General features: G+C 50.1%; 5 protein-coding genes (1 of these 5 running past the window's edge). All 5 read left to right on the top strand.

Going from position 1 to position 57,671, the window contains the following annotated elements; all coding sequences use genetic code 11:
* Positions 1 to 24,273, top strand: the 3' portion of a protein-coding gene (locus K8S19_00895; GenBank protein MCD4812242.1) for a GNAT family N-acetyltransferase. 4,128 nt of this gene lie to the left of the window's left edge; only the last 24,273 of its 28,401 coding nucleotides appear in the window; its start codon lies beyond the left edge, outside the window; it ends in the stop codon at positions 24,271 to 24,273.
* Positions 24,212 to 24,535 (top strand): hypothetical protein, encoded by a 324-nt coding sequence (locus K8S19_00890; GenBank protein MCD4812241.1) that lies wholly within the window; start codon positions 24,212 to 24,214, stop codon positions 24,533 to 24,535. Before K8S19_00895 ends, K8S19_00890 begins: the two co-directional genes overlap by 62 nt.
* 58 nt (positions 24,536 to 24,593) lie before the next feature.
* Positions 24,594 to 26,249 (top strand): phosphomannomutase, encoded by a 1,656-nt coding sequence (locus tag K8S19_00885; protein ID MCD4812240.1) that lies wholly within the window; start codon positions 24,594 to 24,596, stop codon positions 26,247 to 26,249.
* A 513-nt stretch (positions 26,250 to 26,762) separates the two neighbouring features.
* Positions 26,763 to 54,719, top strand: a complete 27,957-nt coding sequence (locus tag K8S19_00880; protein MCD4812239.1) for a TolC family protein — start codon at positions 26,763 to 26,765, stop codon at positions 54,717 to 54,719.
* The coding region (locus tag K8S19_00875) for a hypothetical protein (GenBank protein ID MCD4812238.1) at positions 54,716 to 57,671 on the top strand (2,956 nt) is incomplete at its 3' end. The genes K8S19_00880 and K8S19_00875, both read left to right, overlap by 4 nt.

Raw genomic sequence — 57,671 nt, 5'->3', positions numbered from 1 at the left:
GCGATTCAATCCATTCAGGATGAAAATATTGCCGGTTTTATGGTCTGGTCTCTTAATGATATTGATAACCAACACTATGGAATCCTTACGGCAGATGGAACACCGCGCACTGCTGCGACGGTTTTTCAGGAACAGTATGACGGCACGCAGTGGCATTTGGTGGCAACACTCCCCACAGCGACATTGAGCATGTCTGATCTGGGCGAGAGCAGCGGGTATGCTGCACAACAAATTTTTGTAGGTCCGAATCAGACCCGTGTCAGTGTATTTACAGAAGCGGCGGCAACGTTGACCTTTGGTGAAAATTATCAACATACGCTCAGCATCCCGGCAGGGGAAACGTTCGGCGCGATTATGTTGCGCGATCCGTTGGTCTTGAATATGAGCGATCCGCAGTGGCTCAACATCCGGGTCGCCGATACCAACGGCCGCTGGTACATCATCCTGCGTTCGCCGGAAAATCCTGAGTGGTATACCCGTGTTCAGCTGGATACAACCCGGCCCGGGGACTACACCTATAATTTGCAGCGTTTTGTACCGGAAGCTTTGCGTCAGGGATCGCATACATTTACTGTTGAGATGGGTGTTTCGAGAGGCCGTCTATCGGCGGATGAAGACATTGCCATGACCTTTGACCGCTTTTCGCTGACATCAGGCAACCTGGATGTTATGCACACGCTTGAAGCGAGCGCACCAAGCTTATCTGTGATTGACAGCCAGGGCGGGGATCTCTCGCAATTTGTTGCCGATAAGGCTGTGATTGAATTGGACCATCGCAACCAGGCGGTGATCAGTTTGCCGCAAGGCACCGCGTTTGGCGGCGTGATGCTCTATGCGGATGTGCTCGAGGGTGAACCAAGTCCGATCAGGTTGAATATGGACCAGGCGCAATGGCTGCGCTTAAATGTAAATGCGGTCCAAGGGCGATGGTATATTATTTTACGTTCCCATGAGATGCCGGGCTGGCATGAACAGATTCAGACAGATACCGGCAGCAGCGGTATTTTTATGTACAACCTGAGGGATTATGTTCCGGAAAATATGCGCAGCGGTGAGCATTCTTTTTATTTTGAGATCGGGGTTTCCCAAACCGATCAGGCAGACACTCCTTCGCTGAGCATCAGTGAATTGTCTTTTTTCTCGCAGGTTCAAAAGGTCACGCCGCGGCTTTTCACGCCTTTCCTGGCTTTGGCATTGAGTATCGGGCTTGCCCATTTTACCGGCAATGCCGGGTGGCTTTCCTATCTTCCGGCCGCGTTGGCATCGGCCTTCTTTTTGGTGGAATTCTCCAAGTATATTTTATTGCGCTCCGGCTTCATGAAGTTGTTTGCAAATCAAGCGTGGAAGCAGCTTACCATGCAGGAGAAAATTCAACATATCGAAGAGAGAACCGGGATTCGTGTCACGCCGGTTAAGCATGACCCCGGTATGGGCAACGCGGTGCGCAGCTGGCGCTGGAAGTTTCCTTTGGCAGCCTATGAATCGGTGTCCGGTGATTATAAAATATCCGAGCGCCTGTTGGATTCCAATGATTGGTTTTCCAGACGGCAGCTGGATTCCATTTTGCGTCACGAAAAAGCGCATGCTGAAAAAGCCGCCACAGAGGTTGGCGCAATTCTGGCGGAAATACGCGGCGGCGGTGCCCTGGATTTTATCCTGAATTTTACAGCCTTGCTGAATATTCCCTGGGCGCTGGCACGGCGGATTCCTATTGTCAGAAAATTTATGCGCCCTCAGGAAGAAATGAATTTTCAGTTGGTCCGGGATTTTATACCGCCTGAAAAAGCGGTACGGATTCTTGCCCGCAATTCCGTAGCCGGCACATTAAACTACCTTAATAAAACTCAGGCCCGGCAGGCCGAGGCCCGGCAGACTTATGAAGATGCGCTGGCGGCATTGGAAGCGGCAAAAAATGTAGCCCTGCCGGGAAGAGCGGATATCAAGTGGGCGCGTGCCGTTAAATCCGTCCACACGGCACATACGCAGGCAGCCCATGATGTGCGGGAGGCATTTCAAAATTATCAGGAAGCGATTTTACTTTTTATTCAGGCCAGTGAAAATATTGTGACCGTCCGCAGCAGTAAAACTTATCCGCGCTCCAAACAGGATGCCTATATTGCATTGGCGCAAAAAATTTCCCGTGAAATCACGGGAGGTGAAAACGCCCGGAAAAACCGGATGGGCATGAGCAATGAGGTCTGGGCACGCTTTCAGCGGATCGGCGGAAAATATTTTGTGCGGGATGTTTTAAATGATAAGGGTGAATTGCGGATGCAGAGACGTTACTCGGATATTGTCGGGATGTTTTCTGTATTTGTTTTGGGCATGATCGGTATCGGCGCTGCTGAGATTGTGGATTTTAGTATGGCGCTTTTTGGTGGTTTGGCCATGATTGTCCTGGGTGCTGTTTATTTGGTTTCTGCCGCGCGAAAAGGGCGGTTGACTGGTGTGAGTATTGAGCACCGCCGGATGCGGCAACGCGGATTGTCGCTCTGGGTGTTTACGGATTTTGTGCGCAGTGCTATTTGGGGAATCATCCGTTCCGGGGTCTCTTTCCTGGCCATGTTTTTTATGCTTCTGGCCCCCCTGGGACAGACACGTTTTGCGCAGCTCATTTTTGGTATTACACTCCAGCCGTTGGTTGACCTGAGCCGCAGCTTGCTCTACCGGCTGAGCCCCTACAGTGACCAGAATCCTGAATTTACCGGCACCATTAATCAGGTAACCGGTTTGCCCGGAGAGGAGACCACCCATCCGGTGAATCCCGGTCTTTTGGGAACCTCGCAGGATATTCCGGAAGGTTTTGCGGTCATCAACCGGTCCGAGCCGGACCAGATTTCCATCAATGGTGTGGTGGTCAAGGTGAAGGGGGTTAATTATTATCCATCACAGCACGGCTATGCGGCCATGTGGACCGATTGGGATCCGGACCTCATTGACCGGGAGCTTGCCCGGGCAGAGGATCTGGGCATCAATGTGGTGCGTACCTTTATCCATTATGAAGAATTCGGCGGTCCCAATGTTGATCCAATCATGCTTGAGCGCATGGAGGAATTTATCCGTATTGCAGACAGTCACGGTATGCGTGTCCAATTTACCTTTTTCCCGGTGGACCGGCAGTATACGGATTTGGAGAGTTCACAGGCCCATGTGGGAACCATTGTCGAACATTTCCGAAATGATACACGTATTTTTGGCTGGGGCATTAGTAATGAGATGGATGTAGATGTACTGCGTCATGGTAATCCGGGTATTTACCCCACATTGACAGAGGCGGCTGCCTGGCATAACCAACTTGCTTCATATATAAAAGGTATTGATCCCAATCATCTGGTTATTGCCGCTACTTCGCGTCCCGAGACTTTGCCGGCTCTGGATATGACGCATGTTGATGTGTTTGCCCTCCATCAAACCGGTACATTGGATTCTCCCCAGGCCATGATTGTTCAGACCCAGCAACTCATGCTGGAGAACAATGTTGTGCGTCCCATTGTGCTGGAACAATTCGGTATGGATGCCACCCAGGCGGCTGAGGATCCGGCTTATGTGAGTCGGATGGGGGATTTTATTCACCGGGTCTATAGTGAGATTTACCAGACGGATATTGCCGGTGGTATGATCTGGGCACTTAATGATGTGGGTGAAGAACAATGGGGTATTTATACGTCCGAGGGCCAGATGCGTCCGGGCATGAACACTGTGGCCATATCTTATCAAGGCACGGATTTCAATGCCATTCAGGCTGTGCCGCGTCCCGGAGTGCCGATCATGCCGCCGCTGGCCATGAACGGTTACATGCGTGTTCAGGGAACGCCCCGGGTCCTGTTGGATGCCGGGATTGCTGTTGAGGAAAATCTCGCCGGCCGCTGGCAGACACCGGGTGACCGGGTTGTGCTGCAGCCGGTTGACCTAGGACTGCGCATCACACGCAGTGGTGAAGAAAATTTTGGAGGCATGGAAAATACCCGGGCTTTCAGCGTGAATATGGATCAGCATGCGGAAGTGGTGATCCGGGTCAGCGATATCAACGGGCTTTGGTATGCTGTGTTGAAAGATGCCGAGACCGGCGAAATGTACCGCTTGCAATTCGATACCAGCCAGTCCGGCGAGATGGTCTACGATCTGGCCCGCAATCTGCCGCGTGAGCTGCAGCGCGGGGAACGCCATTTTGTGCTGGAGATCGGCGTCATTGAGACGGACGCGACCCGTGCACAGGCTGATCAAAATGCCTCGATTGTAGTGGAGAGCATCGCGGTGGTAAACGGCGACCGCACCACGCAGACGCAAGCTGCGCATGAAACCATTGTTACGCAAGCTGTATTTGAAACCCGTGAGGAACAGCTTGTCTGGGAGACTTCAGCTCAGGTGAATTTGGTGGAGACCCCTTTTATCAATGTGACCATACCGGAAATGCAGGCTTATGGCAAGGCCCGTATTTTCATCAATGGCACGGAGATCCGCCTGGAAAATCCATTTTATTTTTATTCCGGTGAGAACCGGCTTGATCTGAATATCCTGGCACAGCAAGCCGGCATCAGCGGCATTGAGCAAGGTGCGGTTGATCTGCGCATTGAGATCGAGGCGCTGGGGCCTTTGGCGGACGCATTGACTATTACCGAAGTGGCTATGGAAGGCCGGGATCCGGTGATGGCGCAAAAATATCTCGGATTCAACCGTGCTGATGTCGAGGCATTTTGCCGGGAGCACAACATTTCCCTGACCGCCTTTTTAACCATGATTGAGTTGGAGAACAACCGCGAGAACGAAGTGGCCGGCGCCCGGATCGGGTTTGTTCAGAATTTAAAATTTTGGCTCTCACAGTACTGGCAAAACATTCCGGCCAACCGGCTGGTCCAGCCCATTCGCGGAGATCTGGGTTCCTTTTTGCCGCATCACAGTATTGAAACGTTATCGGAAGTTGTGATCCGGTGGAGCGCACTCAAACATAGTGCACAATGGATCGATGCCTGGCAGGGTGGTTGGAATGCGGCGGCATTGGAATACCGGGAAGATATTTTCGGCGCGGAATGGGATGCCTGGGTGGGACCGGCGGATTATGTTTTTTCCGAGACAGCTAATTTGACTGTGGATGATATTGAATTATTTTGCAATCATCCGTCCGTGGATATCGCGGTTGAGAATTTTTATCGCGTGATCGCCCTGAACCATCCCGGCATGAGTGCGGAAACCTATATGGCGCAGTATTCGGCACGGGAGATTGAGGAGGAGATGGTCATCACTGTCCGCCGGGTCTTTTTCAATTACACCCCGGGTGACCGCCTGCTGGAATTGATCCGCCGCCGGGTCAGCGGACAATGGGAAGATCCCAAACCGGATTTTGAGGGCATTGCTATTGAAGTGAATCGGGCATTGGTGCAGCAGGGGATTGACGGCGAGATCACGCCCCGGGAATTGGAGCGGATTATTCAGCAGGAAGCGTTTGGCGTTGAGAGCTGGTTTTTTACGCTTTATCATAACCGGCAAACGCTCACCCGGTTGATTATTGACGTCTATTATCCATATCTGGATGAATCCGTGGGTCTGGATGATTATATTAATGAAACCAACTATCAGGACCGTCTGACATCCGCACAAATCGAGACTGCTTTGGAAATTTCCAATGCACTCGGTTTTTACCAGCAAGGCATCCCACCGGTCGGCGGCGGCGGCTCGATCTGGATGGATTTATTGACACCTATGATGCGTTGGGAATATAAACGGAATTTCACCGATCCGACCATGGAGGATCTGCTTTTGCGGTTCATGCCGTCTGCAGATCCAACAGAAGGCGTTTTGGCAGTGATTGCCGCTTGGGAGGCCGGAGACCGCAATCCACAAATGGTGATCGACCGTTTGAACAATCAGCAGATTATCCGGCGTTATAATCTGGAAACCATGATGACACCTGAACTGGCATCACGCTTCACCCTGGAGCAGGTGGCCCAAGTGGTTGCGGACTTTGAGCGGGTATTCGGCCAGTGGGACCCGCAGATGTTTCCGTTGAGCAATTTGATTGAGAATTGGGACGATTACCGTGAAATCAGCCAGAGTGAATATTTGGCTAATATGAGCCAATATCGGTTTAACAATATCCAACCCTTGAGCGGGGAGGCCGATAGGGTTGAGCTGTTGGGCCCGGACCTGGTTTTAAGCAAATTTCAGAATTATGGCGCCGAGGTGGTTCTGGAGGATAACGATGCGGGTGGACAACGGATTGCCGTGACCGGGACGCGGACTGAAGATGATTCCGCTGAGCAGCAGCGTTACGGCAATGTCCTGTTTTATACCAGTATGAATGGAACCGGGTATAATATGATGCGTCTTGAGATTTCGGAAGTGACCAGCGCCATGTACATCAACATCCACTATGGTTTTGATGGAACACGCTATACGCAGATTTATACCTCGCCGATACCGATCACCGAGCCTGGTGTGTATTATCTCAATCTCGATGAGATTATTCCCCAGGAAATCATTGATCTGATTCCCGAGGGCGAGGTGGATGCCACTGTGGCGCACCAGGCCATTGATGACGCTATTGCGGAAGACGGACAACGACTCCATGATGAACTGGAAACTTATTTTGCGTCTCAGGAGTATCAGGATCTTTGGGCCGGTGAATGGGCGGATTTGGAAGCGACCTTTCCCGGCTATGCGCAATCCCGCTACAATGAACTGGTTCAGCAGTACGGCGGCCAGGTTCCGCAGCAGGAATATACGCGGGTGGATGCGGAAATTATCGCGCACAATGAAGCGGCGCGCGAAGTCATGACGGAACGGATTTTGGCGGATATTGCTCAGCAGCATGCGGCAATTGATATTGAACTTATTGAAAAAAGCCGGATGCAGCATGAAGCTTTGGATATGCGTATTGTGGGCATGCAGATTCCGATTGAGATCGGTGTGAACAGCCAGTGGTATGACCCTGATGTCCACCCTGATCCCACGCCCGAGCAATTGTCCAACAGCGGCCAGGTGACTGTGATTGAATCCATGCAGATGGTGCGGGGTGTGGAAAATCTGGAACCGGGCACCGACATTTTGCGTGAGGGTGCATGGTCCTATGATGAAAATAATTTTTTGCTGGGCTGGCTGGTCAACGGTTCGGAGTATGTGTTTGATCCACAGAAAAACATGACCATTACCGGGGCGCGGGACAGTGTCACGCCCCAGGAACTCTGGGGCATGAGTGCGGAGGAACGGGAAGCGCGCCGCAATGAACTCAGTTCCGGCACAGTGGTCAGGCAGTTGAAAATTGATCCTGAAAATCAATGGCTGGAGATCACGGTGGAGGAAGTTTCTTCCTCCGGATACATTGTTTTGAACAATGCGGACGGGCAGGCGATCAGTCCGCGGCTCCAGATTACCGAACCCGGGACTTACCGGTTTGATTTGGAAGGCATGTTCACGGCCAATGTTTGGCTGGAGATCGGTGTGCTTTGCGCCTACCATCCGGAAAACACACCGTGGGAACCGCAGCAGATTTCCAACAGCGGCCAGACCATGACCATCTCGAATTTGAAGGTGATGACCGGTGAAGCTGCCGGCGCTGTGGCGGCGAATGAAATTAATCTTACCAGTCCGGATGCCTGGTATTACACAGACAACCAGTTTGCTGAGACATTACGCTCCGAATACGAGGACGGCACATCCAGCGGTGTGGATGTGGCCTTGGTGCAAAGACCGGGAGAGGACCAGGTTTTTCTGCGGATTCAGGGTGTGGATCCTGAGCAGTCCTATGGTTCCGCTTACCGGCGGGTGGTGTTTGATCCCGCCGAACTTAAATATCTGGAAGTCAATGTGGACCGTATGTCCAGCCTGGCTTACGGTTATGTGAATGTGATTGACATCACAACCGGGGAGAGTGTGCAGCTGACACCGGTGTTGATGCCCGGATTCAACTTGTTTAATCTTGAAGAATTACTGCCCGATGCGATGCGGGAAAATCGGGAATTCATCATTGAGCTGGGCGTGGATACGCAAGGTCATTTGGGATTTAATTCGCACGCACAGATGACGGTCAATGCCCGTCTGCTCAGTTCGGCGGATCCGCATACTATTACCGGAGGTTATGTTGAGTTTCCGTCTTTTGAAGCCAGCCGCTATGTGTACCAACAGGTGAATCTGGACGGGCCGGGCGAGCAACTGCCGGATGTTTCCATCAGCAATGAAGTAGCCTGGCAGCCCGGATCAACCGAATACAGCCCCAATGTCAGCCCGGCCGGCGCGCAGGACATGCCCTGGCACGGTTTATACGGTTCCTTGCTGAATACCACACCCAATCTTTATCCGGATGTGGGCGGCGAGCCGGTGGCCATGCTGCCCGGGTATTACTATTATTATTTTGATCTCGGCATGGGCTATGCGCCGGATATTAATTTCGGATACACCACGCTTACACCCAACCGTGAGCCGCGTTTTCACGGTGCCAAACGGATTTCTTCCATGAATGATTTTTTCCAGGTTTCCGATCCGGAACTGGTGGGGGATGCCATCGGCAAGCGGCACAATCTGGTCTATTTACTGCGCCGCATTCTGGCGGAACCGGAGCGCTACCAGGTGGGAATCGTCATGACACATCCCAATGAAACCCGGTATGACATGCTCTTGACCATGGCCGGGTGGCAGCGGGTTGGCAGGATGCAAAACGGCGCTGTGTTATGGTCGCCCAACCGTGAAATTGCGCCGCTGAATAAAAATCAGTTCAATCCTTCTGTGGCGGAAAAACTGGGTTTTGCTGAGGACTATGATACGCCGAAATACGAGACCCGGCTGCCGGCCATTTTTTTGGCAACAGAAGTTGCCATTGGAACCGTGTTGGTGGTGGGGATGGTCTTTTTTCTGCGCAGTCTGGAATCCTTGCTTGCGGTTGGGCAATGGTTGCTGAAGCGTCTGAAGCGCATGCTTGGAATCTCGGATGAGCGTGAGGGGTTTTTCAAAAAAGTCCTGCGTAAATACCGTTTCTGGAAAACCGAGGGGAACTTTCTGCAAAAAACAGGCATCCGCATCTTCCAGGTGGCGACTTTCCCCTTCTGGTTTCCGGTCCGGTTTATGCGGTTTATGTTCGGTGTGCGGGTCATGACCATGGGTGCATTTTGGCTGCTGGCAGTCGGCATCAATATGGCGCACCGTTCGGTCAACCTGATTTATGACAAACCAGCTTATAATCGTTTTCAATACAATGCCATGCTCTATGCTCCGGGTGAAAATTATGATTATCGCTGGGACATGCGGCAGGTTTATTACCAGCAGCTTTGGTATACAGCCGAAGCATTTGTCAACCGTTTGCTGGGCATCAATCCGCCGGAGATTAGGGAGTTGGCGGATGACGGTGATTTCAACTTCCATACTCTGGAACGACTCAATGAAACGCTGAATCGCGACCTGCGCCTGTATCTGGGTGATGAGTTTCAGGACCTAAGCATGGCGGAGATGGCGGTCATCACCCGCAACATGGGCCATGACAACATGACCGGGTTTTTCCGGGGTTGGCATTATGCCACCTTGCTGGAATTTTTAGCTGCCAACGTAGAAACATTGCGTCGTCCTGATGCCAGTCCTTCCCTAAACTATAATCCGCAGGCAGCCTTGCAAAATCTTGATCCAACACAAGCGCCGTTGGCTGATCTGGCAGCCGCGCTTTCGCAGGACCTCACAATGCGTAACAGCCGTGGGTTTGTGGCCTATGAAGTGACAGAATCGGACCTTCGGCATATTCTCAATAAAGCCGGGCATCAGGATGCATCCGCCATACCCACTTATCAGGATTTGTACAACCTGGTTTTGCAGATGGGCGGGAGTTATTTATATCGAAATGCACAAAGTTCGGTTTATGGTGAAGATCGCAGTTTTACGCTGATCCCGTACATCAATGAAAATAATTATATGAAACTCCTTTCCGACCTGGATATTGAGGTGCTGCGGTATGTTGTTCAGGTGAAATTCGGCTATCCGTCCGTGGAAGTTTACTTGCACGATGTGGCCCCGGATGAGAACATCCAGCAGACCATTACCGGCTGGAAACAAATGTTTGCTCAGGAACTGGAGGCCGCCGGTGTAAGCACCCTGCAACCTACGGGAGTGTTTGTTCAAAACGCGCAGCCAGTGACACCCGGTGATCGCGGTCAAGGCGATACTCAGCAGCATCCTTTCCGGGCGGTTTCCGGGTATTTATATGCCGGTATTTCCGCGCTGGCCGCGTTGGTGCTGGTTAGTGCAGGTGTTTTGCTGGGTATCAATGTGACTGAGCCTTCCCTGGCATTGGCAGTCAGCGCGATATCCGCCGTGGTCTCGGGCGGCTATCTTGCCGTGGCTGCCACCCGGTATTTTACGATCAGCCGCGCTGTTCGGCTGGCCATGCGGGATTATTATGCCGGACAGGAATATGAATCGCGCGCAGGACCTGATGCGCTGCCTTTTGAAAATTTTCGGCTGAAAAAAAATCTTTATCAACAGTGGTATCAGTCACTTCCCGGCTACGTCCGTAAATCCATCCAAGAGCGTTCCCGTCAGGAAGCGATTGCCTGGTCCGACGGCAGGGTGCAGGCCGAAGCCATGACGTATTTGCAGGAAGATCGCCCCTGGGTGGCTGATCAAATTCATTATCATGAATCATTTAAAAAAGATTTCACCGGCATGTTGGCGCTGCTTCCCGGCATGCGTCCCATTGTTCAATTGATCGCAAAACGCCTGCACCGCTCGCTGCGCCAACCACAGGTGGCCAATCAGAGCCGCTCGCCTTATTATCGTAATGGGCGGCGGATGCTTGCATGGGAACAGATAAAGCGGCTTCCGCTGGCGAAAAAAGTCAATTTAAACTTGATGATTCCCGGGACACTGATTCACTTTGCGGTTCCGGAGACCAGAAAAATGTATACCATCCGTATTGAGGATGATGCCCAGCTCAGCATCTGGGAGGGCGCAGCACGGGGCCGTTTGCTGGCGCCGATCGCGATGATCGGAAGCCTGATACTCGCCGGACAATCTGTTGAGTTTGTTGCCGGTGTTTTAGAGGCGGAATCCATGGCAAGCTGGCTGCAACTGATCCAGACCCGGCAGCATCAGGGTGAATGTCGGCTTTTGGGCTGGAAACGTGATCATATGGTCGAGCCCGGTATTTTTCGGGTGCAGTTGCCTGAAGGGGAGCGGGTTTTTGTCAAAGGCGCTGTGGAATTGTTCATGCCGGGTGAATACCCGTCCGACAACCGCATTCCCATGCCGGTCTCGGATGTTAAAATGCCGCAGATTACCCATTTGGCCTCGGAGACCGAATTCACGGATGAAGATGTGCGCATGTTTAAAAAGCTTTATTCCCAAGGATCCATCTCCACCACGATTTTATATCCCGTCAGCCGGATGCCCAAGTTTGTCCGTGCAGCGGTTGCGGCGGTAATACGTCCTTTTTTCCGGACTTATATGTATTTTGCCCGCGTCTTGTTCGGCATTGTGCGGGTTGAAGTTTACGGGGATACGCTTCAGATTGATAAGGCGCTGGATGAATTTGCCCGCGGCCGTTTGCCCATGCGCTCCATTCATACCCAGATGCACCCCTTTGACATGAAGAAAGTCTATCAATTGGTCCGGCGTCCCTGGAGTGATGCCCATCCCGGCCGTTTGGTTTTACATTCTTCGGATTTGGATTTGTTCTTTGATCATGTCAGGCAAATGGAAAATTTTGACACCATGCATGATGCAGTGATGCATACATTGCGTTTGGCGGAAAAAAATAATGTACAGCTGATGATTGAACCGCACAACTGGTTCAATTTTACGCGTGAAATGCCATACAACATTGCAGCCCAGATGGATTTTATTAAGACCTGGCGTGAAATTTATTTACGCGATACCGGTCGTGCACCGCCCATATTTATTTTGTTTGATCCCTGGCACTGGATTCACGAGGAACGGCATGACCTTTACACCCGGTTTACTGATGCTAAAACGCCGGAAGAAATTAAAACGATCCGGGGCTTGGTTTTGGAAGAAGTCCTGAAATTTTTCGAAGAAAACAATCATATGATTAATTGGCTGCATCTCTCTAATACGGCCAATCAACGCGGAGTGACCGGCACATTCAGACACGGTAACGCCATGTTTGGGGACGATACGCTGTTGCCGCTCATGGATTTTGTGCGTTATGTTCAGGCCCGGCGCCCGGATCTGATGGATAAAGCCACCCTGGAATTCAATCCGATTTACTGGCTGCGCAGCATGTTCGGGTTTGAGAAAAAAGTAAGACGCCTGGCCAAGACCGGGATGGATGAGCCGCCGGCACCCGGTTCGCCAACCGATCAGGGTGAAAAAACCCAGTCTGTGAAAAAAGGCGAACGTGACGGCTCGCGTCGTTTCCGCATGCAGCGCATACTGCCGCAATGGCCGCGGTTGTTTAAAAACTTTTTGTCCGGGCCAACGACGACGGTTGCTGAAGAAACCGAGGTTATCAAAACAGAAATTCACAGTTTCACGGCACGCAAGGGATATGTTGCAGCCGGGGTGGCCGGTCTGGTGAGTGTTGGATTACTCGGTTTTTCCTTTATGCTGGGAGGGTTGTTTGGTGATCCGTCGCTTTCCATGATTGTGTTTATTGTTTCTGAATTATCCGGTGTGTATCTGGCAGTGGGCGCGATGCGCTATTGGATGCTGGCCCGTGTAACCCGTAAGGTGATGCTGGAAAGCGCATTGGTTTCTTATTGGGGACAAAGCGCTAAAACCGATCACACGACTTTTTCTGATTTGAAAAAAGATCGCCGTCGTTATCGTGAGTGGTTGGATGCCATTCCATCTTTGACCATGCGCCGGATGCGGACGGAAGCGCGGTCTGCTGCGATTGCCTGGTCTGATGGCCGGATTAATGAACAGGCCATGAAGATTATGGAGCGTGATTATTATCACTACGCGCTGCTGGTTCGTTTGCATGAAGAATTTAAAAACGATGTGAGCGGCATGCTGGCGCTGTTGCCAATTGCGCGAAGTTTTTTGTCCGGTTACTATCTGCAAGGAAGCCGTCGCTCGGTGCGCAGTAAAATTGCCTGGTTTCCGGAACGGAAATCTAGCGCCCGCCGCTCCACGATTGTCTGGTTTGTTATGGGGACCGTGATGGTTGCGGGGATGGGGCTGTGGAGCTATTTTAAGATAATGAATGCCTTGATTTCTTTGAAAGAAAGCACACCGGAGCTCAAAGGGTGGGTTTTACCGGAATCGGTTGATGTGGAACGCATCCGGCGTTTAATTGCACAAGGTGATTTTACTTTGGGAGACGTTTTGAACGGAACCCGGATAACGCAGGAATTGTCGCTTTTCGGCGCTTATAAATCCCAGGGCGCAAGCCTGCGTATGCGGGGGAATAATTTTATCATCCGGGCGGACGACAATATTGCCGGTTCAATTATGCTCAATGGCAATCATAGTATTAATGTGGATTTTGATAACCAGGAAGTGATGATTGAGATAGATGTTAAAGCGGTTTCCCGGCAATGGCAATTTATCATACACAACGAATTTCTGCCGGGCGGCAGCGTGACTGTGCTGCCGTCAACCAATCAGGTAGGTAAGATTATCCTTCGGCTAAATGATTTGGGATTAATTGGAAGGCAGAGTCTCCGCTTGGAATGCGGCGTTTTAAATGGCACCTCAATGGGAGCGGAAACGGACGTTATGGCTGAGTTTGGTATGCAGGCAAGTCGTATCCGGGTGGTTGAGAAATCCCAGGCCGGTGAGACGCAGGTTACTTCATCTGCAAAAAAATTGACCCGTCATCCTTTTCGGGCCAGCACAGGTCTGGGAGCCAGTCTGCTTTCTATGGGGTTGAGTATTGCGGCATTGGGGTTGGGATATTCCTGGGGGAATGGTTTGGCGGAACCCACGCTGGCAACCCTGGTGACGCTGGGAACCGGTTTTATCACCTCGGCATATTTTACCTGGGGTGCCATACGGTATTATCGCGTGGCAACTGCTGTAGAAAATGCAATGCGTAAAAATCTTTTCGGCAAACTATACACGGCGACAGCCAAAGAAGGTGCTTTGCCATTTGATGAATTTATCAAATCACCCCGCCGGTACAACCGGTGGTGGAAAACGCAGTCTGAGGAAATCAAGCAGCCGGTTCTAGAGCAGGCCCGTCGTTCAGCCATTGCCTGGTCTGACGGCATGATCCAGGATACCGCCATGCGTTATTTGGAAAAAGACGCACCTGCTGCCGCCGCGCTGATCCGTTATCACGAAACATTTTCCAATGATTTTTATGGTGTGCTGGGGTTATTGCCTTTTGTGCCGACACTTAGCGGCAGGATGAAAACAGTGCGCCAATCAATGCCGGCACGGCCGGGGCGGACACGGCGTTTGCTGACGGGAGTCTCTTTGGTGGTTGCAGTTGCAGGGGTTGTGGGTTTTTTCACGTATCAAAAAATAAATACCTGGATTCGCGAGAGTAGATCACCTGAGACGGACATCAGTCAACCGGCGGCTTTGGACATTCCGGCGAGTTATTCCCAGCGATTACAGCGCGGCGAAAAAATTGATCCTGCGGTGATCAAGCGGGAGATGCCGCTGTTGAGTGTGTACTATCCGGTGGGTGCGTCGATGCGCATGCGCGGATCAGCTTTTACCATTTATCCTAATTATAGTTATGAAGCAACCTATGGCTCCGTGATATTTTTTAACAATGAACCGATTACCATTGATTTTGATCAACAAGATGTCCTGGTGCAACTCGATGTGGTGGCCGCGAGTCATGAATGGTTTTTTATTGTCTATAACGAAGATTTTCCGGATGGCTATATCAAACTCCAGCCGGATACCAAATATCAGGGAAAACTGGTTTTCCGGCTGAGTGATCTCGGCATAACCGGTTCAAGACAGTTACGGTTTGAGGCAGGCATCAGTTCTTATCCCAAACGGATTACCGATCAGGAGACTTTTGTTAATTTTGATGCGCGCAATACCCGTCTGTTGGTGGTGGATAAGGAAGAAGTGGAGGAGCAACAGGTTGCGCAGGTTTATCCGGCACCGCATGCCTCGCTCACAGTTGCCGGAATTCAGTCGGTGGAAGAAGCCCTGGCGATTAAGTCCCGGGCCGGTTATTTTGCCCGCCAAGCGGGACCCAAAATTATTCCGCATGCTGTCTGGTGGTATTCAAACGAAGCGGATTATAAAAGCACAGCCGAATTAGATGAATGGGGATGGTTTGCTTTTGACCATCAGGCCAATATCGATCCGAAGGATATTGCCTCGGTGCATCATCCCCTGATCGGGAATTTCAGTTCTTCAGATCCGGAGTACATCCGCTGGCTGATTCAGGTATCCAAAGCAATGGGGATCAATGGATTCAGTATTGATTATTATGCTGGAAAAAGACCTTATGAAAAGCATCTTCCGCAGTTGTTCCAATTGGCTGAAGAGGCAGGTGATTTTTCTCTGGCATTGATGTATGAAACCCGTTTGGCCAAAGATGCGCAGGGCAACCCGGATACAAAAATTTTCAAATCTCAGTTGAAGTATATTTTGGAGAATTACGCCATGAGTCCGGCGTATCAGCGCGTAAATAAAATTCCAGTGATTTATTTGTTCGGGATGATGTCCACCGGGTTCTATCCCTGGGATTATGAACAGGTTATTGCGGAACTGGAAGCGGAAGGGTATGTTTTTCTCCTGATCGGTGATACCACCGTGCATCCCGGATATTATAAAATAGCGAGCGGTCTGCATGAATGGATCAATATGGGGACATTTTTGCGCAGCCCGAAAAGCGCACTGTGGCAGCTCCAGCCGGATAAGTGGGAAGAGACAGCGCGCTCCTGGTTCTATAAGGTCCGGAAAAAAACAGAGCATTTAATCGGGGTGGCTTCGATTTACAGCGAATTTGATGACGCCGAACTGGGCGGGGGCGATTGGGGCCGCGGTGTGACGCGCAAGTTGAAAACATGGGGCGGGAGCCGGACCAAGCCGGGTGCCATTTTGTCCAAGACAATTGATTATGCCGTCCAGCGGCAGGGTGATTTGGAATGGGCCAAGCTCATGACCTGGGATGATTGGAATGAAGGTACGGAGATGGAGCCGTCTTTGGAAAAAGGGTTCTCCAGTTTTTTTGGGATCATGGAACTGGCCGCCCGTTTTTCCGGTGTGCGTGCTGATCCGGCAAAGGTTATTGATCAGACAGAGCAGTATATCCGTGCCAAAAATAACGGTGCGGTTCCGGCTGAGGCGGCGGCAGTACTGGCCGAGGCACGGGCATATTTGCCGACGCTGCGTACTAAAATTAATCAAGGTATTCAAGAGTATACTGAAAAACAAAAAACTTTGGGTGAACAAACCGTTCAACCGGATACGACAAAGAAGCGGCATCCTTTCCGGGCGCGTACCGGTTATGTTTCTTCCGTTGTGTCCGGTGTGGCAAGTGTTGTGTTGATCGGGTTGGGCGCCTGGCTTGGTTTGGGGAGTGTGGAACCGGGTATTGGATTGATCGTGGCATCTTTCACGGCAGTGTTGTCTTCTGCTTATCTTGCCTGGGGCGCGGTACGCTATTTTCAAATTGGGCGGGCTGTGGAGCAGGCTGTGCTGGAGAGTCTGTTACGCCATCATTACGAATCGCGCGCCGGTCCTGATGACCGTACATTTAAAGACCTGCGCCGGGATGCGGACGCCTATGCTGCCTGGCGCAATACCTTGTCGTCTGAAAGTGTAAATTCCCTGAAAAAACAAGCCCGCCGCGAAGCCATTGCCTGGTCGGACGGCAGGATGAATGAAGCTGCCATGGCTGTTTTACGGCAGCGAAATCCGGAACAAGCCCAACAAGTTAAATGGCATGAAATGTTTAGGACTGAATTTTTGGGTCTTTTGGCACTGCTCCCGGGGATTGAAAAACTGGGACGTATCCTGGCAACCGGGCTTTTAAGCGGGCATCGGGTGAGATTGCCGCGCGCGTTGGGTCCGTTGGCCCTGGTGTTCCCGGTTGCGACTGTTTTGATTATTGCCGGTTGTGAGCCGATTTTTACTGAGGTTGAAATGACGGTCTATACGTTCAGGAGTGACCGTTTCAGAGTGAATCATCAAGATAACGGCATCATTGCAATCAGTCTGATTGATGACCAGGGCAAGAGTCATTACTTTGAAGCCATGCCGAATGATGAAGACCAGGTATTGTATCACAAGGGCAATATCACTCTTACGGTATTGTCTTCCGGTGCGGTTTTTTTGGAAGAACCTTATGCGGATCAATCCGGACAAGTGGTGGGAATGCGTTCCTATACGGTATGGGATGCACCGCAGATTGCGGAACACATTCATGTGGGCGGCAATAATCATTACATCGTTAATTTTATGACACCGGGAATCAGCGACGTGAATTATTCCGGAGCCCTGTTGGAACAAGACGGGGCTTGGATTCTGGAATACTTTGATCCTGTCACCGGAGAAGCGTTGCGCCATCCCACGAGTGGTGATGCTTGGCGTATACCGGTACAGGCTGTTTGGCGTGCTGATACGGGCATGACCCTGACCTTTCAAAATGAAAAAGAAAATAACACGCCGGTCTCCATTGAGTTTGCCCCGTTCTATGCAGCGATTCACAGCAGTTTGTTTAATATCGGCCGGTTGCGCGTGTATCAGACCGAATCCGGTGAGTATGTGGTGGATTATTTTGATCAAGCCGGCAGCCGTATTTTTCATGACACCATGGCCCCTTCCGGTCAGGAACAAGTGGTATTCACCGGCAGTGATGCCACCATCATATTAACTGCCGCAGGCGCCATACAAGTTACCGAAGCATATACCAGCGCCCAAGGTCAGTCAGGCTTGCATAGCTATGTAGTGGATTTTAGTCGTGTGGTGGCGGAACATATTCACGTGCAAGGGAACAATTATTATATCGCACATTTTGTGGAACAAAACACCGGGCAAGTTGTCTATGCTGCCACGTTGCTGAAAGTGGACGGGCAATGGGTTATGGAATTTATTGATCCGGTAACCGGTATAGCCTTGTTGGATCCGAATACCGGAGGCGTCTGGCGCGTATCTGCACAAGTCGTGCAGCACGAAGATACGAGCTTGAGTGCCACGTTTGAGGATGCCCGCGGCGATGGCAGTAGTGTCACGGTGAATTTCCCGGTTGCTTATGAGGGGATTCAAAGTAATTTGTTCAATATTGGCCGGTTGCGCGTTTTCCGCTCGGAGACAGGCCAGTTTGTAATTGATTATTACGATGATGCCGGCACCCGCCTTTACCACGGGGAAGTCACGCCCGGGAATTCGGATCAGGTACTTTTCAACCAGTCGGGTGTGCTCATTATTTTGCGCGCCAATGGCGAGTTGTGGGTGAAAGAACCGTATCAAACCGATGCAGGTGCGCAGGGTGATCATACGTATATTATTGATGTTTCCAATGTCGTCAAAGAGCATGTGCGGGTGGAAGGCCGGAATTTTTATCTTGTTCATTTTGTTGATGCTGCCAATGGCGGCGTGGCCTATGCCGCTGCCTTGCAAAAACAGGCCGGCGATTGGGTAATGGAATATTTTGACCCTCAAACCGGTACGCCGGCGGAATCCACACCGGCCCAGGTGGTGTTCCAGGCGAATTCCAGTTTGCAGGCGACGTTTCAGAATACCCGGGGAGATAATGAAATTGTCACCGCAGCCTACCCGGTGAAATATGCCAATGTACAGGCCACATTGCTGGATTTAGGGCGTTTGGCGGTTTATAAACATACCAGTGGTGATTTTATTATTGATTATTTTGACGACCAAGGCATCAATCAATATCATGGCGTGGTCAGCGGCACGAACCAGGTGTTGTTTGAACAAAACGGAGTAAAAATTGAACTGACGGACGAGGGGCTTCTGCGCATGACGGAAGTTTATACAGATCAAACCGGGGCGGTGGGCAGTCATTCTTTTACCTTATACGAAGGGGGCCGCACTGCGGAGCATATACAAGTAGAAGGCCGCAATTATTATTTGATGCATTTTTCAGATCTGACGTCAGGCAGTATTACGCATGCCGCGCGCTTGAATCTGGAGACCGAAGAAATGGAGTTTTATAATCTCGCGACCGGTGTTGTCTATCAGACGGTGCCGGCCACGTTGGTGTGGCAAGCGGATACCCGTCTGCAAGTAAGTTTTCTTGATGTGCCGGGAAGCGGTTTGGTGGTGAGCGCGGCCTATCCGGTAAAATATCCTGATGTGCAGGCAACCCTGTTTGATATCGGCCTGCTGAAGGTTTACTGGCAGGGCGGCAACCAGTATATCATCGACTATTATCATACCAACGGCACCCGGTTCTATCATGGCGAAGTATCCGGTGTGGATCAATTGCTGTATAACTTCGCCGATACGATGATTGGGATTACAGCTTCCGGGGATGTCTATTTGCGGGAAAATCAAGGCGGTCCGTATCACGTCTTTACCGTCAGCGAGGACGGTATTGTTGTTGATCAGACGTATACGGATAAAACGTATTATACCATTCGCTTTATTGACGCCTTGAATGGCAGCATCATGTTCAGTGCAGAATTATACAATGATGATGGATGGAAGGCACGGTTGTATGATGAAAACGGGGATGTCGGCACAGTACCTGTGACCAGAACACAGGATGGTGCCGGGAACACGACGTATGTTTTTGATTATACTGTCGGGACCCACAGCGGCCAGGTTAGCATGATCACGGATACCGGCAATACGCGGGTGATTGACACCCAGCATACCCATCCCTTCCGCGCGATTGGTGCCAGGACAGCTTCCTTTTTCGCGGGTCTGGCCGGTCTGGGATTGCTGGCCCTGAGTGTTGCCGCGGCGGGTCTGGCGCCGGGGGGGCTATGGGGAATTATGCTGCCCCTGATGTCCTTGTTTGGCGGCGCTTATCTGACCGTGGGCGCGGTGCATTACTATCGTCTGGCCCGGTCTGCCCGGCAGGCCATGGCCGAAGCTTTGTGGGAGCATTTTTATACCTCGCAGGCCAAGGCGGGGGACCGCCCCTTTTCGGCATTGCGACAGGATGCTGAGGCATACGCAGCCTGGCAAGAGGGCCAAAATATGTCTGTCCGTTACACTATAAACATGCAGGCCTGGAACCGGGCTCTGGCTTGGTCGGACGGCCGGGTCAATGAAGCGGCCATGAATATTCTGACGCAAGCTGATCCGCAGGCTGCTGCACAAATCCGTTTTCATGAAACCTTTCGAACCCACTTTGTGGGTATGCTGGCCTTGTTGCCGGGTGTGAAAAGACTGTGGGAATCCCGCTGGGCAACACAAATCCGTAATCGGTTAAGTGCGAAACGCGCCCAAGATGAGGAAAACATATCCAGTATTTCCGAAAGAAAAATGATCACGCTTGATTCAGGGGAGACCCTGGAAATCGTTCGGGCGGACAGTGATTTCATGTGGCTCTACATTGACGAAATAACTGAATTGCTGCGTAGCACCGGTGTGGTTGGACGGCGTGAATCCCTTTTGGTGGGAGAGGGAGGTATTTTTGGAAGGTCTCAGTTGGCCAAGTTTGAGCACAGCCGTGCAATTCTTGATGCCCAGGGCCGGCCGATAGCCATCCTGATGGCATTTGAGCAGTCCGGCAAGCAAGATTCTGAGACCGGCCAAGACAGCCTGTACGTGAGTACCCTGGCTGTGGCGACCGAATACCAAAAACAAAAACTGGGTAGTGCACTGATGTCTGAAGTGATTTCTGAATTTCGCTCACGCGGGTATTTACGTCTGCCCCAGGGCCCCCGGCGTATAACGCTGGAAACCCCTGAAGCGGAAGATTTTTACACTAAGCTGGGTTTTGTCGTGGTGGCGGAAAAATCGTATAGAGCAAAAACAGTGAAGGTTTTACAACTGAATTTGGAACAAACGGAAAAAGAGGCTTATCCTTTTATTTTGGAAAGAAAGCTTCTATTTGGACCCAAAGCAGGTTCGGATTGGGCTGATACCATGGTGCTTAATCCGGCAATTATTCAGGACCCGAAGACCGGCAGGATTCACATGCTTTTCCGGGCCACCGGACCCTATGCCCAAAAGCGGATTCTTGGCAAGCCGTTACCGTATCCCATATTCCTGGGCTATGCATTTAGTGATGATCAGGGGAAAACCTGGCAGGCTGATTTTTCAAAACCCGCGCTGGAACCTGCGCTTCAGTACGAGGCGGGTCGGATTTATACAGAAAATCATCTGGGTGAAAATGTAGTTGATTATGCCAATGGCGGGATTGAAGATCCGCGCTTTTTTCAAATAGAGGGTGAAACCTATATGGTAGTTGCCACACGTATGTTCCCGCCGGGAGCTTATTGGGAAAAAGACGATCCGCTGCAGGCGGCCCCGGATTGGGTCCGGACAGGTGAAAATTCGTTTGGCCGGGCTGCTGCGGAAAATGTAACCAGCAATGTTTTGTATAAAGTGAATTTGGATGCATTGACGCAGGGTGATTATGCCAAAGCATTCCAATACATGACCCATCTCACAGATCCTGAATTGGGTGAGAACCGCGATGTGATGCTGTTCCCGGAAAAAATGCAAGTAAATGGGGAAGCGATGTTTGTGAGTCTTCACCGTCCTCAGGATGCGGCCGCCTATCCGGATACAGCGGGTGCGATTAAACCGTCTATTTTTATGCGGGCTGCCGGAAAAGTAACGGACCTGTGGAAGAGTAACCAGCAGCGTATCCTGGCATCACCCTTGTTCGATTGGGAAGGTGACCGCATTGGCGCAAGTGCGCCGCCCATCCGTATCTCGCCGACCGAGTGGCTTTTGAATTATCATGGTAAAAAAGATGATCAAACCGGCTACACCCAGTCGTTTATGATTTTAGAGGAGCAGGCGGATGGATTCCCAATTGTGAAGCATCGTTGCTCGGACCGGTTGATTACCGCCCGGGCAGACTGGGAGCAACCGGGACGGTTTCAAGCGCCGGTGATTTTTGTCACCGGTATGATCCGGCAAGGAAATGAATTGTTGTTAAGTTATGGTGCTGCCGATGAAAAAGTCGGTGTCATGCGGCTGGACTATCAGGGTTTATTAACCCATGTACGCCGGTATGATGACCAGGGGAATCGGCTTGAACCAGGCGCACCCGCAGCAGAGGCTGCGGCCAAGATAACCGGCGGCCGGACAGCTGAGAGTGAAATCCGGAAGCATATGCAGCATCTGAAAAATATATTGCCCGAACCTTTGAACCAACCCTTGCGGGGGATCCGCAGTCTGCCAAGACGTATCATGCAGTATGGTATCCGCAGTTTGCTGTTTGTCAATGATCCCGGTACCAGTGGGAATCTGAATGCGCGTGCACCGCTGCGGGCTTTGTCCGGGATTGTTTTGGCCGGGTTTGTAATTGTCCAAACAGTGGTGGGCGTTTTTGCCGGTATGCGCGGTGCTGAGCCGGTTGTGATTGATCAAGCTGACCCGCGCATTAATGCAATTAAGCGGAGCTTGGTGATTCCCGATGCCGTCATGGCGAAGCAACACAATATTAAACAAATTCACTTGCAGGCGCTTTCGCAAAAAGGCGGGTTCTTCAAACGCTTCTTAAGCAACAGTCTGTTGGGAAGTTATTCAGAGGAAGGGACTGCGGCGGAGCATGGTCAATGGGCTACGATTTTCGTTCCCGACCAGTTGCTGCGCACGATGTCGCAGGTCATACCGGTTGATGATGGGACCTTGCGCACCGCAATGGCACGGCTTCGTTATCGTGCCCAGGTGTTTCTTTTTGGTGCCATTGTGGGTTATCAATCAGAAAAATATTATGCCCGGAGTCGTTGGGATGGGCTGGCACAGGATTTGGGTGTTGAAAGTGCGTTGGAAGATCTGACAGAAGAAACAGAAACCAACCGGGTGACGAGCCTGCGCGGACAAGAGACTGCTGCGCAATGGTATCAACGTGCGCGTGAAAATATCGGTGTGACCACAGCGGAAGTGGCCAAGCTTGTCGGGCGCTATTTGGCAGAGGCGGAAATTTTGTTGGGCAAAGATACCAGTATGGATTCTGTCCAAAAAGTACTCGAGCAAGAGCTGGCGCGCGGTGCGGCGCCGACCTTGGCAACGATGGTACGGGTGGTCTCGCAGATGAAGGGCATTCCGGAAGGCAGCCGTGCCGCCATCTTGAGTCAATTGGTCCAAGAAAGTCAAAATCTGGATGCGGCGGTACAGAGATTGAATACCAACGGTGTCGCGGATAACTTTATTGGTGCGCCAATGGTTATGGAAGAGAATGCCGCGCAACGTGGTATTGAGAGCGCAGCCAGGGTAGAAGGCCGGCGGGTACATCTCATGTCGATGCCGAAAACCGATGCTTCACAATTGGTTGCAGTACGTCTCGCCTTGAGCCGGCTGCGCGGGCAGCCCGGTGTTGCCGGTTTGGTTGCGCGTCTCAGTATGGTTGAGAAGGCATTGACCGCAGTGTCTGATGTTGAAGCTGGAAAAACCGGTATGCTGGATGAAACCACGGGTGTGCAATTAAATGCTGAATTGGAGCGTCAGGCCCTAAGGTCGCAAGCAAGCCTGCTGGCTCTGGGTGAGGACCTGGATATTCAAGTGCATGGGATGGTCAGCGGTGAAGTGGATACTGTAGAGATCATGGGTATTCCCATGGCTGACCCGCGGGTTTTTGAGATTTCAGCTCCGGTGGGCGAAAATGTGGTGGCGCGCAAATTGATGTCCGCACAATTGCCCCGGCAGATACGGGCAAATTCGTATGACGGCGAAGTGGAACAGGTGATGCCGGCTCCCGTACGACGGGATATTGTCATGATGGGACTTATACGGCTTATTCCTTCGCGTCGTGTTCATACCATGGCGATGCGCAGTGATCCTATGGGTTATTTAAAACATGTTGTCACGCAAGCCGGACCGGCTGATTCGCGTTTAGGACAATTGCTGCGGGAGGTGAACAGCCCGGTGGTGCAGGCCTACTTGCGCTATACCCTTGACCCGACCAGCCGTCGTTTGGAGCGTAATTTTATTAAAACCATGTTGCGTGTTATGAAGGCCGAAGCGGCATTGGATATCACGCAGACACAACCGGCAGGGTTTGAGCGTACCCTGGTTGTCTTTAGCGGAATGGCCCGGAAAATGCGCGCGCTTTCGCGCGGGGTGGCACTGGGTGTTTGGGCACAGCCGGTAGACAGGTCGCTCGCGGGTGTTGCGATCATGGTACCGGGCGTGTTGCTCCAGATTGGCGGCAAGGGTGCTTTTGGGGCTTACTATGATATATTAAATCAGTTGCCGGTTCAAATTGATGAAAATATACTGGAACAACGTCGGCGCAAACTATTCCGCAGCACTTCAGTGGCTGCGTAAAGTCAATCGCCGCGCCACAGGTTTAACCTTATATACGAAAGACAGACGTGATGCCGATTTGATTCATCCGCGCGATTCAATAGATAAACCGGCCACTTTTTGGCAAGCAACACATGCAATCGTTATGTTTGCTTGTCGCTTGCGGATGAATCAAATCGGCATCACGACGTCTGTCTTTTCGGCATTTGACAGTGGTGCTTTTCTAGTTGAAAAATCAATAATCTGTGAGATGATACCTTTCCCGGTTAAATTTGCCATTTAAAAATGATATTCAATAATCCAGGATACAGTGTGATGATTGCAAGTGGAGGAACCTGCGCATGTTGATGTTTGGTACAAGCGGTCTTAGAGGTCTGGTAACGGAGATGACGGACCAGGAATGCTATATCAATACCCTTGGCTATCTGCATTATCTTATTCAGAGTAAACAGATTGATCTCGCCGGCAAGGTTTCGCTAGCCGGGGATCTGCGTTTTTCGACGGACCGCATTATGCAGGCGGTGGGAAAAGCTGTCACGGACAGCGGCTGCATCCCGGAAAATTGCGGAAAATTGCCTTCGCCGGCTGTGATGATTTTTGCTATGGAGAAAAACCAGGCCAGTATTATGATTACCGGAAGCCATATTCCGGATGATCGCAACGGCATCAAATTTAACAAACCCAGCGGTGAGATCCTTAAAGCGGATGAACCGGGTATTTTGGATAAAGTGGCCAAGGTTCGCGTGATGGACCTAAGTGCTTTATTCGACCGTGATGGAAATTTTTTAGAGGGTATTGAACGCAAGCTGCCGGAAGTGAATCGTGACGCAGAGAAGAAATACCGTGATCGTTATACGGAAGGATGGCCGGTCGATATTTTGCAGGGCAAGCGGATTGTGGTTGACCAGCATTCCGCAGTGGGCCGGGACATGCTTTGCGATATCTTGGAGTACTTGGGCGCTGAAGTGATTCGCGAAGGCCGAACAGATACCTTTGTTCCGAAGGATACGGAAAATATTACGGAAGCGACAAAGGCCGGTTTTAAAGCACTGGCGGAAAAATACCAGCCATTTGCCATTGTGTCTACGGATGGCGACAGTGACCGGCCTTTTGTTGTTGATGAAACCGGAGTTTTTCATCGCGGGGATGTTTTGGGAGCTGTGGTGGCGAGGTATATCGGGGCTCGTTTTGCTGCGGTACCCATCAGTGCCAATGACGCCATTGATGTTTTTTTGGAAGAGACCGATATTGAGCGGGTACAGACCCGGATTGGATCTCCTTATGTGATTGCAGCCATGCAAAAGGGCATGGATGAAGGGAAAACACCGGTGGTGGGTTGGGAAGTGAACGGCGGGTTCATGTTGGCCACCGATGTTTTTGTGGGAGGTAAGACGCTCAAAGCATTGCCCACCCGCGATGCGGTGTTTCCTACTTTATGCGCATTGCTTGCAGGCATCAACGAAGGGAGTATGAGCAAACTTTTTGGTGGGTTGCCGCAGCGTTTTACTCAGGCCGGTTTGATTGATGATTTTCCTGTCGCGACCAGCCGGCGTTTGATATCCGGTTTTAAATCGGATGATTCAATCATGCAGATTAATTATGATGAGAGTAAGCAAAGCCTGTTGTATTATGACGGGCATATTGAGCGCAGCGAAAGTTATGCGGAGGCTGTTTCGCAGCAGGACCTGGATGCTTTTTGGGAACTTACGGAGAAATCAAAAGATGAAAGAATTATCAAGAAAATTGTTGAAAGCAACTATTTTACATCTGACCGGGGATTTGGCGAAGTGATCCGGATGAATATGGTTGACGGTATCCGTATTGTTTTTTCCAATCATGATGTTGCGCATATTCGGCCTTCCGGCAATGCTCCGCAACTGCGGATTTATTCCAATGCGGATTCGCAACAGCGAGCTGATGAGATTGTTTCCATGGGGTTGGCCAAGGACGGTTTTTTGCGTGCCATGGAGAAAGACATCAACCAGGCGGGTGTCTGAGCCGCTTTTCCGGAATCACTTCGAGGGGTCACGATATACAAAAAAATTATTTAACTCACCGTACCTTCATATATGTTTTTCATGTTTTTAATTTTAAAATTCTGTTGCTTGCGGCAGGAATAAACAAAGGACACGCGGGGCATGGATACCCTGGGGTTTGCCCAGGGTCGTTCATAGTTTTTTTAGAAAAAAAGTTTATCCTTTTTGTAAAAAAATAAAAAAAAACCATCAATAGACTTGTTTTTCATTTTGGGATGACGAGACTTTCTGTAAGATTTTTGGCAGTGATTAAAATCCTTATAAAATAGGCAAAATAATAATCCAGAAAATAGCAAAAAAATGTTTCAAAATGACACAAACACAATTTATTTATTTAAAATAAACGATTATCACAGATTATGGAATTTGATTTTTGTTTTTCGCTATGCTATAATTCAAGCAAATCTAAAAAAGTAATTTAATATAAATAAAATTTTTAATTACCCCTTTGGGGAACAGACGGGAGATGGAAATATGATCCGCATACAAGAAGCCATTTCAGCACTTTTTGATCCTGAACAGCTTCTGCTTCTTAAAAATTGGCATCAGCCCGGTAGGAAGGTTATGACAAAGGTTATTGCAATGCTTATTACATTGGCCTTTGTATTTCCCTACCTCACCTGGGCGTTTGAAGCAGAGGCTTATCCACAGGCCAGGAACGTCGTCATTCATGCACAACAGGAAGTCGGTATTCCTGAGGATTTCGGCGCGATTTTGGATGCCTATCAAGGGCAGGACCGCTTGGTAGTGCATATTCAGGATTTGCATTGCAATTATGAGGTGCAAAATAATATTGCCAATATCATCGATTATCTGGCTGAAGATTACCGGCTCAAACTGGTTGCGATTGAAGGCGCCTCCCGTCCTGTCAATGTGACCCATCTGTCTAAATTTCCCAATCTGAAAGCCAAACAAGCAACCGGTCAATTTTTTATGCGCCAAGGCAAAATGAGTGGTGCTGAATATTATGCCGGTACGGGCAGGCACCCTGTCGTGCTCACGGGTATTGAAAAAGACGAGCTTTATCACAGCAGCCGCAAGCTGGTGATGAGCTTTCTCAATGACGAGAGCCAGGGTTTTATTTATGATTTGCGCGATTTGCTGGATGCTTTGAAGGTTGAAATTTATAGTCCCGAACTCCAGGAATTGGATGATCAAAAACGCGATTATCGTGAGGGTGAAATATCGATCATGAAATACGGTGTCTACCTTTGCGGGTATGCCAAGCGGATTCGGATTGATCTAAATGCCTATGCAGATCTTTTGGAATATGTCTCCAAGCGCCGCAACGTCATCCCGCAGGAGTTGGATCCGGATAAGATTTATGCGGAAGTTGATGCGCTGGATTTGGCTGTGCGAGCAAAACTATATACCTCGCATGCCCAACGGGAGCTGGACACCTATTTGACGAAGTTGGATGTGATGGAAAAACTTTTGAATATTTCAGCCACATCAGATGAGCTCCAGAGTTATCTGCAAAATCGCGGAAGCTATACGGTAAAAGAATTTACCACCTTTATTCAACAGTATGACGCGCTGGGCGATTTACTCATGGAATCTGAGGTTTACGGACTGGATGAATATCTCGACAGAGTTGTTCGTTTTTATGAGATGGCAGACCTGCGCAGTGAGGTTTTTGTAGAAAATACCCTTTCCGGCATGCGGCAGAATAAAACCGGGATTGCAGTGATGGTCACAGGTGGTTTTCATACGGAGCGTGTTTTGCAGGAGATGAAATCCCGCGGTATTTCTTACCTTTCCGTGCGTCCGCGCATGACCCAGGAAGATTTGGTAAATCCTTATTTTGCTTTGATTCGCAATCGCAAAACGCCGCTGGAAAAACTTTTGGCTGAAAATCAAAATATACTTGCTCTGGCACCCAGTTTTCCGCAGGTGGGAGAAGGTGATGCAATTTTATCTGTTGAGCAGGAAGCGGCGCAATCCGGTGATGTGCGGGTTTTTCTCGACAGCATGCGCATGCTGCTGCAAGAGGCGGAGATTGCCGGTTTGGTCTCGAGCGGAACCACGTTGTTGACTGATGTGCAGGCAAAGCTTGAAACTGATATGGCGGTGTATCCTTACACCAATGAGATTACTGTTGATTGGGAAAATGCCGTGAATTCCGGAGATACGTATATTCTTCCGTTTAAGGGTATTGCCGCATCGGCGGTTGTGCGCAGACAGGGTTCGGAAAATCCTGCCGGGATGATTGAATTGGCAAAAATTGCGATTGAAAAAACCGGGTATGAAGTTGTGATGCTGGACAATGCCACCTTGGCGCAGGTTCAGGGACGCTTACTGGCCGGTGGGCGCAGGGTAAGCGGTTCTTTCCTGGGATTGCGCCGGGCAGTCATCAATTTGATCTCACCCATGGCGGTGATGACGACCGGGGGTGCGGCATTGCTTTCCGGGCAGAGTACAAGCAGCTTTATGAGTGCCTTTGGAAATGTAACCCAGGTGCTCCCGGATATGGTCCGCAGCTTGCAGCAGGGAAGCGGCAATGCACTCGGCAGGATACAAGACCGGCTTGGCCGGTTGGTTTTGGATGAACAGGGCAAGGTTGCCGTGAATGTCAGGGTGGTTGCAGGCGCCGGGGTTATTGCCATGGCGCTGGGATTGATCCTCTTTGCCAATGTGCCGGTAATGCTCGGTTCGGCGATTGGATTTGCCGGGATGGCGGTGATTGGCTATCCTGTGATCAGTCGGCAGCTGGGACAATTGACCGGGCAAACCACGGAGAGCATTGCAGGAGAAAATGTCCGTCCGATTTCTCAAACCGGCGTGAGCACGGTTGCGGCGTTGGCAATGGCCGGTATGCTGCTTTCATTGTTGGCGGTTTATTTTGGATATGCGGATTTATCCGGTGTCATTGCCCTGGGGATGAACTGGAGTACTGCTGCATTGGCAGTTGGCGCGCTCGGCTCGGTGTTGCTGCCCCTGGTGGGGATTCCTTTTGTTGTTATGGGTGTCTCGATTTTTCGTTCAAACAGATTGGCTGCAAGCCGGGGGATCCAGAGTACCAAGCTTATCAGTGGTTGGCAGATTTATAATGTGGTTGACCGGCGCGGCGCAAAGACTATTGCCGGATTTGATGAAGCCACAGGACAGATCACGGCTGATCTGGCGCGTCTTTCCCATGTGCCTAAATTTTTCCAGCAGCTTATTTTAAATCATGAGTTGGCGCATCAGGCGCAGGCGGCACGCCGTGCTCAGGCAAACCGGGCACCTGCCGGAAAAATAGTCGGCGAGATCACCGCGTATATCAGTCAGGTTATCTCGATTCCCGGTTTGATGGTGGCGGCAATGCGCGGGACACTGGGCAGCGCCAAGACGACCTTGGCAGCGGCGCAAGCGTTGCCGCGCGGACCGACTGAAAAGACGGCAGTCCAAACCGAAGCCGGTATTGCTCAGGTGGATGTTCCGGGTAAACGCATCCAGTCGGTTTTAAACCAGGTGGCATCGGATAATTCAGTCGGGGCTAAAACCGAGAAATCATCTTCCTGGGTTAAAGCAGCTACAACAGACACCCGTTTGTATTTTGACCGGCTCACCGCCGGTATTCCCTGGGGTCTGGTCAAACGGGCGATGATCACGATTGGTATTATCGGGATTTATTTTATCGGCCAGACGATTCCCATTCCGGGGATTGATCCTTCTTTCATCACTGCGCTTTCAGGCAATACCTCCATGGATATTTTTAATTTCTTTTCCGGGGGTGCTTTGCAGAAGTTTTCAGTTTTTGGTCTGGGCCTGGCACCGTATTTTGGTGCATCCATGCTCATGATGGTCGGGCAATTTATTTTTCCGGCGATCAAGGATCTCCAGAAGTCCGGTGAGATCGGACGGAAAAAAATTGAGAAGTATTCCAAGTATATCTCGGTGGGAATTGCCGTGGTCCAGGCGGTTTTTGTGGTTGCCATGTTTCCGGCATTGTTTGCCTCGACCGGAATGATGGTTGCCGGTGTGATTACGCTGACGCTGGGTTCCGTGATCGTCACCTGGTTCAACTCGGTGATTACAGAACGCGGTTTGGGCGGCAAGCAGACATCATTGCTTTTGGGTGCCATGATTGTTCCCGGCTTGATTGGTCAGGTGACTGCGGCATTGGGTGTGGGTGTGTTGAGTATGCCGGCATTGACCATGATGATTGCCGTACTTTCGTTGTCCGCGCTTTCGGTTGTATTGAACACCTATTATTTCAAACTTCCCATCCGCTCGACACGCGATAGCGGGAAAAAAGACCGGAAGATCAGCGAACGGTTTCTGCCTTTGAAAGCCGACTATATGGGGGTTAACGCGATTTTCAGCTCCATGATGCTCATTTCGTTTATATCCATGGTAACCCAGCCATTGCTCGGATTTGCTATCGCGCCCATGTCTCTGGCTTATATCGGGATCGTGGTGGGTATGATTTTGCTTTTTTCGCTGGTAGGAACCCGGCTGATGCTCAATCCCAAAGAAATCGCGGCCAACTTAGCCGGCTCAGGATCATATATTCCCGGCAAAGCGCCCGGTGCGCAGACGCGTGATTATCTCTCTAAAATTCTTGCGATTCTTCCGGCCGGAGGCGCGGCAGCAGTGATCGCCATGGCGCTGTTGCCGGAAGCGATCGGCCTGGGCGGCATCGGTGTGTCTATCTTTTTGGTGATAGGTATTGTGGTCGGCCTGGGTGACCAGTTGCGCGCTATTTTTGCCGAGCAACGGTCGGCGATGGTGCAAACGGCGCGTCTGGGAAAATCAAAAACGTTTGTAGGACGGGCGCTGCCGTTTTTAGTCCCTGCGGCGATTGTCGGTGCTTTGGCAGGCATATTGTTTGAGGTGGTATTATTCGGTAAATTTGCTTTCGGGATTGTGACTGTTTTTGTCACCCTGGGGTTGGCTTCCTGGCTTTTCACAATAGGGGCCGGTCTTATTGTGGTTGGGTATTTTTCATACCGTCAATGGATTGCACCGCGCCGGCAGGCGCGTGCTTATGCGCGTAAGATTGCAACCATTCGCTCGCAGGCGGATGATGTGGATGTATTGCGGGTTGCATTGCGGGATAAATCATTGGCGGAATTGAAAAATGAGACGAATACCATTCGTCAATCGTTACAGGATAAATCCCTGGAGCAGTCGGAAAAAAGTATGCGCACACAGCGTATGCGGGCGATTGCCATCGCGGCGGTTGCGATTGAGAAACAAAAACGGGCTTCAGCGGATCAGGAGAAAAATGAGGTGACCCGTCAGCTCCTTAAAACATTCACCATGCATCCCAATCAGATTATGGCGGCACTGGCTTTTACAGAGATGCAACAGCGGCGGGGTTGGGCCAGGATCGGTTATTTTTTCCGGATGCTGGTCACGCCGGAGGTGTCGGCGATTGATGCGATGGCTTATGCGATTAAAATGGCGACCGGGCAGGGCAAGACTGAGACTGCGGCGATGGCGCTTTACGCGATGGCGTTGTTGGATCAAGGAGCCCATCTGATAACGCCGAATATCGATTTGGCGGTTGAACAGGGGGTGGAAGCGGCCCGGCTGCTGGCACCGCTCGGTGTCTCTGTCGCTGTCACAGGTTATTTTGATCGTGCTACCTCCCGGCCTGCGGTGATGATCTGGAATGAAACCAAGCAGGAAATGGAAATCAGTCATGATTTAAGCCGGGCGTATGCCGCGGATATTACCTATGGGACGGAGACGGCATTTAATTTTGATTATCAGACCGGGATTAATCCGCGTGATCCCTATTTCCGTATCGATGACGAAGGGGACGTGACTTATTTTGTGGAAGGCGTGACCCCGCGTTCCATTAATCAGGCAGTGCAGGAAACGGTCCGTGATCCGGAACAGAAGGAATTGCTGGCCCGGTTGGTGCGTGCGGTGAAACCCGGTTTCTTGAAAGTGGATCTGGCAACGCAAGGTGTGAAACTGTCTGCTGCCGGAGAAGCGGCGATTCCCAATGCCGATGTTTTTAATGCCTTATCTGATGAGAATCCTGCATTGATGCGTCTTTTGTTTGCCACGATTGTCAGTCAGATGGCGGCACTCCAGAGCAGGAATGATGTCAAAATGTTTGAGATCGCTTACCAGGCAGGTGAGGAAGAAGTAACCCTGACGGAAGAAGCGCGCAAACTATTGGAACAGCAATATCTGGGGCTGTCTACCCAAACCGGTCTGACCGAATTTCCTCTTTTGCAGCATTATCTGCATGCGGCGTTGAATGCCCAGTTTTTCTTTGTTCGGCGCGATGTGGATATGACCGCGATACGGCGGGATTTGCAACCCGGCGTGACAGAGTATCGCATGGTTGGTGGCGAGGTTACCTTGATTAATAAGGAGACGGGTCAGGACATGCCCGGTCAGGAAGTTTCGGGCGGGATTCATCAGGCATTGCAAGCCAAGGAATTTTTGGTGGAAGCCGATCCTCTGCAGCGCCAGGCCATCCGTTTTACGGATATCGGTGAATATCAGAGCCAATTGATGCCGGCCCAGTATGCGCTCCGTTACCGTTGGCGTAATCTGATGTCAGCCACAACCGGCAACAGCGAGGAACAGCAGGAATTGGTCGAACGTCTGGGGCTCTCGCGTCTCCATCTGCCTTCAGATCAGGGGGCCTCGTTGATACGCAACCGCTATGCCGATCAATATTATTTAAGAGCGTCAGAACAATTAAGCGCTGTTCAGGAAATGGTGAAAGAACATAGCGTGATCAGTGGGACGCTGATCGGGACTTATACAACAGGTAAACTTCAGTCACTGGCCTCGCGTATGCTTCAGGCCTTGCGTCGCCAGGGATTTATGGTACAGGTGATTGATGCGGATACACCGGTTTCCCGGTTGCGTACCACTGTGGCGATTGCCCGCTCGCGTGCCAATGCGTTGCAAAAAGAAATGGATGCAGTCAACGCCATGCCGGACGCGCAGGCGCGGCAACAGGCGAAGACTGAACTGCTGCAGCGCTATCAGCAGGACAATAATCAGCTGACGATCTGTGTGATTTCTTCTAAAACCAGCAAGCAGCAGTTGGCGGCGATTAAGCAGATTGCGAACCTGCCTTTTGTGGTGACCCTGACCAATCCCCGCGGTACCCGGGGATTCAATGTGCTGGGGCGCGACATGCTGGCGATAGAGGCGGAAGTGCCGGAGAGTGCGGATGCCAATGATCAGTTGTTTGGGCGTGTGGGCCGGCAGGGATTGATGGGTTATGCTCAGAAAGTGTATAGTTTTGAGGATGATGAAATTTTTCAAAAATATATTCCTGATTTTGTGCAGAAGCTGCTGAACAATGAAGTGACCGGCAATATGATCGGAACCCGCTGGGGCCAGGTAATTTTGCGTAATATTTACAGGACGCATTTGAAAATTTCACGGACAAAATCTGAAGCACGCTCTTATTTTGATAAATATTTTGCTGCTGTGAACCGGGCGGATGTTCACCGGCGGGGGATTGAACGCCGGATTGATGCGATGTCGGAAACGGCCTTGACCGCCTTTGTTCAGGAAAATATTAAGCAGGATATTACAGCTCAGGTTCGTTATTTCACACAAGAAAAAAATATTCGTGAAGTTATCAGCCAACAGATTGCAGATACGGTGAATCAATTTACCCATTATCAAAATCCACAATTATGGGATACGAGTGCGTTGTTGGCGGCATTGAAGCCGGTGGCGATTGATGAGGCGACATTTCAAACCATGGCCGCACTGGTTGAAAATTCAGTGGCAGACCGGAACCGCGGCGGACTGGAATTGCGGAAACGCTTGATTAAACAGCTGCAAAAAGAAGCCGGGACGATCCCGTTTGGCGATGTCCTGATTACCGGGATGGATTTGATGATCACCAGTCTTCGCGACCGGGGGATTCAACTTCCCATTGAAACGCAGGGTTTTCTGGATATGGTTTCCGCGTATGAAATGTCTGCGCGCAAAGGGGATAAGCAGGCGGCGGCATTGCTGGCCGAGGCTTTGACAGCTTATACAATTGATTTTTATGCGATGGTTGTGCGCACGACCGGTATGACGGTGGAAGATCAAAAGAAAAACCTGATTACCCAGTTGAAAAATGATTGGGGCAACCAGTTTTTACGTCCGATTGATACGGCCATGCAGGATGTTATGTTTGTTTCTTATGTAGGGCGTGATCCGTTGAATCGTTTCAAAGAGAAAGCCAGCCGGATCACAATTGATTTTTTCTCGAAACGGGTTCCGCAGATTTTGACAACCGCTGCTGTCTCACCTTTGCGTATTGAAGCAGTGGCTGCACCGGAACGGACCGTGGAAGAGGTCCTGGCGGACGCGGACGCCCTGTTGGGACGCAGTTCAGGTTTTGAGACAGTTGCCGCGGAGACGTCGCTGCCCACTGCCGGGGATGTAGGCAATGAATCCATTCCGGAAAATGCTACGGTTTTATACCAAGCTGCCATTTCCGGGCAATTGCGTCAATTGGATGGTGATTTTAAAAAAGACCGGCCCTTGAATCTTGACAAAGCCAGCTTTGGCCGTGAAGACCAGCCGGTAGTGATTTTCCGGATTAATAATCCGGCATTGCTGGATGAGGCGGATTTTGTTTATTTACAGGAAACAGCCAGAATTATGAATCGTAATGCGCGGGTTATGCTGGTGGTCACTGCGGAAAAATCGACTGCAAAGAAGCACGTCCGTAAAATTCGTCGCGCAGTATCCATTCTTTATGCAAGCAGTCATGCGCAAAAGCGGGCGGAAAGTTATCAGATGACATCCGACGGTCGCTTGCAGACGTCCTTCCGTGGTCTGCGCGGACGGTTGCCGCAATTGGATATTTCACTTTCCCGTCCAGCCAAATATCTGGGGACTGTTTTCCGCAGTGTGGAACGTGCCCTGGTGATGACATTGATGACCACTTTGGTGAGTGTCGGTTTGGTGAGTCTCGGCGCAGTTGGCTTGTTGACGCTGTCCGGCTGGAGCCTGGCTTTGGGCAGCGGCGGTCTGATTGCGGTTGGACTGGTTATGTTGGTAGGGTTGAACAGCGGATTGCGCAAGCGTGCTGTCCGGTTTTCGAAGACATTTATGAAGACAGCCCAGGGTATTTTCCGGGTCGCCTATACGTCGGGACGTACACGTCAACCGGCAGAATCAGCTGAAACCAACCTGCCTGCGCTTGTGACCGGGCAGGTCCGGACCTGGCAGCATGAAGGACTCGATGCCACGGTTTATGTTGACCAACAGGCGGAAAACAATTTGGTCGGCATCACCGCCATGGTGGACAATGCACTCCGCAGTATCATGCTTGATCTTCCCCGCGGGCATAGAAATACGACCCAGAAAATTGTTGTCCTGGCGCAAAGTGACGATGCGCATATTCGCCAACTGCGGGAGCAAGGTGTTCTTGATGAAAATAGTTTTGTCTTATTTTTGGATGGATACCAGGATCAGGGAATTGATTTGAATACAACCGATGGCCAAAACCGGCTGATGCTGGATTTTGTGACTCTGTTTATGATGAGAAGTCCGCTCATTGAAAATGAAGCACAGAAACTTATTTTGGAACATGATTTGGCCAATGAGGCGGCGATTGCAGATGGCTCGGTTTTCGAGCATGTGGATGCAGCGATTGCGGATTATGCCACCGGGATTGTCCAGCAGGCGCTCCAGGCCCGTATCGGCCAAATAATCACGGAACAAAGTACCGCGACCCCGGGAGACGTTGGGCAGGCACTCAGTCTGAATCGTGTTTGGGGCATGGGGAAAAGAGTTTTTAGTGTGATTGCCGGATTGGCCACGTTGCTGGTTACCGGTTGTGCCTCGAACAGGGCGTACACGCGGGCATTTGAACCGGCGCATTTTACTACCGGACAACGTGCGTATACATCAACCCGTCAGGTGCGTCAGACTGCAAAAGGGGATTTGCCCGGTTTGATTTCCAGTGCCATGCGCACATCATCTTCATTGGATATTGACCGTACCAAAATTGATTTGGCGCGCGAATCGGTTTTTCAGGCCAAGCTGGCTGCCTATATCCCGAGTCTCACGGTGAAGGTGCCGCTGTATCGTTCTTATATGGGTGAATTGGGCCGGGTAAGCGAGGGGCGTGTGGATGGCGCTGATTTTTTTGTGGATGAAATGATCCGTGTCCATTCGAGAATTTATGATCCTGTTCGTTCGGCTTATTTCCAGAGGCTGGAGTCCAATGCCGCGGTGCATCGTTCTGAATATCACCGTGATATCAGCGTGCTGGTGCCAAAAGTTGTGAAAGGGTATATTGAACTGCGTAATGCCAACTATGTTGTTTCCCAGCGTAAAGCCGCGCTTCAGGAATTACTGACACTGATAAAACAAAATGAAATAAAAACGCAGCAAGCGCCGGTTGAACAGCAAGCCCGATTGCGTGTTTATCATCTTCAATTGCTGACCCGGGCGGACAAGATCCGGACCCAATTGGCGGAGGCCAATGCCAATGTCAGTCAAAAAATGCGTGATCTTAATATTTTGGTAGGCAACCCGGTGGGAACCAAGCTGAGCGTTGGCAACAAGCTGGTGACCAAGTCTGAACTGGACACGATCACGTCCAAGTATTTTGGTCTGACACCGGCCCGGGGAGAGATTGATGTTTTACAGGCCAAAGAGCGGATGTCAAATTATGAAGTGGAATTGCTCAAAGCCAATCGTTCCTGGATCCCCACGCTGGATTTGAGTGGGATTGTTTTTAGCAATTCCAAGGGATTTAAGGATATGGCGTACTATGTGGAATTGCGCGCACGCTTGTTGCACACTGATTTTGGTTTAACTGCAGCCCGGCAGCGGGTTGCGCAGGTCAATGCGCAGATTGCCGGTTTGGATGTCAAGCAGTCCAAGTGGCAGCAGGATTTTGCGATTTGGAAAGCTCAGATGACCATGCAACATTCTGTCGGACGGATGCAATTTCTGGAAAATCAGTTGCGCCAGATCGGTGAGAAACTGGCATTGGCGGAGCTGAATTACAAGGCCAACCGGGGCGATGTCATTCTGGTGGCGGAATTACGCAGCCAATGGGCGGATCTCTATATCCAACGTTCCAGTATGCAGTTTGAATATCTAACCGCCTCAATGATTTTAAAAGGTACGGAAAAACCGGGCATGTCCACGGCAACGATTACGTTGCCCACGGTGAGTCAAAATCTGCAACTGGTTACAAAAAAATCAATGAATGTGCGCCGCTCCATTTTAGGCACCCAAGCGGCCCGGGCGGAATTGGAATTGGCAAAAAAATTAGGGCGGCCTGAATTGGGTGTGAGTACGTTCGTTGGATATCGCGGCTTTACTGAACAAGAAGGCATTGGGACACGGGTGACAGGTGATCAAGGATACCGGACCGGTGTGAATGTGGAACTCGGCGGACCGTTGAGCATGCGCACTTTCGGTACCGGGCCTGAACAGCGCGCCGCCCGCCTGAAAGAGAAAACCCGGCAGGTAGGAGAGACCGTAGCGAAAAATCAGGTGATGATCAGTGCGACGGAAGCATATATCAAACTGGTGGAACTGGCCTATCGCTATAAGGCCCAGCAAACGATTGTGACCCGCGCACGCGAAGGGTATGTCAAGCGTGAAGCGGAAGCCAAGCGGCTTCGCCGGCCATTTTTTGCCCAGGCGGAAAAGGACCAGATTGCTTTCGGCGAAACGCAGCTTAAACAAATTGAGCATGAAATGAATATGGCCCGTGCCGATTATTTGCGGCTTTCCAATTTGCCGGCCGGCACCAAGGTTGCGATTCATAATCCTGAAAAATTGTTGACCTCAATGCCGACAACCGTGGGCACTGCCTTGCTGCAAAATAATTATGATCCGGAATCATTTATTAAATTGCTGGAAGCCCATCGCGATCAGTTGCGCGCGGAAATCAAAGCATCCGGCCGGGAAACGTCTGCGCGTTGGAAACTGGGATACGGCTATACTGCGCCGATTAATGATCATACTGTTTACTTGGGCGTTAGTATTGCGCTGGGGTCCGGCGGTAAAAAATCTCAGATGACGCGCGCGCGTGTGGAACTTGTGCGTGTAGAGCGTCAAATTCAGCAGGTGCGCAGTGAACTCCGGCAGAAGCGTGACGCTTTTGTTGGGATCTATCGCATTAGTTCGGAAAAACTCAAGGTAGCTCAGCGGATGGTGGCGGTTGCGGAAAAAGAATATGCCAAGGCACAAGCAGAGTATAAAGCCGGAACTCTGACGTTTAATGAGCTGGATTTTATTTACTTACAGACGCTTTACCGCCGGTTGGAGCTGACCTATTTTATGGGGAACCAATCCCGGGCGGCATTGTATTTAGCTCAGTTCGGGGGGAGTCCTTCCACGGTTGCAGTAGAGCGCAAGCTTGTGAAAATTGATATTTCCGATCCCGCCAAAGTGGTGAAATTGCTCTCGTCTTTGGTACAGGGGTCCAATGATGTTTTAACCGCAGAAAATAATTTTAAGGTTGCACAGGCGCTTTCCAATGATCCGACCTTGTTTACGGTTTCGCTTTTGATTCCGGGAGGCACGGCCAGTCAGTCTTTTACCAATGCCGCCGGGGAACAGACCACAGTGAAAAATATGTATGCCAGTTTGGTAGGTCAGATTAACTGGACACCGGCTTATTTGCGGCAGATCCAGTCGGCCCAGCACAAGGCTTTCCAGGGCCGGCTTGCCCGGGATCGTGCGGTTCATCAGAAATGGATTCAGGGGATCAAGGCGTATTACACACTGGCTTTACAAAGTGAATTTTTAAAAGTGGCTGAGAATGAAGTGGCGCGGCTCAAACCCCTGTATGCGAAAAATGCGAAGGCAGTCGGGTTTCAATACAGCGGTGCCCAGAAGCGGGTGCTGGAACGGCAGGAAGCCGTGCGCTGGGCCAGGGCGGAATTGGCAAATATTTTTGGTACGGATGTGACATTTGTTTATACCCCCACCGGTAATATTACCAAATTGCTTTCTGCGCAAGGACTTGACGTGCAGCTGGACAAAACCATGGCTGCTGTGGCTGAGCGTGATCCGCGTATGCAGAATATTGTGCAGGCCGCCAATGCCACAGGTTCTAAAATGCCCAGTGTGGTGCAGGGGATTTTACCTGAGGTGGGTATTGAAACAATGATGCATCAGATTGACATCCAGGTTAAAGCAGGCAGTCAGGATGAACACCTTTTCAGCCGCCGGCTGGCAGTGAATCTGATATTGCGGTTTTCCGGGGAAAATGTTTTGGCAGGGAAACTATCCGCCCTGGAAAAAAAGATTAATGTTCAATCAGCTCAGGCAGTACGCAAGCAGATTTTGACGGAATTGAAAAATTTGGAAGGCAAAATTAATGATCAGGCAAAGGTATATAATGCCGCCCGCCGGCAGTTGACCCAGGCAGAATCCGCTTTGGCAAAGGCACGGGAGCAGTATCAAGGTAAAACAGCCAAAGATGCATTGATGTTGTTTCCTTACGTCAATGCCTATATTGAGGCAAAAACCAAGACAGTGGATGCATTCATAAAATATGCCGAATTAAAGGCTGAGCTGACATTGCGGACGGAAAGTTATGGCATCCGGCAACCGGCAGCGGCAGTCGTGAAAAAAGAAGTTCCGCGTACGTCCGTGCCTTTTGCGGCTGCGTTGGCAGGGTTGGGATTGCAATTTGTTTTTGCCGGAGGTTGGCTGTGGATGCTTCCGGCCATGATTGCTACTGTTTTTTTGGGCGCTGAATTAACCAAGTATCTTGCATTTAATGCCGGGTGGATGCAGCGCGGCGCTGATCAGGCATGGCAAGCGCTTTCTTTGGAAGAACGGGCCAATGCGGTGACACAGCGGACCGGTTTGACAATTCGCGTGGAGGAACAAGCAAAAGGATTAGGCAATGCCTGGCGTGCCTGGCGCAGCGGCAGCCCGCTTACTGCGTATGATGCGGATACGGATACGTATCGTATCTCGGAACGTCTGCTCGATTCAAACGGCTGGTTTAGCAGCCGTCAGTTGGATACCTTTCTGCGGCACGAACAGGCGCATGCTGTTCGGGGTGTGGGTGAGTCACGGGCGATTTTAACCGAGATATGGGGCAATGGGCTGGTTGATTTTATGCTTAATTTCAGCACATTGCTTAATGTGCCTTGGGCTATGGCCCGGACCTTGATTGACCGGGTTGGATCCTGGATTTCACAACCCTCTTTACTGAGAGATCAAATTGTGAATTTTGGCGGGAGATTTACCAAGCGTACCAACCGGATGCTGCGTACCAATCTCGCACCTGAGACCTTGTCGTTGGAAACAGAATTGCCGTCCGGTCTGGAGAGCATAACGATTGGATTGGATGCAACCGGGGAAGCGCTTCAGGCAGGTAAAATACAGACGTGGAAAGTGGGCGGTAAGCAATTAAATATATATGTAGATTCCAATGCAGAAAAGGCAATTTCCGGTATTACTGCGGTTTTTGATCAACGACTGCGCGAGGGTTTGAAGGGATTGCCGTTGGAATATTTGAATCCGAATCAGAACATTGTTGTTCTGGCAACCCGCGATCAGCAGCAAATTGATAAACTGAAATCAGAAGGTTTGATCAATGAGCAGACCCTGATTTTTGCATTGGATGCTTATGCGAATCAGGGAGTTAATTTGGCAACGCCGCAGGGGTCTTTTCAATTGGGGAGCGATATCTTCCGGTGGCTGTTGGTTTCCAGCCGGACATTGCAAAGCACGGCGGCAATTTTGATTGACCAGTATGATTTGGCCAATAAAGACCTGCTGGCAGACGGAAGCGTTTTTAATCGCATTGAATCCATTTTGGCGATGTATCCGGGTGGAATGCAGGCAGCGCTTAAAATAGTGCTTTCGCGGGGGATTGTTAATCGCAGCATTACACTCGCGCCGAGTTCGCGGCGCTTTCAAAGAAATCTGGGTGTGCTTAGGCAATGGACCGGGCGCGGCTTGGCGATTTTTTCAGGATTGGTTGCTTTGCTGATGACCGGTTGTACATCCGTGCACAGTATTACGCGGACAACATCAGCCATGAACACCACAGCCTTTACGCCACGCCGAAGTTCACCGGACGGGGTGATTCTTTCGGCAGGCAGACAGACCGCGCAGAGTCCCACAACCACCCTGACGGCTCCCAATCGTATTGCAAGCAAGGAATTGAACCGGTTTATTGATCAAGCACTACGGAAATCATCGCAATTGAATATTGATCGCACCCGGATCACGGTGAATGAACAAATGGTGCTACAGGCCAAACTTTCGGCCTATATTCCAGCCGTAACCCTGACGGTGCCGATTTATGAAAGCTATATGAATGAGGTCGGGCGTGTTTCGGACGGCATGGTCGGCGAGGCGGATTTTTTTGTTGATGAACTGTTGCGTGTTCACGCCAGGGTTTATGATCCTATCCGATCTGCTTATCAGGACCGTTTGCATGCCAATACCACCATGAGCCAGGCAGAGTTGGACCGGGATGTTACAGGGTTGATCACCAAGGTTGTGAATGGTTATATTGCGTTGCGCAGTGCGAATTATGTGATGGAACAGCGCCGACAGGCAGTGGAATCCCAACTTGGGTTGATTGCGGAAAATGAATCGGCAATTGAAGCGGCACCCGCGGAATCCCAAGCTGATTTAAAACTGTATCATCAGTTGTTAATCACCCGGCTTGAAAAAATGCGGACCGAATTGATTGAGTCGGAAACCGATGTGAATCAAAAAATGCGGACGCTTAATCTTTTGACCGGCAATCCGGCTGAGATGCGCATTCAGGTTGGGAAGACACTGGTGACGAAAGAAGAATTGGACGCCATTGGTCAAAATTATTTTGGTTTTTCCAGTTTGGAAGGAACCGTGGATGTTGCACAAGCCAATTTGTCGGTCTCGGAGCATGAGCAAAAGCTGCTCCGGGCCAATGCTTCGTGGATTCCTACACTGGATGCCGGCGGGATTGTTTTTGACAATTCGCGCGGTGATGATATCGGTTATTATCTGGAGTTACGCGCACGGCTGCTGCATACCGATTTCGGCAGGACGGCGTCGCAGGAAAATATTGCCGCAGTGAATAGCCGTATTGCCGCGCTGGATGTACGCGATGCTCGGGCACAGAAGGAGTACGCTGTCTGGAAAGCGCAAATTACCTTGCAGCATGCGCTGGGCCAATTGCAATATTTGGAAGGTCAGCTCCGGCAGATTGGAGAAAAGCTGGGATTGGCAGAGCTGAATTTCCAGGCCGGACGCGGCGATGTCATACTGGTGGCTGAATTACGCAGCCAGTGGTCGGCACTGTATGTCACCAAAGCCGGGATGCAATATAATTATCTGACTGCGTCCATGATTTTGTCCGGTGCGCAGACAGTGACAACCGAGGGTGCGACCTTTGGGTTGCCTGCGATTAATGAGGGGCTGCAACTGATTACGGAGACCTCACCGGATGTCAGGCGTGCTTTGCTGGGTGTCGATGCGGCGGATGCTGAAATTGACGCAGCCAGACGTGAAAAAAATCCTCAACTTAATTTCTCGATTTACGGCGGTTATCGGGGTTTTACAGAGTTTGAAACTCTGGGTACCCGGATTACGGGTGATGAGGGCTACCGCTATGGCGCAAATCTTGAACTTTCCGGTGCACTGAGTTTTAGCGGAACAGAGGCATCTGAACGGGCGGCCCGGCTGAAAGTATTGGAGCGGCAGGCCGGGGTCAAGGTGGTGCAGGACCAAACCATGGTGGCAACGGCGGAGGCCTATCTTCGTGTGCTTGAATTGGCGGCCCGGTTTGAAGCGCAGTCTGAGATTGTGAAACAGTCTAAAATCGGATTTGAGCAGCGTCGCCAGGATGCAGAGCAGAACAACAAACCTTTCTTTGCGCGGGCCGAGCAGGACCAGATTGCGTATGGGGAGTCCCTGCTGGCACAGATTAAGCTGGAAGTGGATCTGGCAAAAGCTGAGTACTGCCGCCTGGCACAACTGCCTGCCGGTACAAATTTGACAGTGGACAACCCGCAAACACTTTTAGAGCAGATGCCGGGCGGCATTGGTGCGGCCCTGCGCAATCAGGGGCATAATCCCGAAGCATTTCTTGAGTTGCTCCGGGCGCATCAACGTCAGCTGACAGCTCAGGTCGCAGCAGAGAAAAACAAGACCGGCGCACAGTGGAAAGTGGGTATTGGCTATGATGCTTATGTCAATGATGCCTCGATCTATGGCGGGATTTCGATTCCCTTTGGCGGTGGTTCGAAAAAATCACAGCAGACATGGGCGGAATTGGAACTGGCCAAGGTTGAGAACCAGATTCACCAGGTAGAAAATGAACTGGCCAATAAGCGGCGGGCATTTGCCGAAATTTACCGGTACAGTACTGAAAAATTGCGTATTGCCCAACGCATGGTGGTGTTGGCCCAGGAGCAGTATCGTCAGGCCCAGCGTGATTTTGATGCAGGCAAAATTGGTTTTAGTGAGCTTGATTTTAAACGAATCCAGGTTAATTACCGGAAACTGGAACTTACGTATTTTCAGGGGAACCAATCCCGGGCAGCGTTGTATTTGAGTCAGTTTGGCGGCAGACCGGAGATGGTGACAACCGAAGTACAAACCGTAGCGATTGATGTTACCGACCCGGCGAAAATGATTGAATTATTAACCCCGCTGGTTGAGGGGTCCGATGCGGTTATTTTCGCTGAAAATAGTTTTAAGGTGGCGCAGGCGCGAATTAATGATCCGTCGCTGTTTACACTGTCCTTGTTGGCGCCGTTGGGAGCAGCCGGTCAGACATTTACCAATCCGGATGGCAGGCCGATGACGGTTAAAAACGAGTATCAAGCCATGACAGGACAAATTGACTGGTCGCCGGCCTATCTTTCTCAGATCCAAAATGCGCGTCACCAGGCATTTGAGAGCCGCATGGACCGGGACCGGGTGGTGCATGAAAAATGGGTGGCGGGTCTTCGTGCTTATTACAACTTGGCACTTCAAAGTGAGATGGTCAAGCTGGCGGAAAATGAGCTGACAAGTTGGACGCGTTTGCGGGATCAAAATCCATCAGATGCAGCGATTAGCTTTAAACACAGCTCGGCACGGAAACAATTGTTGGAGCGGCAGGAGGCCCTGGCATGGGCCAAAGCAGAACTTTCTAATATTTTTGGCACGCATATTCATTTTTCGTATACACCCACGGGTGATGCGGGTGCGCTGTTGTCAAGTACCGGGTTTGATCAGGAGATTGAGCAGGCACTTCACCTGGCGACGGAAAATGATCCGCGGCTTCGCGATATTATGACGGATGCGCAAGGCACGGGTTCGATTCTGCCTGCTTTTGTAACCGGGATTATCCCAGATGTGAGCATCCAGGCACGGATGAATCAGATCGATATTCAGACCACGGATGAACATATGTTCAGCCGCCGCCTGGCAGTGAATTTGATTCTTCGGTTTTCCGGCGACCACATTATGGATGGGAGTATTGCGGATCTCCGAAATCAGATTGATCTGGCTTCGGCACAGGCGGTGAGAAATCAAGTGCAAGGTGAACTCTCGGAGTTGGAAGGGAAAATTAATGATCAGGCCCGGATATATAATCAGGCGCGTCTTCAGTTAAATCAGGCTGAGCAGTCGTTGGAAGCGGCGCGTAAAAGTTTTAATGCCGGGACACCGGAAGAAGCGCAGAAATTGCTGCCTTATGTCGCAGCCTATATTGAGGCGAAAAGCAAGGCGACGGATGCATTTTTGAAATACGCTGAATTGCGGGCGGAGTTGGTTTTGCGGACGGAGAGTTATGGCGTGAATTTGGCAACAACACCTGTCATGGAAAAAGCTGTTCCGCGACTTTCCGTGCCTTTTCTGGCGGCATTGGCAGGTCTGGGGTTGCAGTATTTGGCAGGTAATAACTGGCTGTATCTATTGCCGGCATTACTGACGGCGGTATTTTTGGCAGTTGAGGTGGGGAAATACCTTTATTTAAATTCCGGGATTGCTAAAAGCGGCGCCAGTGACGCCTGGAAGAAAATGACCCAATCACAAAAAATAGATGCGATTGAAAATCGTACCGGAATTCGGGTGCGGGTCATGGAACAGGCGCCGGGTATTTTCAATGCCTGGCGTGCCTGGCGGAGCGGGAAACCGCTGACAGCGTATAATCCCAATGATGATACCTATGCGGTTTCGGAACGCTTGCTTGATTCCGATCAGTGGTTTATGCAACGCCAATTGAGTTCGTTTTTGCGTCATGAACAAGCTCATGCCAAACGCGGTGCCAGCGAGACACGTGCCATTTTGGCGGAAGTTTGGGGCGGTGGACTGACGGATCTTATGCTTAATTTTAGCACGCTTTTAAATATTCCCTGGTCCATGGCGCTTGGTGTAATGAATCGAATTGGTACGAGAATGAAGACCGGCACCACCCTCGTTGATCAAGATGGGACACAGCTCCAGACAGCAATTGTACAAATTGGTGAAAGTGAGACCGTTATTTCCCGCGCATTGGAAGGCGTCAATGCAGCAGAAGCGATGTTCGTTCAATCAGCACAATTGAAAACCGAGGCATTGTTGGCGCTGGAACAGGAACGGACCCAGGCACAAAAACAGCAGCGGCCGGTTTCTCAAGCATTACTTGATGAGTATACCGCCAAAACGGAGATGAACGAGAAAGACCGGCTGGCGATTTATCAGGCATTTACCCAGTATACAACCCGGTTGGATCGTTTTGTCAGTGCGGCGGAGTCGGTACAGGCAACACATGCTGAACGCTTTATGCCCGGCCAAAAGCGGGAGGTGATGGCACGCGCCATTGTATTTGCAGAGGCACTTTCCGCAGGGGAAGCAAGCGTTGAAACACAAACCGGCGTGAGACCAGAATTGTTAAAACGGCTGGGTAATATTGCGGTGCTTAAAGCTGAGAAAGTTGCGCAGACCGGGCGTCTGACCGGTATGGCCCGCAGGGTCTTTTTTAGTTTGGTGGGTAGTATCACGCTGGTGGCAATGTCTTTCAGTCTTTTCCCGCAGACCATGAATGGTTTGCTCGGGACGGTTATTCGTAATATGCCCAATTCTGTTGTGGATATTTTGCGCGAGACGCTTTACAGCATTAACCCCAACTGGGGCCATCGGTTGGATGTTAATATCAGCGCAACCACTAAGTCGTTTGTGCAAATTGATCCCGATCATCCTACGCAACTTTCGGCAGAGGGTGTGGTGGTGAAAATCAAGGGTGCCAACTATTATCCTTCCCAACATGGCTGGGGGAAGATGTGGTCGCAGTGGAACCCGGAATTGATTGAACAGGAATTGTCGCGCTGTCCCGGGTTGGGAATCAACTCTATTCGAACCTTTATCCATTATGAAGAATTCGGCAAAGATCAGGTTGATCCGGCAATGCTGAGGCGGATGGATCAGTTTTTGGAAATTGCCGATCGTTATGGGCTGAAAGTCCAGTTTACATTTTTTCCAATGCACCGCAACTATCATAAGGATAATTGGCCGAATATGCAGGCCCATGTCCGGGCGGTGTTGGAGCGCTTTAAAAATGATTCGCGTGTTCTCGGGTGGGGCGTTACCAATGAACTGGATCTGCATATTGAAAACAATCCGCAGGATCAGGGTTTGGAAAAACTTGGGATTGCCTGGCACAACGAGATGGCGCGATTTATAAAGTCAATTGATCCCAATCATATTGTGATTGCCGCGACATCGCGTCCCGGCTGGATCGGGTTGCTTGATCCGACTCATATAGATGTTTATTCGCTGCATGTCGGCGCTTATGGTGATGCAGTTGACGGCATGATTGCCACAGCGCAGCGCACGATGCGGGACAAGGGTATCACGGCTCCGATTTTATTTGAAGAATTGGGTGTCGATTTTAAAAAGGAAGCAGTTCCCGGGTTGCAGTCAGGTAAATTTTTCCGTCAGGCGATGAGCGCGGTAAAAAAATCCGATATTTCCGGTTTTATGGTCTGGGCGCTCAATGACATTGATGATCAGACCTATGGCATTATTGACAAGGAGGGCAGGCCGCGCGGGGCTTCCGCCATTATACGCGATTTTTACCAGGGAACTGATTGGCGCAGATTAATTCAAGTGGCACGTCCGGTGTTAAAGGGGTTGGGCGAGCAACGTCATAGTAGTTCATATATCAATGTTCTGGTGAGTCCGCAAAAAAGTGACTCATTGTTGTTTACTGAAAAGCAAGCGGTTTTAGAGATTGGTGAAAATAACCAGTTTACAATTAAGCGTCCCGGGACACCGAATTACGGCGCCATTGAGCTGAGTAAACCTATTGAACTGGATATGGATATTTCTCAGTGGCTGAAAATCAATGTGAATGACGTTGAAGGCCGCTGGTATTTAATTTTGCGTTCGCCGGAAAAACCGGGATGGTATCAACGGGTTCAGATTGATACGACCCGGAAGGGGACTTTTTACTATCGCTTATCCGATTACATCCCGGAAGCATTACAGGAATTGAGAACCGGGAAGCACACATTTGTATTTGAAATTGGTGTTTCCCGGACAGATGCGAGTAAAAATGCCGCCATGACGTTTGATGAGCTCGCACTTATTTCGGGTGATGTTGATATCACGCGTCAGACAGGCACTCGGCGTTCGGTGCAAACGGTAATTGGAGAAGGAAGAAATGATATCTCTGTGTTTTCGGCCAATAAGGGCAGTATTGAGCGCGTGGGGAAGGATCAAGCCAGAATTCAGGTTGATCAGGAAGCTACATTCGGCGGCGTTATTTTACAGGGGTTAACGCCCGGACAGAACCAAATTAAATTGAATATGGATCAGCAGCAGTGGATTGATCTTAATGTGACATTTGTTAAAGGACGTTGGTATTTGATTTTACGCTCACCGGAGAAACCGGATTGGTATGCGCGTATTCAAATGGACACGGATCAAACCGGGCGGTTTTATTATGATATTCGTGCTCATCTGCCCGGTGATATGCAAACCGGTGAACATACGATTACACTTGAAATCGGTACAGCGAAGACAAAACAAGCCAGTCGTCCCAATGTGACGTTCGATCATTTATCTGTGATTACCCAGCAGCCTAAGGAAACACCCCGGATGTTTGTTCCGGTTTTGATTGCTGTGGCGACAGTTGCCTATCAATTTTTTGTAGGGGGAGACTGGTATTTATTTTTACCGGCGGCAATGGCAACGATTTTTTATATGGTGGAAGTGAGTAAATATTTTGTGGTTCGTTCTGGTTTTTTGAGATTGTTTGCCAACCTGAAGTGGAAGGCACTGACGCTGGACGAAAAAGTTGCTGCGATTGAACAACGAACCGGACTTCGAGTGGTGCCGATTCGTCAGGAACGGGGATGGGCGAGTGCTTTTCGAGCCTTGCAGCAGAACCAACCTTTGGCAGCTTATGATGTGGCGACAGGAGAATACCGGGTTTCCGAACGGTTGCTTGATTCCAATGATTGGTTTACCCGGCGCCAGCTTGATTCCATTTTGCGGCATGAGCGCGTACATGGTGAAAAAGGGATGGGCGAGGCCCGGGCTATTTTGGCTGAAATAAAAGGCGGGGGTGTTGTTGATTTTATTTTGAATTTCAGCACGATCATCAATATTCCATGGTTGGCGGCGACCAAAATACCTTTTATTGGAAGAATTATCCGGGGACGACAGGCACCGCTGGAAGAATTGATTTCGCGGGAAATGATGAGTCTGGACCAAGCGCTTGGTATTGTGGGCAAAGCAGATAAAGAATTGGCTGTTGCCCTGCATACAATGATGATTGCACGCCAGCGTGCGGAAGAGATGGAGCTGCGTCAAAATCGTGTGGAAGAAGTTTTGGACAAAGCCTGGCGCCGGGCAGGTACTGACGGAAAAGTTGATCCTAAACTGGAAAAAGCGGTTAGCCGTGCTTATAACCAAAATGCGGCTGCCTGGCGGGAAGTGCGGCGTGCGTTTAATGTATATACAACTATCATGCGGCGTTTTGTTCAAGCGAGTAAGAACCTGAGAAAAACAAATGTTGATGAACTGGGTTCAGATCATAAACAGGAATATTTACGTGATGCACAAAAGATTGCGAATAAATATTCTGTTGGTGAAGCAGGCGAACAAAATAAGCTTGGTGTGGATGAAACCCTGTGGCAGCAATTTAGCCAAATTGGAAATGAGGATTTTTCCCAATTGGCACCCGCTGAGATCGGTCGGGCGCGTAAGGGGAAGCGCTTGGTGGATTTTGTAACAATTGTTGGAATTCTGCTTACCGGTATTATTGGCATCGGGATGGCGGAAATCACCAGCTTCAATACGGCCTTGCCGGTGAGTATCGGTTTGGTGGTGCTCGCACTTGGGATGTTAACGTATGCCTGGCGTACCGGTCGACTCCGGAGCACAGGCGTTCAACATGAGCGGCTGCGCAGACACGGTATGCAGTATTGGATTCTGACTGATTTTGTACGCAGCGCCTTTTGGGGGATTACCCGTGCCGGTGTCAGCATGATTGCAATCGCGTTTATGTTTTTGGCGCCTCTGGGACAAACCCGTTTTGTCCAGATTATCATCGGGATAACCATGCAGCCGTTGGTGGATATTTCCCGCGGATTGTTGAATAAAATCAGTCCCTATCGTGATCAAAAACCGGATGTTTCTGCAGATATCAGTAAAACCACCGGGTTGCCGGGAGAACGACTCAACTCGATCTCGGAACGCCTCTTTGGAACATCTGAGTCTGTGCCGGAAGGTTTTGCAGCAGTCAATCGCGCCGAACCGGACCAGATTTCCATTAATGGCACGGTCGTAAAAATTAAGGGAGCTAATTATTATCCGTCCAAGCATGCTTATGAAAAAATGTGGACGGAATGGAACCCCGCGTTGATTGAGAAAGAATTGAGCCGGTCCAGCCAGGTGGGGATTAATCTGATTCGCACCTTTGTGCATTACGAGGAATTTGGCAAAGATAAAGTGGATCCTGCCATGCTTCAACGTATGCGTCAGTTTGTTGAGATTGCGGACCGTTATGGGATGAAGGTCCAGTTTACGCTGTTTCCCAATGAACGCGAGTATGGTGATGTTGAGAAGGCGAAGCGTCATGTGACACAAATTGTGGGAGAATTTAAAGATGATTCACGGATATTCGGGTGGGGTGTCACCAATGAAATGGATTTGGATGTTTATTTGCACGGTGTGCCGGGTGAATATCCTACGATGAAAGAAGCAGCTGTCTGGCATAATACCATTGCCCGGCATCTTAAAGCCACCGACCCCAACCACCTGGTGATTGCCGGATCGTCGAAACCGGAAACATTTAACTATCTTGATATGACTTATGTGGATGTTTTTGCTTTGCATACCGGCGGCCGGCTGGATTCTCCTCAAGCCTTGATTATGAAAGCCAAGGAATTTATGCATAAAACCGGAAATATCCGTCCAATCCTATTTGAACAATTTGGTGTTGATTACGCCACGACGGAGAGCGGTGCGGCCGGAGACTTTATCCATCGTGTGTTTAGGGAAATTTATAAAACCGACATTGCCGGCGGTTTAATTTGGGCACTCAATGATATGGGGGATGAAAAAATCGGGGTGTTTGATGGGGCCGGGAGCCTGAGGAGTGGTATGAACACCATCGGGATATCTTATGTGGGTACGGATTTTACGGATATCAAGGAAGTCAGTCGTCCCAGTGCGCCTATACAGACGCCTTCTGAGATGAATGGTTACAACCGCGTTCATGGTGAAACCATTCAGCTTTTTTCGCAAGAGATGCTGACGAAAACGGATGCGATTAGCGGGATTTGGACCCCGGCAGGCGAGCGTATCACCATGCTGCCGCTGGATGATGGTTTGAAAATTGAGCGAACCGGAGATCAGAATTACGGCGGTATGGTTACCAAGCAAAGTTTCCAGGTTGATCTCAACCAACATGCCGAGGTTAGCATTAAAGTACGGGATGTCACTGGGCAATGGTATGCGGTTTTAACCCATGCGGAGACAGGCCAACAGATCCGTTTACAACTGGACACGCACGTTGATGGTGAATTTGTGTTTGATCTGGCCCATTATCTGCCTGCCAACATGCAACAGTGGGGTCATTATTTTACTTTGGAAATCGGTGTGACGGAGACCGATTACACGCGAACCTTGCCGGATCAAAATGCGTCAGTGATTGTGGAAGAAGTGAAGATAGTTAATGGAAACCGGACAACCCGCACCAATGCACTTCAAGTAACACTCGCGGAAAAACTGGCCATGGAGACGCTCCAGGGAAAACGTGTTCAGACCGTCGAACACAAGGTTGATATCATTAAAACGCCTTTTTTACGTGTGGATTTGCCGGTTGGCCAGGCCTATTTGCGTGCCAAAGTATTTGTGGATGGACAGGAAATACGTTTGGAAAATCCGTTTTATTTTTTTGCCGGCGAGACCCGGCTTGATCTTTATCAGCTTTGCCGCCAGGCACGGATTCCGTTGGCCGGGCAGGGGATAAGTGATGTGCGGGTGGAAATGGAAGCTTTGGGACCGTTGGCCAATCAGGCGGTGATAGATAAAATCAGTGTAGAAAGCCGACATCCGGTCATGGCAAAAAAATATCTTACATTTAATAAATTAAACCTCAAGGCATTTTGCCGGGAACATAATATTTCACTTACGGCTTTGTTGATGATGGTTGAGTTGGAGGATACGCGTGAAAAAGATGTGATGGGCAAACGGTCGACCCTCTACAACCGGGTCAAACTCTGGCTCTACCAGTATTGGATTAATATTCCAGCCAACCGTTTGGTGCAGCCGATTCGCGGTGACCTCGGTTCTTTTCTGCCTTATCATTCTACTGAATCGCTCACAGAGCTTGTCACGCGCTGGAAAGCGCGCAAGAGCAGTATGGAGTGGATCCATGCCTGGCAGGGCGGCTGGAACGAGGCAGCACTTGAATTTAGGGGAGCTATCTTTGATGCTGAGTGGCAAGCGTGGGTTGGACCCGCAGATTTGGTGATGCGTGAGGATGGAATGCTTGCGAAGCAGGATATTTCTGAATTTTGCAGCCATCCTTCCATCAATATGGCAGAGGAAAATTTTGAGCGCGTAATAGCGTTGAATCATCCGGGAATGAATCTGGAGACCTATCTGGCAACGTACAATGCCCTCCAGATTGAGGTGGAGATGGTTTCGACCGTGCGTCGCCGCTTTTTTAATTATTCGCCCGGTGACCGTCTGTTGGAGTTGATTCGCCGCCGCATCAGCGGCCAATTTGTAGATCCCAAACCGGATCTGCCGGGTATTTGTATTGAAGTGAATCGCGAGCTTGCCAAGCAGGGTATCAAGGGCGAAATTTCGCCAAGTGAAATGCGGCGTGTTATTGACCAGGAAGCTTCCGGTTTTGAAGAATGGTTCTTTGTGCTCTATCATAATAAAGCGACATTGACCCGTTTGATTGGGGATGTTTATTATGCCTATTTAAATGAATCAGTAACCAGCGATGATTATATTCATGAGGGGAATTATCGGGAGAAGCTGACGTCTGAACAAATTCGGCAATGTCTGGAAATTTCTGAAAAACTCGGGTTTTATGCACCGGGATTGCCGGCCAAAGGCGGTGGCAGTTCGATCTGGATGGATCTGTTGGTGCCCATGATGCAGTGGATGTATAAATTGAATTATACCAAGCCGACAATGCGCGACTTGTTGCTGCGTTTCAATCCGTCGTCCAATCCCAATGAAGGTGTTCTGGGATTGTTGGCAGCCTGGAATGCGGGTGAACGGGACCCCCGGTTGATTATCGGCCGCCTGAACAACCAACAGGTTATGGGTAGGTATAATTTAGAGCAATATATGACACCGGATTTGAAGCGGCGGTTTACTTTGGATCAGTTAGCGACCATTGTTAGTGGTTTTGAGCAGATTTTTGGCCGCTGGGATCCGAAACAATTTCCACTGGAAAATTTGATAGCCAACTGGCAAAAATACCAGGTGCTTTCTGAAGCGGACTATTATGATCGGGTGAGTCAATCCCGGTTTAATAATTTAATGCCATCAATGGAAAAGGAAAATCGTGTGGCATTATTGCCTTCCGGAGTGACCCCGGAAGAGTTTCAGAGCTATGGTGCTGATGTTGTGTTGGCGGATAACGGTCAGGGCGGAACCCGTCTCACAGTCGTTGGAACACGTTCGGGTCAGGATTCTGAGGAACATCGGAAATATGGTGGCGTCTTGTTACATACACGTTTAAACGGCAAGGGTTTCAATATGCTCCGGATGGAGGTTAAAGAAGTGACGAGTTCCATGTATATCAATATACATTATGATCACGATGGAACAAAATATACAAAAATATATTCTACACCTTTGCCGATTAATCAACCGGGAGTTTATTACTTCAACTTAAAAGATATTATTCCGCAAAATATTTATGAACAAGTCGGAGAGGGGCGAGTGGATGAAGCGACGATTAAACACCTCCACCGCACACTTGTGGATGATGTTATTCGCAGAGAAGCGCAAGCGGAACATAATGCTTTGGAAAATAATGCCAAACCCAGATGGAAACAATTGGAAAGCGATTTGCGGTGGCGCACAAAGCAGGCATATGATGCGCTGGCAAGCCGCTATTCGGGAGAAGTGCCGCGCGTGGAATACAACCGGGCGAATCAAAAATTACTTGCTTACGAAACACAGCAGCGTAAAGCCTTGCGCGTGTCCCTGAAAGCGGAACATGATTTGATAGATGAAAAATGGGGAAGAATATCCGGGCAGCGGCACCGTCAGTTGGATGCCCAGCTTGGTTCGTTGATGATTCCAATTGAAATCGGTGTTAATTCACAGTGGCGTGATCCTGAGTCGAAGGAACCGGCAACACCGCAGCAACAAACCAATGCCGGCCAGCGTGTTGTGATTGATTCTATGGAAATTATCCGCGCGAGTGATTCGGAACAGCGTGGCGTTGATTTAATTCGCAATGGCGCATGGGCATATAATGCGGAAAATTATTTTATGCCTTGGGAAGCTAATGGTGTTGAACAACGGATTGATCAACAAAATCGATTGGTGATTCGCGGCGCGCGGGAAGAGATGACGGCAGCAAAGTTGGGTATGATGAGTGAAGCTGAAATCAATGCCTTTCAAAAGAAAAACGGTTCCGGAACAGTGTTGCGTCAATTGAAAATAGATCCTTCCAACCGCTGGATTGAAGTGACGGTGGATGAGATGACTTCTTCAGGCTATCTCGTGATCAACAATGCCGATGGGAAGGCAATCTCACCGAAAATGAAAATTAATGCTCCTGGAACTTATCGTTTTGATCTTGATGGGATTTTTAGCAGTAATTGCTGGCTGGAATTTGGTGTCATCAGCAAATATCATAAACCGGGGACCCCCTATATGCCTGAGCATGTGAGTAATGCCGGCCAGACGATTACGATCTCACGCATGTTGGCCATGTCCGGAAAAGCGTTGGGGGGGATTAATCAGGATGTCATCAACCTGACCACGATGGGTGCTTGGTACTATACGGATGAGCAGTATGTTTCCACATTGCGGTCGCGCTATGAGCGGATGTTCAACTGGTGACAAAAGCAGGGGATGAAAAAGTTTATATGAAAATTAAAGGGAATGATCCGAAAAATTCTTATGGTGCGGTTTACCGTCGGGTGGTTTTTGATCCGGCAAAAATGCGCTATATGGAAGTAAACGTTGATCAGATGTCCAATCTGGCATACGGGTACGTTACATTGATTGATGTGCAGACCGGTCAATCATTTAAATTGAATCCGACGATTGTTGAAGGGTTTAACTTGTATGACTTGCAAACCATTTTACCGGAGGAGATACGAAGCGGCGCGCGTGAATTTGTTGTTGAACTGGGAGTGGAGACAAAGGGGCAATACGGTTTCAATAGTCATGCCCAGATGGTGGCCAATGCGCGTCTTATGTCAACAGCCAATCCCCAGCTGGTTACCGGCGGGTATGTGCAATTTCCCTCATTTGAAGGCAGCCGCTATATGTACAAGGAAGTGGGACTGGAAGGTCCGGGGAAAGTGTTGCCCGGCGTGGGTCCGGCAGCCAATGTGATTGGCAAACCATCCAGTGTTGAGTACGGTGTTGATGTGAATCCGGCCACCACGGGAAAAGCTCCCTGGCATGGTTTGTATGGGTCGGTTTTGGATGCGGATCCGAATCAATACACGCAAGTTGGTGGGAAAAAGCAGTCGGTTGCACCGGGATATTATTATTACTTTTTGGATATGGGGATGGGATATGGACCGGATATCAATTTTGGTTATACAACCCTGACACCCAATCGCGAACCGCGTTTCCATGGTGTGAAGCGTTTATCATCTATGGTTGATTTTTTTCAGGTTTCAGATCCTGAATTAATAGGTGATTCTCTGGGTAAGAAGCATAATCTGGTTTATTTACTCAGGAAAATTGTTTCTCAGCCGGAACGCTATCGTGTTGGCGTAGTCATGACCCATCCGAATGAATCACGCTATGATACTCTGTTGGCCATGGCTGGATGGAAACGCATGGGGCGGATGGCCAATGGCGCGGTGCTTTGGTCGCCAAACCGGGAAATACCGTCGTTAAATAAAAATCAGTTTAATCCGTCGATTGCCGAGCGCCTTGGATTTGGCGAGAAGTCGAATATTCCACGGCATGAAATGCGTTTGCCGGCAGTGTTCTTGGCAGCGGAAATTGCGATTGGCACCGGCTTGGTTGTTGCTATGGTGTTTTTTCTGCGCGGGCTGGAGGTTTTTGTCCGGCTCGGTCAGGTGCTGGGGCGTCTTCTCCGACGGGCCTTGGGTATTCGCGATAACCGCGAAAATGTTTTTCGCAGGATATCCAATATCTGGAATTTTTGGCGCACGGAAGGGAATTTTTGGCAACGCACAGCGACGCGGGTTGTAAATCTTGCATTTTTTCCGTTTACTGCGCCGATCAAATTTATGCGGTTTATGTTTAATGCCCGCTCCATGACTATTGCGGCTTTTTGGTTGCTGGCGGTTGGGATTAATATGGCGCATCGTTCGGTGAATTTGATTTATGATAAACCAGCGTATGACAGGTTTAAGTTCAATTATATGTTGTATGCGCCGGGTGAAAATTATGATTACCGCTGGGATATGCGGCAAGTATATTATCAACAACTTTGGTTTACAGCCGAGGCGTTTGTTGATAGATTGTTGGGCAAAGAAGTCCCGCAGATCCGGGAATTGGTTGAAACGGATAAATTTAATTTTGTGACAATTGAGCGCTTTACGACTGCGGTAAATCGTGATCTGAAACTATATCTCGGAAACGAATTTAAAGAAATCAGTATGGAAGAAATGGCAAATATTACCCGGAATATGGGGCATGATAATATGACGGATTTTTTCCGCGGTTGGCATTACTCAACTTTGTTGGAGTTTATGTCTGCTTATCAGCATATCTTGCGTCAGGCACAGCCGGAGAAAATCCTGCCGTATGATGCCGAGGCTTCTTTGTCTGATTTGGATACCCGCAGTGCTTCCATGGTTGATTTGGCAAGTGCTCTTTCGCAGGATCTTACCACGCGAAACGGTTTGGGGTTGCTGACCTATGAAGTTACGGAAAGTGATTTGCGCAGAATTTTGAATAAAATCGGGCATGCAGATGCCGGTGAAATCACGACCTATCAGGATCTGTATAATATTGTTTTGAATATCGGGGGAAGTTATTTATATAAAAACATATCAACCAGCGCGGTTTATGGTGAAGACCGCCGGTTTATCATGATTCCATTTATTAATGAAAGGAACTATATGAAACTGCTTTCAGATACCGACATTGAAGTGTTGCGCTATGTCGCTGTCAATAAATTTGGGTATCATAATGTGAATGAATACCTTGCGAATATTGCGCCGGATGAAAATGTACAGGATACCATTGCGGGCTGGAAGACGATGTTTGCCAGGGAGATCAAATCCGCCGGTGTCACCACATCGCGCGCGCGCAGAGCGTTTGTACAGGGAAGGCAGCCGGTAACCCCGGGCGACACGGGAATCGATAGAAAACAAGAAGTGCTCCGAACGGAAGCTGATCGGGAGCGCGAACAGGAAGTGCAACCTGAGCAGGAACGGCAGAGTAAACCTGGTGGGAAGGAACATCCTTTCCGGGCGTTATGGGGATACATTTCTTCCGGGATTTCAGGGGTGGTCGCCATTGGTTTGATCGGCATGGGTGCTTATTTAGGATTGGGTATGGAGAATTCTCTGCCGGCATTGGCCGGCATGGCAGTCAGTGCTTTTTCAGGAGTCTATCTGGCAATTGGCGCAATTGGTTTTCTGCGTACCGGTCAGGCAGTGCGTAATGCCATGCTGGAAAGTTCACTGAAAAGCTACTGGCAGACCAAGGCTGCGACAGAGCATAAGAATTTTGATGAACTCCGGAAAGACGTCCAGGCATATCAAACCTGGCAGAATACGCTTAATCGTGCGGACTTGAGACAGATGCGCTCCCAGGCGCGCAACGATGCGATTGCGTGGTCGAATGGTATTATCG

This window comes from bacterium, from assembly GCA_021108215.1.
Lineage (GTDB): Bacteria > Oederibacteriota > JAAXVQ01 > JAAXVQ01 > JAUVAV01 > JAIORK01.
The sequence above is the reverse complement of the archived record's forward strand: the minus strand, read 5'-3'. Positions and strand labels throughout refer to the sequence as shown.

Bases quoted from the DNA above. Each gene is read 5' to 3' on its own strand.
- K8S19_00890 (MCD4812241.1), top strand. From the start codon at position 24,212: ATGAAAATATACTGGAACAACGTCGGCGCAAACTATTCCGCAGCACTT.
- K8S19_00880 (MCD4812239.1), top strand. From the start codon at position 26,763: ATGATCCGCATACAAGAAGCCATTTCAGCACTTTTTGATCCTGAACAG.
- K8S19_00885 (MCD4812240.1), top strand. From the start codon at position 24,594: ATGTTGATGTTTGGTACAAGCGGTCTTAGAGGTCTGGTAACGGAGATG.